The sequence below is a fragment of the Candidatus Arsenophonus triatominarum genome (genome assembly GCF_001640365.1).
In the GTDB taxonomy this organism is placed as follows: domain Bacteria; phylum Pseudomonadota; class Gammaproteobacteria; order Enterobacterales; family Enterobacteriaceae; genus Arsenophonus; species Arsenophonus triatominarum.
Genome location: NZ_LWMI01000010.1, coordinates 287,763 through 345,433 on the forward strand (window position 1 = coordinate 287,763; position 57,671 = coordinate 345,433).

At 37.7% G+C, this 57,671-nt stretch carries 54 protein-coding genes and 26 pseudogenes (2 of these 80 cut by a window edge); 34 read left to right on the forward strand and 46 right to left on the reverse strand.

What is annotated here, in order from left to right; translation table 11 throughout:
* A pseudogene (locus AYJ55_RS09820) lies at positions 1-262 on the forward strand (DDE-type integrase/transposase/recombinase) (its annotated part extends 407 nt beyond the left edge of the window); the annotation flags it as partial.
* A gap of 21 nt (positions 263-283) precedes the next feature.
* Here AYJ55_RS09820 and AYJ55_RS09825 read toward each other — a convergent pair.
* Entirely contained in the window at positions 284-817 is a 534-nt protein-coding gene (locus AYJ55_RS09825; RefSeq protein ID WP_162505291.1) for an IS630 family transposase, read from the reverse strand.
* Positions 741-1,106 carry an IS630 transposase-related protein gene (locus tag AYJ55_RS09830; protein ID WP_063653415.1) on the reverse strand — a complete coding sequence of 122 codons (366 nt, stop codon included), beginning with the start codon at positions 1,104-1,106 and terminating at the stop codon, positions 741-743. Before AYJ55_RS09830 ends, AYJ55_RS09825 begins: the two co-directional genes overlap by 77 nt.
* 36 nt (positions 1,107-1,142) lie before the next feature.
* Between AYJ55_RS09830 and AYJ55_RS09835 the strand changes: the two are divergent.
* Positions 1,143-1,331 (forward strand): annotated as a pseudogene (locus AYJ55_RS09835) (IS481 family transposase); the annotation flags it as partial.
* A gap of 235 nt (positions 1,332-1,566) precedes the next feature.
* Positions 1,567-1,950 (forward strand): hypothetical protein, encoded by a 384-nt coding sequence (locus AYJ55_RS09840; protein WP_162505443.1) that lies wholly within the window; start codon positions 1,567-1,569, stop codon positions 1,948-1,950.
* Between the two features lie 87 nt (positions 1,951-2,037).
* On the opposite strand, the gene fabI is transcribed toward AYJ55_RS09840, so the two are convergent.
* A complete protein-coding gene (gene fabI, locus AYJ55_RS09845) occupies positions 2,038-2,829 on the reverse strand; it encodes an enoyl-ACP reductase FabI (RefSeq protein ID WP_063655943.1) in 792 nt (263 codons plus the stop codon).
* 244 nt (positions 2,830-3,073) lie between these two features.
* Between fabI and AYJ55_RS09850 the strand changes: the two genes are divergently transcribed.
* Both AYJ55_RS09850 and AYJ55_RS09855 read left to right on the forward strand, forming a co-directional pair.
* On the forward strand, positions 3,074-3,439 hold the full coding sequence (locus AYJ55_RS09850) for an IS630 transposase-related protein (RefSeq protein WP_063653415.1): 366 nt from the start codon (positions 3,074-3,076) through the stop codon (positions 3,437-3,439).
* On the forward strand, positions 3,408-3,896 hold the full coding sequence (locus AYJ55_RS09855; protein ID WP_063653499.1) for an IS630 family transposase: 489 nt from the start codon (positions 3,408-3,410) through the stop codon (positions 3,894-3,896). The genes AYJ55_RS09850 and AYJ55_RS09855 overlap by 32 nt, the downstream gene beginning before the upstream one ends.
* Positions 3,897-3,915: 19 nt before the next feature.
* On the opposite strand, the pseudogene AYJ55_RS35845 reads toward AYJ55_RS09855, so the two are convergent.
* Positions 3,916-4,871 (reverse strand): annotated as a pseudogene (locus tag AYJ55_RS35845) (IS701 family transposase).
* Between the two features lie 28 nt (positions 4,872-4,899).
* On the opposite strand from AYJ55_RS35845, the gene AYJ55_RS09865 reads away from it, so the two are divergent.
* Together AYJ55_RS09865 and AYJ55_RS09870 are read left to right on the forward strand one after the other, a co-directional pair.
* On the forward strand, positions 4,900-5,292 hold the full coding sequence (locus AYJ55_RS09865; RefSeq protein WP_063655945.1) for an IS91 family transposase: 393 nt from the start codon (positions 4,900-4,902) through the stop codon (positions 5,290-5,292).
* Positions 5,293-5,906: 614 nt separating this feature from the next.
* Positions 5,907-6,827 (forward strand): TIGR01777 family oxidoreductase, encoded by a 921-nt coding sequence (locus AYJ55_RS09870; RefSeq protein ID WP_063655947.1) that lies wholly within the window; start codon positions 5,907-5,909, stop codon positions 6,825-6,827.
* Here the strand turns inward: AYJ55_RS09870 and AYJ55_RS09875 are convergent.
* From AYJ55_RS09875 to AYJ55_RS35850, 11 genes and pseudogenes are all read right to left on the reverse strand, one after another.
* Complete coding sequence (locus tag AYJ55_RS09875) at positions 6,820-7,392, reverse strand: UbiX family flavin prenyltransferase (protein WP_063655950.1); 573 nt, start codon at positions 7,390-7,392, stop codon at positions 6,820-6,822. The two genes, AYJ55_RS09870 and AYJ55_RS09875, sit on opposite strands and share 8 nt — an antisense overlap.
* 95 nt (positions 7,393-7,487) lie before the next feature.
* Entirely contained in the window at positions 7,488-8,999 is a 1,512-nt protein-coding gene (purF, locus tag AYJ55_RS09880; protein ID WP_063655951.1) for an amidophosphoribosyltransferase, read from the reverse strand.
* Positions 9,000-9,013: 14 nt separating this feature from the next.
* Positions 9,014-9,517, reverse strand: coding sequence for a colicin V production protein (gene cvpA, locus AYJ55_RS09885; RefSeq protein WP_063655953.1), 504 nt, complete (start codon positions 9,515-9,517; stop codon positions 9,014-9,016).
* 191 nt (positions 9,518-9,708) lie between these two features.
* Positions 9,709-10,326 (reverse strand): SPOR domain-containing protein, encoded by a 618-nt coding sequence (locus AYJ55_RS09890; RefSeq protein WP_063655955.1) that lies wholly within the window; start codon positions 10,324-10,326, stop codon positions 9,709-9,711.
* Complete coding sequence (gene folC, locus AYJ55_RS09895; RefSeq protein WP_063656289.1) at positions 10,316-11,617, reverse strand: bifunctional tetrahydrofolate synthase/dihydrofolate synthase; 1,302 nt, start codon at positions 11,615-11,617, stop codon at positions 10,316-10,318. Before folC ends, AYJ55_RS09890 begins: the two co-directional genes overlap by 11 nt.
* Before the next feature lie 4 nt (positions 11,618-11,621).
* Entirely contained in the window at positions 11,622-12,575 is a 954-nt protein-coding gene (gene accD / locus AYJ55_RS09900; protein WP_063655958.1) for an acetyl-CoA carboxylase, carboxyltransferase subunit beta, read from the reverse strand.
* Between the two features lie 152 nt (positions 12,576-12,727).
* Positions 12,728-13,366, reverse strand: coding sequence for a DedA family protein (locus tag AYJ55_RS09905; protein ID WP_063655960.1), 639 nt, complete (start codon positions 13,364-13,366; stop codon positions 12,728-12,730).
* Between the two features lie 58 nt (positions 13,367-13,424).
* Positions 13,425-14,239, reverse strand: a pseudogene (gene truA / locus AYJ55_RS09910) (tRNA pseudouridine(38-40) synthase TruA).
* Positions 14,239-15,249, reverse strand: coding sequence for an aspartate-semialdehyde dehydrogenase (locus AYJ55_RS09915; RefSeq protein ID WP_063656290.1), 1,011 nt, complete (start codon positions 15,247-15,249; stop codon positions 14,239-14,241). The pseudogene truA and the gene AYJ55_RS09915 overlap by 1 nt, the downstream one beginning before the upstream one ends.
* Before the next feature lie 33 nt (positions 15,250-15,282).
* Positions 15,283-16,413: a 4-phosphoerythronate dehydrogenase PdxB gene (gene pdxB, locus AYJ55_RS09920; RefSeq protein WP_063655964.1), complete on the reverse strand. Its 1,131-nt coding sequence runs from the start codon at positions 16,411-16,413 to the stop codon at positions 15,283-15,285.
* 111 nt (positions 16,414-16,524) lie between these two features.
* A pseudogene (locus AYJ55_RS35850) lies at positions 16,525-17,302 on the reverse strand (AraC family transcriptional regulator).
* Positions 17,303-17,415: 113 nt separating this feature from the next.
* On the opposite strand from AYJ55_RS35850, the pseudogene AYJ55_RS09930 reads away from it, so the two are divergent.
* Positions 17,416-18,225 (forward strand): annotated as a pseudogene (locus tag AYJ55_RS09930) (DMT family transporter).
* 19 nt (positions 18,226-18,244) lie between these two features.
* Here AYJ55_RS09930 and AYJ55_RS09935 read toward each other — a convergent pair.
* Both AYJ55_RS09935 and AYJ55_RS09940 read right to left on the reverse strand, forming a co-directional pair.
* Entirely contained in the window at positions 18,245-18,778 is a 534-nt protein-coding gene (locus AYJ55_RS09935; protein WP_162505291.1) for an IS630 family transposase, read from the reverse strand.
* Positions 18,702-19,067 (reverse strand): IS630 transposase-related protein, encoded by a 366-nt coding sequence (locus AYJ55_RS09940; protein WP_063653415.1) that lies wholly within the window; start codon positions 19,065-19,067, stop codon positions 18,702-18,704. Before AYJ55_RS09940 ends, AYJ55_RS09935 begins: the two co-directional genes overlap by 77 nt.
* A 31-nt stretch (positions 19,068-19,098) precedes the next feature.
* Between AYJ55_RS09940 and AYJ55_RS35855 the strand changes: the two are divergent.
* Positions 19,099-19,290, forward strand: a pseudogene (locus AYJ55_RS35855) (IS701 family transposase); the annotation flags it as partial.
* A gap of 102 nt (positions 19,291-19,392) precedes the next feature.
* Here the strand turns inward: AYJ55_RS35855 and fabB are convergent.
* On the reverse strand, positions 19,393-20,613 hold the full coding sequence (fabB, locus tag AYJ55_RS09945) for a beta-ketoacyl-ACP synthase I (protein WP_063655967.1): 1,221 nt from the start codon (positions 20,611-20,613) through the stop codon (positions 19,393-19,395).
* Positions 20,614-20,818: 205 nt separating this feature from the next.
* Between fabB and mnmC the strand changes: the two genes are divergently transcribed.
* Positions 20,819-22,438 carry a bifunctional tRNA (5-methylaminomethyl-2-thiouridine)(34)-methyltransferase MnmC2/FAD-dependent 5-carboxymethylaminomethyl-2-thiouridine(34) oxidoreductase MnmC1 gene (mnmC, locus tag AYJ55_RS09950; protein WP_063655969.1) on the forward strand — a complete coding sequence of 540 codons (1,620 nt, stop codon included), beginning with the start codon at positions 20,819-20,821 and terminating at the stop codon, positions 22,436-22,438.
* Here mnmC and AYJ55_RS25670 read toward each other — a convergent pair.
* Together AYJ55_RS25670 and AYJ55_RS09955 are read right to left on the reverse strand one after the other, a co-directional pair.
* Positions 22,369-22,902, reverse strand: coding sequence for an IS630 family transposase (locus tag AYJ55_RS25670; RefSeq protein WP_162505291.1), 534 nt, complete (start codon positions 22,900-22,902; stop codon positions 22,369-22,371). The genes mnmC and AYJ55_RS25670 overlap by 70 nt on opposite strands.
* On the reverse strand, positions 22,826-23,191 hold the full coding sequence (locus AYJ55_RS09955; RefSeq protein ID WP_063653415.1) for an IS630 transposase-related protein: 366 nt from the start codon (positions 23,189-23,191) through the stop codon (positions 22,826-22,828). Before AYJ55_RS09955 ends, AYJ55_RS25670 begins: the two co-directional genes overlap by 77 nt.
* 117 nt (positions 23,192-23,308) lie before the next feature.
* Between AYJ55_RS09955 and AYJ55_RS09960 the strand changes: the two genes are divergently transcribed.
* Positions 23,309-23,521, forward strand: coding sequence for a hypothetical protein (locus AYJ55_RS09960; protein ID WP_063655971.1), 213 nt, complete (start codon positions 23,309-23,311; stop codon positions 23,519-23,521).
* Positions 23,522-23,558: 37 nt separating this feature from the next.
* Here the strand turns inward: AYJ55_RS09960 and AYJ55_RS09965 are convergent, their stop codons facing one another.
* The 13 genes and pseudogenes from AYJ55_RS09965 to AYJ55_RS10030 form a co-directional block, all read right to left on the reverse strand.
* Positions 23,559-24,458, reverse strand: coding sequence for a transposase family protein (locus tag AYJ55_RS09965; RefSeq protein ID WP_063653812.1), 900 nt, complete (start codon positions 24,456-24,458; stop codon positions 23,559-23,561).
* Between the two features lie 189 nt (positions 24,459-24,647).
* Positions 24,648-25,181 (reverse strand): IS630 family transposase, encoded by a 534-nt coding sequence (locus AYJ55_RS09970; RefSeq protein ID WP_162505291.1) that lies wholly within the window; start codon positions 25,179-25,181, stop codon positions 24,648-24,650.
* Positions 25,105-25,470: an IS630 transposase-related protein gene (locus AYJ55_RS09975; RefSeq protein WP_063655972.1), complete on the reverse strand. Its 366-nt coding sequence runs from the start codon at positions 25,468-25,470 to the stop codon at positions 25,105-25,107. The genes AYJ55_RS09970 and AYJ55_RS09975 overlap by 77 nt, the downstream gene beginning before the upstream one ends.
* Positions 25,471-25,764: 294 nt before the next feature.
* Positions 25,765-26,551 (reverse strand): annotated as a pseudogene (locus tag AYJ55_RS09980) (IS701 family transposase); the annotation flags it as partial.
* A gap of 466 nt (positions 26,552-27,017) precedes the next feature.
* Positions 27,018-27,359, reverse strand: coding sequence for a GNAT family N-acetyltransferase (locus tag AYJ55_RS09990; protein WP_162505444.1), 342 nt, complete (start codon positions 27,357-27,359; stop codon positions 27,018-27,020).
* A 130-nt stretch (positions 27,360-27,489) separates the two neighbouring features.
* The gene (locus AYJ55_RS09995; protein WP_063655976.1) at positions 27,490-27,732 is read right to left on the reverse strand and encodes a YfcL family protein; all 243 of its coding nucleotides are present in this window, start codon (positions 27,730-27,732) and stop codon (positions 27,490-27,492) included.
* Positions 27,732-28,265 carry an IS630 family transposase gene (locus tag AYJ55_RS10000; protein ID WP_162505291.1) on the reverse strand — a complete coding sequence of 178 codons (534 nt, stop codon included), beginning with the start codon at positions 28,263-28,265 and terminating at the stop codon, positions 27,732-27,734. The genes AYJ55_RS09995 and AYJ55_RS10000 overlap by 1 nt, the downstream gene beginning before the upstream one ends.
* On the reverse strand, positions 28,189-28,554 hold the full coding sequence (locus AYJ55_RS10005) for an IS630 transposase-related protein (RefSeq protein ID WP_063653415.1): 366 nt from the start codon (positions 28,552-28,554) through the stop codon (positions 28,189-28,191). The genes AYJ55_RS10000 and AYJ55_RS10005 overlap by 77 nt, the downstream gene beginning before the upstream one ends.
* A 124-nt stretch (positions 28,555-28,678) precedes the next feature.
* The gene (locus tag AYJ55_RS10010; RefSeq protein WP_063655978.1) at positions 28,679-29,221 is read right to left on the reverse strand and encodes an elongation factor P hydroxylase; all 543 of its coding nucleotides are present in this window, start codon (positions 29,219-29,221) and stop codon (positions 28,679-28,681) included.
* Between the two features lie 6 nt (positions 29,222-29,227).
* On the reverse strand, positions 29,228-30,310 hold the full coding sequence (aroC, locus tag AYJ55_RS10015; RefSeq protein WP_063655980.1) for a chorismate synthase: 1,083 nt from the start codon (positions 30,308-30,310) through the stop codon (positions 29,228-29,230).
* A gap of 77 nt (positions 30,311-30,387) precedes the next feature.
* Positions 30,388-31,320 (reverse strand): 50S ribosomal protein L3 N(5)-glutamine methyltransferase, encoded by a 933-nt coding sequence (gene prmB, locus AYJ55_RS10020; protein ID WP_063655982.1) that lies wholly within the window; start codon positions 31,318-31,320, stop codon positions 30,388-30,390.
* A 137-nt stretch (positions 31,321-31,457) separates the two neighbouring features.
* Positions 31,458-31,996: pseudogene (locus tag AYJ55_RS10025) on the reverse strand (transposase); the annotation flags it as partial.
* Between the two features lie 200 nt (positions 31,997-32,196).
* A pseudogene (locus AYJ55_RS10030) lies at positions 32,197-32,446 on the reverse strand (IS701 family transposase); the annotation flags it as partial.
* Positions 32,447-32,532: 86 nt separating this feature from the next.
* On the opposite strand from AYJ55_RS10030, the gene AYJ55_RS10035 reads away from it, so the two are divergent.
* Positions 32,533-33,432, forward strand: a complete 900-nt coding sequence (locus AYJ55_RS10035) for a transposase family protein (protein ID WP_063653812.1) — start codon at positions 32,533-32,535, stop codon at positions 33,430-33,432.
* 51 nt (positions 33,433-33,483) lie between these two features.
* Here AYJ55_RS10035 and AYJ55_RS28620 read toward each other — a convergent pair.
* From AYJ55_RS28620 to AYJ55_RS10045, 3 genes and pseudogenes are all read right to left on the reverse strand, one after another.
* Positions 33,484-33,669, reverse strand: a pseudogene (locus tag AYJ55_RS28620) (IS701 family transposase); the annotation flags it as partial.
* Positions 33,670-33,729: 60 nt separating this feature from the next.
* Positions 33,730-34,263 carry an IS630 family transposase gene (locus AYJ55_RS25675; protein ID WP_342668157.1) on the reverse strand — a complete coding sequence of 178 codons (534 nt, stop codon included), beginning with the start codon at positions 34,261-34,263 and terminating at the stop codon, positions 33,730-33,732.
* A complete protein-coding gene (locus tag AYJ55_RS10045) occupies positions 34,187-34,552 on the reverse strand; it encodes an IS630 transposase-related protein (RefSeq protein ID WP_063653415.1) in 366 nt (121 codons plus the stop codon). Before AYJ55_RS10045 ends, AYJ55_RS25675 begins: the two co-directional genes overlap by 77 nt.
* A 315-nt stretch (positions 34,553-34,867) precedes the next feature.
* On the opposite strand from AYJ55_RS10045, the gene smrB reads away from it, so the two are divergent.
* Both smrB and AYJ55_RS30655 read left to right on the forward strand, forming a co-directional pair.
* Positions 34,868-35,416 (forward strand): endonuclease SmrB, encoded by a 549-nt coding sequence (gene smrB / locus AYJ55_RS10050; RefSeq protein WP_063655991.1) that lies wholly within the window; start codon positions 34,868-34,870, stop codon positions 35,414-35,416.
* Between the two features lie 1,415 nt (positions 35,417-36,831).
* Positions 36,832-36,972, forward strand: coding sequence for a hypothetical protein (locus AYJ55_RS30655; RefSeq protein WP_187153218.1), 141 nt, complete (start codon positions 36,832-36,834; stop codon positions 36,970-36,972).
* A gap of 44 nt (positions 36,973-37,016) precedes the next feature.
* Here AYJ55_RS30655 and AYJ55_RS10060 read toward each other — a convergent pair.
* A pseudogene (locus tag AYJ55_RS10060) lies at positions 37,017-37,436 on the reverse strand (transposase); the annotation flags it as partial.
* Entirely contained in the window at positions 37,360-37,725 is a 366-nt protein-coding gene (locus AYJ55_RS10065; protein WP_063653415.1) for an IS630 transposase-related protein, read from the reverse strand. The pseudogene AYJ55_RS10060 and the gene AYJ55_RS10065, both read right to left, overlap by 77 nt.
* On the opposite strand from AYJ55_RS10065, the pseudogene AYJ55_RS25680 reads away from it, so the two are divergent.
* From AYJ55_RS25680 to AYJ55_RS10090, 5 genes and pseudogenes are all read left to right on the forward strand, one after another.
* Positions 37,724-37,882, forward strand: a pseudogene (locus AYJ55_RS25680) (helix-turn-helix domain-containing protein); the annotation flags it as partial. The gene AYJ55_RS10065 and the pseudogene AYJ55_RS25680 sit on opposite strands and share 2 nt — an antisense overlap.
* A 112-nt stretch (positions 37,883-37,994) precedes the next feature.
* Positions 37,995-39,049, forward strand: a pseudogene (locus tag AYJ55_RS32990) (IS3 family transposase); the annotation flags it as partial.
* Positions 39,050-39,075: 26 nt separating this feature from the next.
* Positions 39,076-39,441, forward strand: coding sequence for an IS630 transposase-related protein (locus AYJ55_RS10080; RefSeq protein WP_063653415.1), 366 nt, complete (start codon positions 39,076-39,078; stop codon positions 39,439-39,441).
* Complete coding sequence (locus AYJ55_RS10085) at positions 39,410-39,898, forward strand: IS630 family transposase (protein WP_063653499.1); 489 nt, start codon at positions 39,410-39,412, stop codon at positions 39,896-39,898. The genes AYJ55_RS10080 and AYJ55_RS10085 overlap by 32 nt, the downstream gene beginning before the upstream one ends.
* A 154-nt stretch (positions 39,899-40,052) precedes the next feature.
* Positions 40,053-40,873: pseudogene (locus tag AYJ55_RS10090) on the forward strand (integrase core domain-containing protein); the annotation flags it as partial.
* 57 nt (positions 40,874-40,930) lie between these two features.
* On the opposite strand, the pseudogene AYJ55_RS34575 reads toward AYJ55_RS10090, so the two are convergent.
* From AYJ55_RS34575 to folE, 3 genes and pseudogenes are all read right to left on the reverse strand, one after another.
* A pseudogene (locus AYJ55_RS34575) lies at positions 40,931-41,038 on the reverse strand (IS982 family transposase); the annotation flags it as partial.
* Positions 41,039-41,465: 427 nt separating this feature from the next.
* Entirely contained in the window at positions 41,466-41,726 is a 261-nt protein-coding gene (locus tag AYJ55_RS10095; protein WP_063655999.1) for an acyltransferase family protein, read from the reverse strand.
* A 78-nt stretch (positions 41,727-41,804) separates the two neighbouring features.
* Complete coding sequence (gene folE, locus AYJ55_RS10100) at positions 41,805-42,470, reverse strand: GTP cyclohydrolase I FolE (protein ID WP_063656006.1); 666 nt, start codon at positions 42,468-42,470, stop codon at positions 41,805-41,807.
* 654 nt (positions 42,471-43,124) lie between these two features.
* Here folE and AYJ55_RS10105 point away from each other — a divergent pair.
* From AYJ55_RS10105 to moeB, 7 genes and pseudogenes are all read left to right on the forward strand, one after another.
* Positions 43,125-43,409, forward strand: a pseudogene (locus AYJ55_RS10105) (helix-turn-helix domain-containing protein); the annotation flags it as partial.
* Between the two features lie 61 nt (positions 43,410-43,470).
* Positions 43,471-43,697 (forward strand): annotated as a pseudogene (locus AYJ55_RS30660) (IS701 family transposase); the annotation flags it as partial.
* An 82-nt stretch (positions 43,698-43,779) separates the two neighbouring features.
* Positions 43,780-44,679: a transposase family protein gene (locus tag AYJ55_RS10110; protein WP_063656018.1), complete on the forward strand. Its 900-nt coding sequence runs from the start codon at positions 43,780-43,782 to the stop codon at positions 44,677-44,679.
* A 53-nt stretch (positions 44,680-44,732) separates the two neighbouring features.
* Positions 44,733-45,482, forward strand: a pseudogene (locus AYJ55_RS10115) (IS701 family transposase); the annotation flags it as partial.
* 19 nt (positions 45,483-45,501) lie between these two features.
* Positions 45,502-46,270: pseudogene (locus AYJ55_RS10120) on the forward strand (integrase core domain-containing protein); the annotation flags it as partial.
* Between the two features lie 475 nt (positions 46,271-46,745).
* Positions 46,746-47,990 carry a molybdopterin molybdotransferase MoeA gene (moeA, locus tag AYJ55_RS10125; protein ID WP_063656293.1) on the forward strand — a complete coding sequence of 415 codons (1,245 nt, stop codon included), beginning with the start codon at positions 46,746-46,748 and terminating at the stop codon, positions 47,988-47,990.
* Between the two features lie 2 nt (positions 47,991-47,992).
* Complete coding sequence (gene moeB, locus AYJ55_RS10130) at positions 47,993-48,754, forward strand: molybdopterin-synthase adenylyltransferase MoeB (protein ID WP_063656026.1); 762 nt, start codon at positions 47,993-47,995, stop codon at positions 48,752-48,754.
* Positions 48,755-48,842: 88 nt separating this feature from the next.
* On the opposite strand, the pseudogene AYJ55_RS10135 reads toward moeB, so the two are convergent.
* From AYJ55_RS10135 to AYJ55_RS10155, 4 genes and pseudogenes are all read right to left on the reverse strand, one after another.
* Positions 48,843-49,067, reverse strand: a pseudogene (locus AYJ55_RS10135) (LOG family protein); the annotation flags it as partial.
* 231 nt (positions 49,068-49,298) lie between these two features.
* Positions 49,299-50,171, reverse strand: a pseudogene (locus AYJ55_RS10140) (integrase core domain-containing protein); the annotation flags it as partial.
* Positions 50,172-50,179: 8 nt separating this feature from the next.
* A pseudogene (locus tag AYJ55_RS10145) lies at positions 50,180-51,345 on the reverse strand (IS3 family transposase).
* Between the two features lie 390 nt (positions 51,346-51,735).
* On the reverse strand, positions 51,736-51,936 hold the full coding sequence (locus AYJ55_RS10155; RefSeq protein ID WP_063656039.1) for an IS630 transposase-related protein: 201 nt from the start codon (positions 51,934-51,936) through the stop codon (positions 51,736-51,738).
* A 138-nt stretch (positions 51,937-52,074) separates the two neighbouring features.
* On the opposite strand from AYJ55_RS10155, the gene AYJ55_RS10160 reads away from it, so the two are divergent.
* From AYJ55_RS10160 to AYJ55_RS10190, 7 genes and pseudogenes are all read left to right on the forward strand, one after another.
* Positions 52,075-52,710 (forward strand): transposase family protein, encoded by a 636-nt coding sequence (locus AYJ55_RS10160; protein WP_063656046.1) that lies wholly within the window; start codon positions 52,075-52,077, stop codon positions 52,708-52,710.
* Between the two features lie 63 nt (positions 52,711-52,773).
* Complete coding sequence (locus AYJ55_RS10165; protein ID WP_063654070.1) at positions 52,774-53,814, forward strand: IS481 family transposase; 1,041 nt, start codon at positions 52,774-52,776, stop codon at positions 53,812-53,814.
* Positions 53,815-54,111: 297 nt separating this feature from the next.
* Positions 54,112-54,369: pseudogene (locus tag AYJ55_RS28635) on the forward strand (threonine/homoserine exporter RhtA); the annotation flags it as partial.
* Between the two features lie 195 nt (positions 54,370-54,564).
* Positions 54,565-55,178 (forward strand): annotated as a pseudogene (locus AYJ55_RS10175) (EamA family transporter); the annotation flags it as partial.
* Positions 55,179-55,414: 236 nt separating this feature from the next.
* Positions 55,415-55,939 (forward strand): DNA starvation/stationary phase protection protein Dps, encoded by a 525-nt coding sequence (gene dps, locus AYJ55_RS10180; protein WP_063656065.1) that lies wholly within the window; start codon positions 55,415-55,417, stop codon positions 55,937-55,939.
* 476 nt (positions 55,940-56,415) lie between these two features.
* A complete protein-coding gene (locus tag AYJ55_RS25690; protein ID WP_162505469.1) occupies positions 56,416-56,682 on the forward strand; it encodes a KilA-N domain-containing protein in 267 nt (88 codons plus the stop codon).
* Positions 56,675-56,860, forward strand: coding sequence for a hypothetical protein (locus tag AYJ55_RS10190; RefSeq protein WP_063656079.1), 186 nt, complete (start codon positions 56,675-56,677; stop codon positions 56,858-56,860). Before AYJ55_RS25690 ends, AYJ55_RS10190 begins: the two co-directional genes overlap by 8 nt.
* 85 nt (positions 56,861-56,945) lie before the next feature.
* Here the strand turns inward: AYJ55_RS10190 and AYJ55_RS10195 are convergent.
* Positions 56,946-57,312 (reverse strand): annotated as a pseudogene (locus AYJ55_RS10195) (integrase core domain-containing protein); the annotation flags it as partial.
* A 317-nt stretch (positions 57,313-57,629) separates the two neighbouring features.
* On the opposite strand from AYJ55_RS10195, the gene AYJ55_RS10200 reads away from it, so the two are divergent.
* On the forward strand, positions 57,630-57,671 hold the 5' end (the start) of the coding sequence (locus AYJ55_RS10200; RefSeq protein WP_063656139.1) for a transposase family protein. 858 nt of this gene lie beyond the right edge of the window; only the first 42 of its 900 coding nucleotides appear in the window; its start codon is at positions 57,630-57,632; the stop codon falls past the right edge of the window.

Consider the following 57,671-nt stretch of genomic DNA (forward strand, 5'->3'; position numbering starts at 1 on the left):
TAAGCTTTACACAACAAAAAGCGCGATAACGGCGGCAGATTTATTAAATGACAAGGTTCTCCCTTTTTATTCCCAGCATGGGTTACCGGTGTTACGTATACTGACGGACAGAGGCAGTGAGTATTGTGGTAAAGTTGAACATCACGATTATCAACTTTATCTCGCTATCAATGATATTGATCATACAAAAACTAAAGCTCGTTCACCTCAAACTAATGGGATTTGTGAACGCTTTCATAAAACTGTATTACAAGAGTTCTATAGCTAGGCGACTTAATTTTGATTACAGCATATGTATTAAAAACAGGTCATCGATAGTGCATCCTGTTTCCATCTTTTTACGTTTAGCTTGAGACCATTTATGTTCTATAGGATTTAAATCTGGTGAATACACAGGCAAATATTCTATCTGGTGTCCTGCGTTTATAATTGCCTGTTCAATATTCTTACCTTTGTGAAAGCTAGCGTTGTCCATAAAAATAACAGAATTTTCAGGAAGTTCTGGGAGCAATATTTTTGTGATCCAAACATAAAAAACATCACGGTTAATATTGCAATCAAATAATCCGATAGCAAAAAGGGTTGTTCCCAATAAAGCGCCAATAACATTTGTTCTTCCCTTAGCACCCCAGTTTTTCAGGCCAAAACAACGGTGACCTTTTGGGGAATAGCCGTGAGTTCGTGGAGTGTCATGTGAAAAACCACTTTCATCAATAAAAACAACAGATTTATCTTTTTTTTCATACTGTTGTCTTTTTTGCTGATGTGCCAGCCTGTCGCTTTCGTTGGTTTTTGGATGGAATAGAGTTTTTTTTATAGGTTAATCCCAGCTTTTTAAGGGATTGCCAAATAGTCTTTTTACAAACACCGAATCGCTCTGCCCGTTCCTTTTGGTAAGCATCTGGATACTGTTCCACATCTTTTGCTAAAGCATTTTTATCGAGCTTCCTCTTACGTGGCGTTGAATTTTTTGGCTCTGGTCGTTTAAGCCAACGTACTAAAGACGCTTTTCCAATACGGAATTGTTTCGCAGTTTCTCGAATTGTTAAACCTTCGGCTTTCCTTACAGATATTACTTTACGTCGAAAATCAATTGTATAACTCATAACACACCTTGTAATCAAAATTAAGTCGCCTAGCTATATCAGGTGGCTTTTCGTAAGAAAATCTATAGGGCTTTAAATGAATTACAAGCTGATTTAGATAAATGGTTAGCGGAATATAATAACCAACGCACTCATCAAGGAAAAATGTGTTGCGGTCGAACTCCTATGGCAACTTTACACGATGGAAAACAACTTTGGGGAGAGAAAGATTTAAATCAAATTTAACCTGACAGGTACTGTATAAATAACCGGTAACTGTCAGATTAAGTATGAGCTAATATAGCTAATGTCACAGGAATTTGCGACAAGTTAAATCAATTTATTATGGACAAAAACGTTGAGGGTATTTTTAGAAGAGAGGCGAATAAAGCAATATACAATAAGGATAATAATAGCAAATTGATTAAGGTATTTAGCAACGAAGCACTTCAATCTGAACCCATTTCTTTATCATGGATGGATGGTAAAAACCTTTTTAGGTGAATTTTTCCCCAAAGTCGACATGAATGAATTTGATAATATTTTGTCAATCGATAACAGTAGTTCAGAAGCATTGCAACAATCAGACAAGGTCCTTGCGCAAGAAGACTTTGATAATTTAATCAATGAAAAAATTAATGCTAGCGGCTCAGAACAAACACAAAATAATCTGAAATCTTGTTTTGGTTCAATGGCAGAGACGTTGCGTTTGGTTGAGCATGATCAGGGTATTCAAGGCTTAACAAAATCGAGTATTGTGACATCAATGTTACCTAGGATCATCGATATAACGCCTGAAAATTTTATCAGTTATAACGATCAAAAAGAGATGATCACCGATTTGATGGCAAATTATCTTATTTAAGTATCATTAATTTGTCTCGCTAATAACGCAGCCCGCCGTTAAATTGTATCGTTATCAATCAATAGATTTGGCGGGCTGATTATTGTACTATGCATTTAACTCTAGTTCGTTCATAGCAGCAATACTGAAGCCACCGTCAACGTGTAAAATTTCACCTGTCACACCCGCTGATAAATTAGAACAAAGGAAAGCAGCACAATTGCCAACATCTTCCGTTGTTACAGTACGGCGAATGGGGGTTACTGATTCACAATGTGATAGCATTTTACGAAAATCTTTTATGCCCGATGCTGCTAATGTGCGGATTGGACCGGCTGAAATGCCATTAACGCGAATAGCTTCAGGCCCCATTGCGTTAGCCATATAACGAACATTTGCTTCAAGGGAAGCTTTTGCTAATCCCATAATATTATAGTTAGGGATCGCACGCTCAGCGCCCAAATAACTTAGGGTAACCAGGGCAGAATGAGGATTTAACATACTTCGACAAGTTTTTGCCAACGCAACAAAGCTATAGGAACTAATATCGTGGGCAATCCGAAAGCCCTCGCGTGTCACTACATCGACATAATCACCATCAAGTTGATTGGCTGGTGCATAGGCAATTGAATGGACAAAACCATCAAATTTGGGCCATACTTTCGCCAGCTCGGCAAATAAGGTAGTGATACTTTCATCGGAAGCGACATCACATGGCAAAACAATACTAGAGCCAAAGCTGTTTGCCATCTCTTCTACGCGAGATTTCAGTTTATCACCTTGATAACTGAAGGCCAGTCCAGCCCCTTGTTGGTGCATTGCTTGTGCAATACCGTGAGCAATAGATAGTTTACTAGCTAAACCAGTGATCAGAATGCGCTTGCCGCTCATAAAGCCCATAAGCCGTATCCTTGTAAATTTTTAAATAATAACACTAATGTACACAGCATAAATTATCTATTGTAGATGGTATTTATGCATTATTTTTTTGATAAACGGCAGAGAGTTTATCATGACAGAAGAAAATATGTTGTATTATATCGCTGATCCGAGCAGTTTTTGCTGCCTTTATATTACACGAGTTTCGCACAAAACTAATTTGGGTATATAGCTAGGCGACTTAATTTTGATTACAAGGTGTGTTATGAGTTATACAATTGATTTTCGACGTAAAGTAATATCTGTAAGGAAAGCCGAAGGTTTAACAATTCGAGAAACTGCGAAACAATTCCGTATTGGAAAAGCGTCTTTAGTACGTTGGCTTAAACGACCAGAGCCAAAAAATTCAACGCCACGTAAGAGGAAGCTCGATAAAAATGCTTTAGCAAAAGATGTGGAACAGTATCCAGATGCTTACCAAAAGGAACGGGCAGAGCGATTCGGTGTTTGTAAAAAGACTATTTGGCAATCCCTTAAAAAGCTGGGATTAACCTATAAAAAAAACTCTATTCCATCCAAAAACCAACGAAAGCGACAGGCTGGCACATCAGCAAAAAAGACAACAGTATGAAAAAAAAGATAAATCTGTTGTTTTTATTGATGAAAGTGGTTTTTCACATGACACTCCACGAACTCACGGCTATTCCCCAAAAGGTCACCGTTGTTTTGGCCTGAAAAACTGGGGTGCTAAGGGAAGAACAAATGTTATTGGCGCTTTATTGGGAACAACCCTTTTTGCTATCGGATTATTTGATTGCAATATTAATCGTGATGTTTTTTATGTTTGGATCACAAAAATATTGCTCCCAGAACTTCCTGAAAATTCTGTTATTTTTATGGACAACGCTAGCTTTCACAAAGGTAAGAATATTGAACAGGCAATTATAAACGCAGGACACCAGATAGAATATTTGCCTGTGTATTCACCAGATTTAAATCCTATAGAACATAAATGGTCTCAAGCTAAACGTAAAAAGATGGAAACAGGATGCACTATCGATGACCTGTTTTTAATACATATGCTGTAATCAAAATTAAGTCGCCTAGCTATACTAATAAACCCCTGATCTGCTCAGTAATAGCATTTTTGATTACGTCCCAATTTTGTTGATAAAGGGTTATTTTTTCAGATATACGACGTTTATGTTGTTCAAACCACGCAGAAATAGCGAGAAAAATATGATTTCTTTGCGCTCGGCTCGTGCGAGCCTGACAGCGTTCAATACCACAATTTTGTTTAACTTCTCGATGATAAACGTCAACAGATCAACGGGCATCCATGATAGATTTGACGTATTGACGGGTGGGATTGTCTTTGTTTGTTACTCTGTAATCAATACGGCCGTTTTTGGCTGTAAATTTGAAAACTGTCACCCAACCGTAGCCTCGTAAGTGTATTGGTGTTCCTTCTTCTGAGATGTCTAACTTGTTCAGTTATTTGTTATGGTTGACAATCCTGTTTTTCCTCAGCGTGGTTACCCAGACCCAACCATGAGAGCGAATTGATTTCAGATTATCCAGGCTAGAATACCAGGCATCCATCGCTACCGCTTCTGGTATGATCCCTCTTTTTTTAGCAAGAGCGAGCATTTCGGAAAAGTGCGTGTTTTTTGTTTTTCCATCAGAATCTTTATCATAAATACGATGATCAATAGGAATTGATTCAACAGTTGTTAGATTATGCCAAAGTAAATTAACTAAACCTATGCCAGCATTCATTACCTGAATATTGATAATGGACCATCTCTATTTTTTTACTACATGTTTTGGCAATCAATGTATCATCGGCAATTAGTACGCAAGGGCTTTTTTTGTCTATAGAAGGTTGAACTAATCGCCATAGGTCTTTAGGTCGAAAACATCTACTTTTTAGCCATCGGCTAACAGTGTCATGAGATAAAGGCGATGGGCTTACTTCTGATAACGCCAAACCAGAGTATCTTAACACTGCTTACTTGTAAGAATGTTTTATAGATATTTTTAATGCATGGATAACCGGACAAAATATGAACACTCTAATTTTTTCTTGTTTTGAACTTTATACTTTTTTTTGGAGATTGCGAAACTCGTGGCCATTACAAAAATCTGGATTTATCGCAGAAAGAATTAATTTTACGGCTTATCAAACAGATCCCCGAGAAACATTTTCGGATGATCCGTTATTTTTGTTTTTTGGCAAATCGGGTGGTTGGAAAATTACTCGATATTGTTAGAAAAGCCGTCGGACAATCGGCATTCAAAAAAAAAGTGTCTGTTCCTTTTGCATTGCTAAGCCAGCGGTTTTTAGGTGTAGATCTGTTTAGTTGCATTCTTTGTGGTGGCAGGATGCGATTTTCTCGTTTTATCGAAGGATTGAGGTTAGCTCAATTTGTTGATCATGCTTTAGATATTGCCCGAATGCGGTATGTCCCCGTTTTGGGGTAAGGGGAGCTATATTTAAAATATGCTCAATTGCACAAAATCACCTCATATTGCTCATCAAAACATCATGTCACTCTGTTTACAAACAGCAATCACGCCTAAAAATGGAAAAATTATTTATTTTCACAGCGTTATTCTATTCAAAAATAAGTTAATTTTTTGTTAAAAATTTTTAAAATTCTTAGGCGTTAAAATATTGCTATTATCTTACCTTTAATGTTAATATATTAGCAATGTGTAAAATAACAACTTATTGTTAAAATTAATTTATTGATGAATATAAATCTCTTTTCATAAAAAATTAAAATAAATAAGCTTAGCTAATATGATTTTTAGAATTGATTTAATAGTCTTACAAGAAATATGAATACATGATTATTATGTAACCCACTATTTCATTTTTTTAGTTTTAATTAATCAATAAACTAACTAAAGAGTAACATTTAAAGTGCTAAATAATATCAATTAGCCAAATTTAATGAAATTTTTTAAACAACAAATCGGCGACAATTTTACTAGCCAGTTTATTGATTGTACTCACAGTCTAATGATCTGCTGTTTCTTTAAATATCAATGCTATAGTTACTTATATCGTTATTGAAAACCACGGAGTGAGAATGCGGATTTTTATTACTGGCAGTACCGGCTTAATTGGCTCAAGACTTGTTCAACAACTGGTTATACATTCCCACACTATCACCGTATTGAGTCGATCATGCCAAAAAGTTTACACCCTATTTGGTCGACATGTTGATTGTCTGACAAGCTTAAATGAGATTAATAATCTTGATGGTTTCGATGCCATTATCAATCTTGCCGGTGGACCTATTGCAAATAAACCATGGACTAAGGAACAAAAAATAATTCTGTGTGAAAGCCGCTGGAAAATGACAGAACGCTTAAGCCAACTGATCAAAGACAGTAAAAAACCACCAAAAACGTTTATTTCTGGTTCAGCGGTTGGCTATTATGGTGATCAGGGACAAAGCGTTGTCACTGAATCCGATATGCCACATGCCGAATTCACTCACCAGCTATGCCAAAAATGGGAATCATTGGCATTACAAGCAGAAAGTGATAAAACACGCGTTTGTTTGCTACGAACCGGAGTGGTACTGGCAAAAGAAGGCGGTGTACTGAAGAAATTGTTACCGATATTTAAAGCCGGATTAGGCGGACCAATCGGCAAAGGCAAACAATATATTCCCTGGATCCATATTGATGACGTCGTCAATGCGATTAATTACCTGCTTGAGTCACCTTCATTATCTGGTGCGTTTAATATTACTTCACCCTACCCCGTGCATAATAATCAGTTCAGTGCAATACTGGCCGAAGTACTTAATCGTCCGGCACTGATTAGAACGCCAGAATTTGTTATTAAATCGATTATGGGCGAATCTGCAGCATTAATGTTAGGTGGGCAACAAGCGATTCCAAAGCGTCTTGAAGAAGCTGGATTTAAATTTCACTATATTGAATTAAAAGAAGCACTCGAGTCATTACTGTTAACTACGTCGCAAGAGACCATTACTTAATACCTTTCCAACGAGTAAATAAGGTTTGTGGTAAGGTGATACCATATTGATCTAATATTCGATTGACAGTTTGATCGACAATATCCTGTACGGTTTCTGGCTGATGATAAAAGGCTGGCATCGGTGGAAAAATTATCGCTCCAATCTCTATGACATTCATCATTAATCTCAAATGACCTAGATGTAAAGGTGTTTCCCTAACACCCAAGATTAATTTACGCTTCTCTTTTAAAACCACATCAGCCGCCCGCGTAATTAATGTATCGTTATAACTATTGGCAATACCAGATAACGTTTTTATTGAACACGGAATAATAATCATACCGGAGGTAATAAATGAACCAGAAGAAATCGCCGCAGCAATGTCTCTATCTTCATAGACAACATCTGCCATTGCTTGAACATCGCGTAGGCGATAAGAGGTCTCCAGCGCTATAGTTTGCTTAGCTGCTGAACTGACAATTAAATGTGTTTCAACCTCAGCAACAGAACATAAAAACTCAAGTAAACGAATACCGTAAATTGCACCACTAGCGCCTGTCAATCCGATAATTATTCTTTGCATCATTTTTGCTCAATAATAACGATAAAATAGATTTCAGTATTGTCAGCTTAACTATATCCGTTAAAGTCTAACTTAATTCAAACGATAACAACAAGTTAGCCTTCGTTGTAAATTTCCAAATTTTCAATCTCATCATGTTCTTTTAACTGATCGTCCTTACGCAGATTTTCCAGATAATCCAGATAAGCTTGATCAATATCCTTGGTAACATAAACCCCATTAAAAACCGAACACTCGAAAGTGGTGATATCGGGATTTTCCTCCCTAACTGCGGCAATCAGATCAGTAAGATCCTGAAAAATTAAATCATCCGCACCAATAAGTTGACGAATTTCATCCACTTCACGCCCATGGGCAATCAATTCATTAGCGGACGGCATATCAATACCATAAACATTTGGAAAACGAACTTCTGGTGATGCCGAAGCAAAATAGACCTTTTTTGCCCCAGCTTCGCGTGCTAACTCAACAATTTGTTCAGAGGTTGTTCCGCGCACAATAGAGTCATCAACTAATAAAACATTTTTACCACGGAATTCGGCTCGATTGACATTTAGTTTACGACGTACCGACTGGCGTCTCGCCTGCTGCCCCGGCATGATAAAAGTGCGACCCACATAACGATTTTTAACAAAACCTTGACGATAGGGTTTACCCAAAATATAAGCTATTTCCAGTGCGCTATCACAAGATGTTTCAGGGATCGGAATCACAACATCAATATCTAAATCCTGCCATTGACGGGCAATTTTTGCGCCCAATTTTTGCCCCATCCGCAAACGAGCTTTATTAACCGATATCTTATCGATAAAAGAATCTGGTCTGGCTAAATAGACGAACTCAAACAAACAAGGGGTTAATTGTGGATTTTCTGCACATTGCCGGCTGTAAAGTTCTCCCTGTTCAGTAATATAAATCGCTTCACCGGGCGCGACATCACGCAAGAACTCAAAACCAAGGGTATCTAAAGCGACACTTTCCGAAGCAACCATGTACTCATTTTGACCGTCTTCCAATGTGCGCTTACCAAGCACCAGAGGGCGGATGCCAAATGGGTCACGAAACGCCACTAAACCATGGCCAATAATCATTGCAACACAAGCATAAGCGCCACGAACTTTGTTATGCATCGCAGCTATAGCGGTAAAAATATCTTCTGCAGTCAGCGGAAAATGATCAAATTGATCCAATTCATGGGCAAGGACATTGAGCAAGATTTCTGAATCTGAAGAAGTATTTACATGACGACGGGCCGTTTCAAATAACGTTTTTCTTAATTCATGTGCATTTGTCAAATTACCATTATGGGTCAATGTAATGCCAAAAGGAGAATTAACATAAAAAGGTTGCGCTTCGGAAACGCTGGAGCTACCCGCGGTTGGGTAACGCACATGGCCAATTCCCATTTTACCCCGCAAACGCAGCATATGGCGGGCAGCAAATACATCTTTTACTAAGCCATTTGATTTACGTAGGCGAAATTGTTTATTTTCATCAATTGTTGCAATACCTGCAGCATCTTGCCCACGATGTTGAAGCACTGTTAGCGCATCATAAATTGATTGGTTAACTGGTGTAAAACCAGCAATACCGACAATACCGCACATCTACTTTTTCCTCATCAACCAAACGGAGTGATATTTTCAGGTAAAAAACTTGACGCATTTTTTAAATAATCAAAAAACCATCTAATAATATGACTAAATTGGGGTATCAATTCAGAACGTTGCCAATCTTCACTTTTTGGCAAGGGTGTAAAAGTATCCAAGAAAAACAGGATTGCCGACACAATTAATATACCGCGTAATACACCAAAACAGACGCCTAACACGCGATCAGTACCTGATAATCCTGTTCGCTCAACTAACGAGCTAATCACATAATTGACTACCGCACCCACAATTAAAGTGGCGATAAATAAAATTGCAATTGCAATACCATTTCTAATCAGCGCGTCATCTAAGCGGGTGAGATAAGTCGCCAGATAAGGATAAAATTGGCTGGCAACAAAAAAAGCACAACCCCAAGTAATAAGTGACAAAGCTTCTCGTACAAAACCACGAATTAAACTAACCAAGGCCGAAAAGCCAATAATGGCAATAATAGCGTAATCAATCCAAACCATAATTTTAATCCAAAAAATTAAACATTCAGCATGGTCGAACGCATTCTAGCAGAAAACGAAAACGTTTGAGTTAGATATTTTGCTGAAAAGTAGCAATAAATTGCGGCGAAAAGACAAATAATGATCGCCGCAGAAATAATTAATATAACTGTTTAGTATCAATATGTTTTATCTATTAGTACATACCCATTTTACGGTTTATAACCGCGTATTTGCCCCTGTAAGCCGGTTAAATCTTTCAATTCCGACAAACTGGATCGCAATTTATCTCTCGAAGCATTTGGGCCAACAAAAATTCGAGTCAATTGACCATTAATTGGTAATGATGGCTCGGTGTAAACCTGGTAGCCAGATAAACGTAATTTGGCAATAATCTCTTCCACTTTTGCTGCATTTTTCAGCACCGCCAACTGAATAACATAAGCCCGCGCCTGCGGTGCTTGAGTTTTCTCATTTGACTTAGTGATATGTTCTGGCACTAGCGTGGGTTTTTCAACTTTGACAGCTGGTTTAGACTTTGCTTGTTGTTGAGCAGACAGACTATCTGCTGATTTGGCCTTCGAATCAGAAATGACCTCAGAAATCATGGCTTCTGCAGCGCTCTCTGAAGATGTCGCTAGTGGCTTCGGATTAATCGGCGCAATAGGTTCAATTTCATATTCATCGCTGGCTTTAGGCACCAAAGGGATCGCTGCAAATTCAGTCTCATTATATTTCTTATTACCATCCAATAATATGGGTAATACAATAACACCAACTGCAACAATAACAATCGTTCCCACCAAACGGTTTTGAAACTTACTGGCCACTTAAACTTTCCTCTTTTGTCTGCAGTTCCATAACCTCTGCAACAGTATGAAATGAGCCACAAACCAACACAATGTCCTGTTTGTCAGCCTCGGCCATAGCCTGCAACCAGGCATCTTTAACCGTCACAAATTGGTATGGCGATTCAACATACTGCGCTAATTGGGCTGCATCGGCACCGCGTATCCCACTTAATGAAGCGAGATACCATTTATCAACCTGCGCAGCCAAATAAGATAAAGTACTTTTTATATCTTTATCGGCTAACATCGCTACAACGGCATGAACTTTAGTATTTTTCTGCCTGGGTAAGCGAGCCAGTCTATCGGCTAAATAAGCTGCCGCATGGGGATTGTGCGCAACATCTAAAATTACACAAGGTTGCTCGCAGATAATTTGAAAACGTCCTGGTAATTTCGCCTTAATCAATCCCTGCTGAATAGCTGGCAATGATATCGCCTGACCAATGGCATCATCCTGTTTGATTAAACAATCAATAATTGCCAATGCCGTTGCAGCATTGGCCAGTGGGACATTTGGCATAGGTAACTGTTTAAAATCGTGATCATGGGATCGCCAATGCCAATGATCATTTTGTAGCTCAAATTGCCAATCTACCCCGCAACGAAATAACTTTGCCCCTAAGGTTTGAGCCACTTCATTAATCGACTGCGGCATATCCGGTTCACCCACAACCGCATAACGTCCTGAGCGAAAAATACCGGCTTTTTCGTAGCCAATCTGCTCACGATCACCACCAAGCCAGCCAATGTGATCCAATGCAATGCTAGTGATAGCAGCAATATCCGCATCAATGATATTGGTTGCATCTAACCGTCCACCCAAACCGACTTCTAAAATAACCACATCAAGTTTAGCTTGTTTAAATAACTGTAAAGCAGCTAAGGTGCCATATTCAAAATAGGTCAGCGCTGTTGTGCCGCGTTTCGATTCAATATCGGCAAAAACCCGACAAAATTCAGCTTCAGGTAACATCTTACCCTGGATCCTAACGCGCTCAGTATAATCCAACAAGTGAGGAGAACTATAAACTCCGACTTTTAATCCTGCTTCGATTAAAAAAGATTCCAATGTATGGCAAGTCGTTCCTTTACCATTAGTGCCAGCAACAGTAACGACTTTCGAGGCGGGATATAAAAGATCCAGTTGTCGAGCAACGACACCAACCCGCTCAAGCCCCATATCGATAATTTTGCTATGCTGATGGGTTAAATAAGTTAACCAGGTAGCTAAAGAAGAGGTCACCCCTGGTATCATCAAGGATTCAGATATCTTTTCATTTTTGATCTGATTTGTTGTCAATTTCGGGTTTCTCACGATAGGGTGGCTCCAGATCATCGTCAACTAAGGTAATAACATCAATTTGACTTGCATCTTGAACGGTTTGATGAGTGAGCATAGCCAGTATTTCGGCTAATTTGTCCCTCATTTCAGGCCTCCTGACAATCATATCAATCGCACCTTTTTCAATCAGAAATTCACTGCGCTGAAAACCTGGTGGTAATTTTTCATGTACCGTTTGCTCAATAACCCGAGGACCAGCAAAGCCGATTAACGCTTTAGGTTCGGCAACATTAATATCGCCTAACATGCCTAAACTTGCTGATACACCGCCCATAGTTGGATCGGTAAGTACTGAGATATAGGGAAGCCCTCGTTCCTGCATCTTCGCCAGTGCCGCATTGGTCTTTGCCATTTGCATCAAGGACATTAATGCTTCTTGCATGCGAGCACCGCCACTGGCAGAAAAACAAACTAACGGACAATTATCTTCCAGTGCTTGCTCTACCGCACGCACAAAACGTGCACCAACAACTGAAGCCATTGAGCCGCCCATAAAAGCAAATTCAAAAGCGGCTACAATGACCGGCATACCTTTAAGCGTGCCTTTCATCACGATTAAAGCATCTTTTTCATGTGTCGCTTTTTGTGCTGCTGATATGCGATCTTTGTATTTCTTTGAATCACGAAATTTTAAAATATCTTTCGGCTCTAATTCACTACCTAATTCAGCCGTGGTTCCTTCATCAAGAAAAGAGGCCAGACGTTGACGGGCCGAAATACGCATATGATGATCACATTTTGGACATACGGCTAAATTACTTTCTAATTCAGCGCGATAGAGTACTTGTCCGCAGCTATCACATTTTGTCCAAACCCCTTCAGGGATATTCGCTTTACGGGTCTGGCTAATATTGCTTTTATTAAGAATCTTTTCAATCCAACTCATTAATAGACCTTTCTGTCTGAAATTACATTATCAGTCTCATTATTATGTTAATCATTAAACCACAATGACAAAGCATAGTGGATAAAAAAACTGATCAAACCTGCTAATGACTATCTATTTTTTTGTTTAACAACCTATTTTTCTTTTATTGATTATCGACGATGGCGCCAAATCTCAATAATACCCGGCAGAATAGAAATTAAAATAATTGCCACAATTAATAATTTTAAATTCTGCTGAACAATTGGCAAATCACCAAAAAAGTAACCCGCATAAGTAAATAATAGAACCCATATTAAAGCCCCTGCCACATTATAAAAAGCAAAATGCCGATATGACATTTTTCCCATCCCTGCTACAAATGGAGCAAACGTTCTAATGATAGGTATAAATCTAGCTAAAATAATCGCTTTACCACCATGTTTTTCATAAAATTGGTGTGTTTTTTCCAAATAAACCCGTCGAAAAATTTTTGAATTAGGATCGCTAAATAGGCGTTCGCCGAATAAACGACCAATAGTATAATTAACCGCATCACCAATAATTGCGGCAATAATTATTAATACTACCATTAAATGAACATTAAGATCATTGCTCTCCAGTGCCGTTAATGCCCCAGCAACAAATAATAGGGAGTCACCCGGTAAAAAAGGCGTAACAATTAATCCAGTTTCACAAAATACTATCAAAAATAGAATGGCATATAGCCAAATGCCATATTCAGCAACCAGCTCAGCTAAATGAAGATCGATGTGTATAATAAAATCAATAATAAAAGTAATAAATTCCATAAAAAATCCAACAGTTGACAGCTTCAGCGCTGTGTAATTAAACTCAAAATTAAATTCATTATTCTGGTAAAAAAAGCGGTCCTACGATCGTTGAGGTAAATTATATTTTGCCGGATAATCGACAGCAACTAAATAGAGCCCCTCTGCTTTTGCAGTCGCCGCCGCTTTTGTTCTATCTTTCAATGCTAAAAGCTCTGCTATCCAACTAATATCCTGATCACCGCACCCTACTGCAAGCAAACTACCAACAATATTGCGTACCATATGATGAACAAAGGCATTAGCTTTAATATCAACCACAATATAGTCACCATAACGGTTGACATGAACATGCTTTATATTACGCCAAGGTGATTTAGATTGGCACTGAATAGCCCTAAATGTAGAAAAATCCCGCTCTCCAACCAATGCCTGAGCGGCAAGATGCATTTTTTCCGCATCTAAGGGGGCATGGTAATGCGTTACGCCTGCGGCTAATATCGCAGGTCGAAGTCGATGATTGAAAATAATATAGCGATATCGACGCGCGGTGGCAGAAAAACGAGCATGAAAATCTGGCTCAACAATTTTGCACCACTGTACTGCAATGTCGGATGGTAAGTAACTATTAACCCCCATCGTCCAGGCAGAATCTTTACGTATGACAGATGTTTCAAAATGGATAACCTGACCAGTAGCATGTACACCTGCATCAGTGCGTCCGGCGCAATAAACGTGGATAAATTCATTTGCAACTTTTGTTAGCGCGAACTCCAAACAAGCTTGAATACTTTTTACCTGTCGTTGACGCTGCCAGCCATAATAATGGCTACCATCATACTCAATGCCTAACGCAATTTTAGACATCGACAAAGGGGGTTGCTTCTCCAACATTAATAATATTGCTCCTGCACTAATCGCTCCGCAGTTTCTATTAACATTCGAGCACCACCAAATCGGGTATTATCGGCAACCGACCAAAACTGTAATATCTCAGGTGCACCATAATCATTACGCATACAACCAATACTTAATCGATCACTACCTGAAGCATCTGTTACTTGAGTTGGAAAATCATCTTCACAAACTAGCTCAATATCATCAAATTGAGCAATTTCTTGCCAGGCTTCTTGTACGGTCATTGGACGTAATGTTTCCACATGAACCACTTGAGCATTGCCATAAAAAACCGGTGCTTGTAAGCAACTGACAATAATGGATAACCCATCGTTTTGTAAAATTTTACGCACTTGATCAACTAAACTGCGCTCTTGTGGTGCAGAGCCTTCATCATCACTTGATAATGGTAATAGATTAAATGCTAGCTGCTTAATAAAACGTTCATTATCAACGGGTAAACCGTTTAATAATCGGGCACTTTGACCTGCCAATTCATCCACTGCACTTTTGCCATGCACCGAAACTGAAAACAAATTGGTTAAAATTAAACGATGAATGCCGGCAACATTAATTAGCGGTTTAACGGCGACCAACAATTGACTGACATAACTATCAGCGATGGCAATAATATTACGGTTACGATAATTAGCCAATAGATGAGGATTAACGCTCCGCACGACTAATGGAATATCTGGCTCCAGCGCAAATAAACCACTACTATCAATGACAATACAACCGTCTTGTGCTGCTTGCTCTGCATAACGAGCAGACACTTCTTTACCAGCAACAAAAAAAGCTAATTGCGCCTGTGTCCAGTCAAATAATTGAGCATCAATAACCGTATATTGCTTGCCATTAAAACGAATGCTTTCTCCCGCACTATTTTCACTGGCTAATAGAAATAACTCACCAATAGGAAACTGACGTTCTTGTAATAAACTCAATGCGGCCTCTCCGACCGCACCGGTAGCACCTAATAGTGCAATATTCCAACCTTCTGTCATGTTGGTTTTATCCAATTTCATTAGCATGTTTAATCAAATTAATTTGGTATTGAAGCCTAGCATTTTTAGTGCATTCGCGGCATCGACATCATTACAACTCACCTTAAGAGATGACCATTCACGCCGTTCTGGATAATATTTACGCAGATGATCAAATTGGCCAGCAAGATGGGCAATTTTTCTTAATGGCGCATCATCACGACGGACATCATAAGCTAAATGCACTAAACGTTTTAAACTTGCCTGCGTTAATTCACCGCTAAAAGTAATTTCATTAAACTCTGCACTAGGTAATAAATCAGCGATTTTAATTTGCTGTTCTTGGCCTAAAAACTGGCTAAATGCGGCAAAAATCTGGCTGGTACCGCGTGCTTTACCTTCCAGAGAATAGCCAGCAATATGTGGCGTGCCAATTCTAGCTTTAACTAACAAAGGTAGGGAAATAGCGGGTTCATGTTGCCAAACATCTAATATAACGTCGATTTTCTTACCATTTTCTAAGGCTGTTAACAATGCCTGATTATCAACAACTGATCCGCGGCTAGTATTTAGTAAAATACGTCCTGCAGGCATAGCTGCAAGCAACTCTTCATTTAATAAATGATAAGATGAATAACGGCCAGATTTATTTAGCGGGGTATGAAAAGTTAAAATATCCGCCTGACTAACTAATTTTTCCAGTGGCCAAAATTGCTCACTATTATCGGCAGCGTCTGCACGAGGTGGATCACAAAGTAACGTATTCACACCCCAAGCCTTTAAACGCGCATTAAGACGATTGCCAACATTACCAACCCCAACAATACCGACTGTTTTTTCTCGCAAATCAAAGCAATCACGTTCAGCCAGTACCAATAAAGCGGAAAAAACATACTCTACCACAGCTGTCGCATTACAACCCGGTGCGGCAGAAAAAGCGATGCCCGCTTGCGCTAACCATTGCCTATCAACATGATCAAATCCGGCCGTTGCAGTACCAACAAATTTTACCTTACTCTCTTTAAGTAATGCTTCGTTGACTTGAGTAACAGAACGCACCATTAAAGCATCCGTTGTTGCTAGCTCTGACGATGAGATTGAACGCCCAGAAACTGCCTTGACTTCACCCATTGTTTGAAACAATTGTGTTGCGTAAGGCATATTTTCATCAACCAATATTTTCACTTATTTAATGCCCAGTTATATTTATCAAAATTAACCCATCATTTTTTACTATTCGATAAGGTAACAAGTTGCTATTTTGCCATGTTAATGAAATAAATCCTAACAACCGGTTTAATCACCGTCACTTTTTTGTCGAAAACGTTCTGGTGTTGTGCCTGAAATCTGCTGAAACATGGTAATAAAAGCCGATGAGGAACTATAGCCGACATCAAAAGCCAACTGATGGACACTATTACCTTGTTCTAATTTCATTATGGCATGTAAAAAACGTAATCGCTGGCGCCATTCACTAAATGGCATCCCCAGTTCCTGCTGACAACGGTGTGACAAGGTTGAGGTATATACCCGCTTGGCCCATATAGCTAAAGCGGTATTATCGGCTGGATTTTGCTGTAATTGCGCTAAAATAGGCGCTAAAAATTTATCCTTACTGGCAGGTAAATAGGTTTTTTGAATAGGTGAACGTTTTAATTGATCAATCAAAACATTGGCTAAGCGCATATCTTCTACGGTCTTTGGTTGGCTTATCTGACGTGCATAAAAATCTAATAATATGGTATGAAAATAGCTGTTTGACGAATAATACACGGTTTTTTACACAGAACATGACTGAGTGTCGAGAATTATCTAATATATTAAACTTAACACTTTTTTTGTTGTAAGTGGCATGTTCAACACCGCTTGGGATCCAGATACAAAATTCCGGCGGAGCAATATAATGCTGAGCAGCAACTTGCATCTCTATAATACCTTTAACCACATAAATTAATTGGCCAAAGTTATGGCGATGTAATTTACACTCAGTATCACCTAACAATTCATTATTACGAAAAACTATGGATTCTGGCTCAATAATATTTGGTTCAAGTATATATTTGATTTTTTCCATCACAGTAATATTGGCAGAAAGAACGGATCGTTTGCCTTATTATAAATATATATAATAAATCAGACAATGCTAAAATAACAAAATTATTACCAAATGATAGATATGACTAAATAATGAAAAATTTTCTTTTTCCCCTTTTTGCAGTTTTATTATGGTCAATTAATGCAGTCGTAAGTAAAGCAGCTGCAAATGTTATTGACCCTGCGGCTATTTCCTTTTATCGCTGGTTATTGGCGTTTTTATTACTTACCCCTTTTATGATCAAAGGGATAGTTAAAAATCGCGCAGTAGTGATGCAATATGGCTGGAAACTTTTTATTTTAGGGGCCCTTGGCATGGTGCTTTACCAAAGTTTGGCTTATTATGCTGCACACACGGTTAACGCAACCTTTATGGGAGTATTAAATTCGGTTATTCCTTTGTTAACGGTGATACTCAGCATTTTTGTGCTACGCACTATTCCTACCATTGGTATTGTAATTGGTCCCCTCTTATCCTTAATTGGGCTTATCTGGCTTATCAGTCAAGGTAATCCAATGATATTTTTTATGCAGGGAATGAAGAGCGGGCAATTACTCATGTTTATCGCTGCTCTCTCTTATTCTCTATATGGTGTATTAACCAAGCACTGGGCAATCCCATTACCCAATTGGCAATCACTTTATATCCAAATTTAGCTTTGCTGTGATCCTACTATTGCCTAATTTTTTACTGGCTAAAACAGTAGAAATTACCGCGGCAAATATTAATTTGATCTTGTTTGCCGGCATTGTCGCCTCGCTAATTGCACCCTACTCATGATCCAGGGTGTATTTCGATTTGGCGCTAATACAGCTTCAACATTTATGAATCTGGCACCGATATTTACTGCCATTATCGCTGTCCTATTTTTAAATGAAAAAATGCACAGCTACCATTTATAGCTAGGCGACTTAATTTTGATTACAGCATATGTATTAAAAACAGGTCATCGATAGTGCATCCTGTTTCCATCTTTTTACGTTTAGCTTGAGACCATTTATGTTCTATAGGATTTAAATCTGGTGAATACACAGGCAAATATTCTATCTGGTGTCCTGCGTTTATAATTGCCTGTTCAATATTCTTACCTTTGTGAAAGCTAGCGTTGTCCATAAAAATAACAGAATTTTCAGGAAGTTCTGGGAGCAATATTTTTGTGATCCAAACATAAAAAACATCACGGTTAATATTGCAATCAAATAATCCGATAGCAAAAAGGGTTGTTCCCAATAAAGCGCCAATAACATTTGTTCTTCCCTTAGCACCCCAGTTTTTCAGGCCAAAACAACGGTGACCTTTTGGGGAATAGCCGTGAGTTCGTGGAGTGTCATGTGAAAAACCACTTTCATCAATAAAAACAACAGATTTATCTTTTTTTTCATACTGTTGTCTTTTTTGCTGATGTGCCAGCCTGTCGCTTTCGTTGGTTTTTGGATGGAATAGAGTTTTTTTTATAGGTTAATCCCAGCTTTTTAAGGGATTGCCAAATAGTCTTTTTACAAACACCGAATCGCTCTGCCCGTTCCTTTTGGTAAGCATCTGGATACTGTTCCACATCTTTTGCTAAAGCATTTTTATCGAGCTTCCTCTTACGTGGCGTTGAATTTTTTGGCTCTGGTCGTTTAAGCCAACGTACTAAAGACGCTTTTCCAATACGGAATTGTTTCGCAGTTTCTCGAATTGTTAAACCTTCGGCTTTCCTTACAGATATTACTTTACGTCGAAAATCAATTGTATAACTCATAACACACCTTGTAATCAAAATTAAGTCGCCTAGCTATATTGAACGCTGTCAGGCTCGCACGAGCCGAGCGCAAAGAAATCATATTTTTCTCGCAATTTCTGCGTGGTTTGAACAACATAAACGCCGTATATCTGAAAAAATAACCCTTTATCAACAAAATTGGGACGTAATCAAAAATGCTATTACTGAGCACATCCGTGTTTTATTAGCGTACCCAAATTAGTTTTGTGCGAAACTCGTGATTAAATCAATTAATTATATCGAAAACAATAAAAAAACCTACTGATAGATTATCAGTAGGTGGTTATTTTTTTTGGTAAAATAATTATGAATGGTATTTACTCATTACCAACGACGCATTAGTTCCACCAAAACCAAAACTATTTGACATTACAGTATTTAATTTCTTATCAGTGGGTTGCGTAATAATATTCATTGCTTGCGCTTTTTCATCCAAATTATCAATATTGATGCTTGGAGCAATAAATCCATGCTCTAACATTAACAAACTATAAATAGCTTCATGTACCCCAGCCGCGCCCAGAGAATGGCCAGTCATTGCTTTAGTCGCTGAAATCGCTGGCGTATTAGTACCAAACACTTCAGTAATTGCTTCTAGCTCTTTTGTATCGCCAACTGGCGTTGAAGTGCCATGAGTATTGATATAATCAACCTGTTTGACATCTGCCAATGCCATTTTCATACACCGTACCGCACCCTCACCTGACGGAGCAACCATATCATAACCGTCTGAAGTCGCTCCATAACCAACAATTTCAGCGCAAATATGTGCTCCACGTGCCAAAGCATGCTCTAACTCTTCTACCACAACGATACCACCGCCACCAGCGATCACAAAACCATCCCGATCCTGATCATAGGTACGTGAAGCTTTTTCTGGGGTTGCATTATATTTGGTAGATAATGCTCCCATTGCATCAAATTCACAGGTCAATTCCCAGCTTAGTTCTTCACCTCCACCAGCAAAAACAACATCCTGTTTACCTAATTGGATCAATTCAACCGCATGGCCAATACAGTGGGCTGAAGTTGAGCAAGCAGAGCTAATAGAATAATTAACGCCCTTAATTTTAAACGGTGTGGCTAAACAAGCTGAGACACCAGAAGCCATTGCTTTGGTCACCATATAAGGACCAACACCACGTAATCCTTTGGCACGCATACCATCAGAGCCAGCCACTTGATTACGGGGCGAACCGCCACCAGAACCAGCAACTAAACCGGTACGAATATTTGAGATCTGCTCTTCTGTCAGTTTAGCGTCCTGAATTGCCTCTTCCATCGCCAAGTAGGCATAAATAGAGCAATCACTCATAAAACGAAGAATTTTGCGGTCAATCTTTTGTTTAATATCATCTTCCGTCAGCTGAATATTACCCCAGACATGGCTGCGTAAACCAATTTCTTTAAATTCTTTTGAAAACCTGATGCCAGAACGACCCGCTTTCAGGGAAGCCAGTACCTCTTGCTGGTTGTTACCTATGCTGGAGACAATGCCCAGACCAGTGATGACTGCACACTTCATTGATTATATTACCTCATAGTCGAAATTCATTTACTGGGAGCTTAGCCTGTTACTTTAGCTTACACTTGTAAGCTGAACAAGTCCGATCAGGTAAAAATTTGTAGAAAATATTATCTTGGCTAACTTTTATATTTTGCGATAGCTAGCGCACTCAGGTTAAATTCGTTAAAATTGGCTGATTATTTAAAATATTGTAGATAATTTTGTGAATACAAATGAGATAAGCCAAGCTAAATTAAGCTGGAACGAGCAAGATATCCCTATCTCTGAACACTTTGGTGATGTCTATTATTCTAATCAAAATGGTTTAGAAGAATCGCGTTATGTGTTCTTAGCCGGTAATCAGTTACCAAATCGCTTTTTCTCTCACTCAGCAAAACAATATGTTATTGCAGAGACTGGTTTTGGTACTGGGCTAAACTTTATGGCAGTCTATCAGTTATTTATTCAGTTTCGCCAACAAGCGCCTAACAACCAGTTACAACTTTTACACTATATCAGTTTTGAAAAATATCCTTTGTCCATTACTGATTTGCTAAGAGTTCATCAATGTTGGCCTGAACTCGCCACTTTTTCTAAACAAATTTGTCAACAATGGCCTCAGTCGTTACCAGGTTGTCATAGAATAGTTATGGAAAATGGGGCAATCATTCTCGATCTCTGGTTTGGCGATATAAATATACAATTATCTCAATTAAAATCTAATTTTTTCAATAAAATAGATAGTTGGTTTTTAGACGGTTTTGCTCCAGCTAAAAACCCTCAAATGTGGAGTGAACAACTGTTCACTACAATGGCAAATTGGGGACGTGATGGTTGTACTTTTGCTACCTTTACTTCTGCCGGTATAGTTCGCCGTGGATTAGAAAAAGCCGGTTTTCAAATAAAAAAAATCAAAGGTTTTGGCCGTAAACGTGAAATGCTAACCGGTCAATTACTAGCAAATCAGCAATCTGATCCACAACCCTGGTTCGCTCGACAAGCCGCATCAACAACCGAGGATATTGCCATTATTGGCGGTGGTATTGCCAGTATGATGACTGCTCTTGCTTTATTACGTAGAGGAAGTCAGGTAACTTTATATTGCCAAGATCCCAGTGTGGCACAAAATGCTTCCGGCAATCGTCAAGGCGCACTTTATCCATTATTAACTGGTCACCACGATGGTTTAGAACGCTTTTTTATTACCGCTTTTACTTTTGCAAAACGCTATTACACCCAACTTCAACAGTTAGGCATTGCATTTGCTCACGATTGGAACGGTTTAGTGCTGTTAGCTTATGACTTAAAAAGCCGACAAAAAATCGATCAAATATTAACAAAAAATTGGCCAGCTGATTTTGCACACTATGAAACTCGACAAACATTACAAACCATTTGTGGTGTTGATGTTAACCATGATGGCATCTACTATCCAGCTGCTGGTTGGTTATGTCCAGCTGAGCTGACATCCAATAGTTGGCAATATGCGCAACAACAAGGTTTAATAAGTCATTTTAATCATCGTCTTATTCAGCTTGAAAATACTGCCGCTGGCTGGAAGTTGCTATTTAAACAAGGAGATATGCAACAACAAATAACCCATAAAACCGTCATTATCGCTAATGGTTATCAACTGCCTTTATTTTCTCAAACGGAAAAATTGCCCGTTAGTGCTGTTCGCGGACAAGTAAGCCATATTCCGACGACACCGATACTCAATCAACTGCAAACAACACTCTGTTATCCGGATATAGCTAGGCGACTTAATTTTGATTACAGCATATGTATTAAAAACAGGTCATCGATAGTGCATCCTGTTTCCATCTTTTTACGTTTAGCTTGAGACCATTTATGTTCTATAGGATTTAAATCTGGTGAATACACAGGCAAATATTCTATCTGGTGTCCTGCGTTTATAATTGCCTGTTCAATATTCTTACCTTTGTGAAAGCTAGCGTTGTCCATAAAAATAACAGAATTTTCAGGAAGTTCTGGGAGCAATATTTTTGTGATCCAAACATAAAAAACATCACGATTAATATTGCAATCAAATAATCCGATAGCAAAAAGGGTTGTTCCCAATAAAGCGCCAATAACATTTGTTCTTCCCTTAGCACCCCAGTTTTTCAGGCCAAAACAACGGTGACCTTTTGGGGAATAGCCGTGAGTTCGTGGAGTGTCATGTGAAAAACCACTTTCATCAATAAAAACAACAGATTTATCTTTTTTTTCATACTGTTGTCTTTTTTGCTGATGTGCCAGCCTGTCGCTTTCGTTGGTTTTTGGATGGAATAGAGTTTTTTTTATAGGTTAATCCCAGCTTTTTAAGGGATTGCCAAATAGTCTTTTTACAAACACCGAATCGCTCTGCCCGTTCCTTTTGGTAAGCATCTGGATACTGTTCCACATCTTTTGCTAAAGCATTTTTATCGAGCTTCCTCTTACGTGGCGTTGAATTTTTTGGCTCTGGTCGTTTAAGCCAACGTACTAAAGACGCTTTTCCAATACGGAATTGTTTCGCAGTTTCTCGAATTGTTAAACCTTCGGCTTTCCTTACAGATATTACTTTACGTCGAAAATCAATTGTATAACTCATAACACACCTTGTAATCAAAATTAAGTCGCCTAGCTATATATAACACCCACTCATCATCAATATCATTGCTTAGGTGCTAGCTATAAACGTCATCAACTCAGGCTAAAATATTCCAAATTGGAGCAACAAGAAAACCACGCTCGCTTATTAACCTGTTTGCCAGATGTTGGTTGGACAAAAGAAATTGATATCAACCAAAATACATCACGCCAAAGCATCCGCTGTGTTACACGTGATCATCTACCGATGGTCGGTAATGTACCGGATGTTAATCAACTTATCCTTCAATATGCACAGCTAGATAAACAGCTCAATAAGCGTGTTGCTTAATAGTGAAATAAGGGTATTTCGGTGATTGAAGTAAATTTTAGGCTGTTCTGAGATGGAAATTCCAAAGACCGGCACTAAGGAGTAAAAAGGTATCATCAATAAAGGGTCTACGATTCCGTAAAATTTGGGTCATACAACCGAGGCGCTTGATACCCGCGATGGCGTGTTCAACCGTAATACGGATGCCCGAGATTATTTTATTTTCTTGTTTTTGTTCAGGCGATAAAGGTCTTTTTCGAGTTCCTTTTTTTGGGATTTGTGTATTAGGATGCTGTTTATCTATACCTTGAAAACCGGTATCGGCCCAGATGGTTACCTCAGGGGGAATATGGCGAATTATATCGACTTTATCGAGTAAGCGTTTATCGTGACGGCGCCCATTTTTGATCATGGGGATAAATCCAATTTTCCTCGTTTCGTCAGTCATAATAAGCCCTTTTCGAGTGGTCTGTCTTTTCTTTCCCGAATACATTTTTTTTCGCCGACGCAGATTCTTAGGCTTTTGGACAGGTCGCTCTGTCCCATCAATAAAGACGTCTTTAACTCCAGGAAAGGCGCGAAAAAATTCCTCAGCAGAGCGAATTTGACGAGCGGGCAAAACACATTCTCGCCCCAAGGTCATCTCTAAAACCGGCAATAATATTTTTACCCAGCGACATACCCGTGTTCTATCTAAACCAAAAAGAAGTCCTTGCAAATCATAGGTCGGATAACATTTTAAATACAATAAAATAAAAAGCAGTTTATCTAATGGGGTTGGGATAAATCCTTTCTGCCCTGCACCCATCTGCCGCTCGTGATCTTTTCGATTCTTTTTCCGATAAATCAAATAACAAGCTGAAAATTCAGCGGCTAAATTTTTCAATTCTTCGACTGATAATCCAATGATTGCTTTACATAAACGATTATCTCGTAACAACCGCTCTTTGTTGATCATTTCAAACCGTTATTTTCTAAGTTAAACCTCTTTTTATTGTCTATAGCGTGACAAAAAATGCAAGTCTCTATTCAGCAACTATTTTAATGAGCAACAGCATATTTTGCAAGCCCCAATTCATGACAATCTATTTGTTATTGGTGCATTAGGCGCAAGAGGATTATGTATAGCTAGGCGACTTAATTTTGATTACAGCATATGTATTAAAAACAGGTCATCGATAGTGCATCCTGTTTCCATCTTTTTACGTTTAGCTTGAGACCATTTATGTTCTATAGGATTTAAATCTGGTGAATACACAGGCAAATATTCTATCTGGTGTCCTGCGTTTATAATTGCCTGTTCAATATTCTTACCTTTGTGAAAGCTAGCGTTGTCCATAAAAATAACAGAATTTTCAGGAAGTTCTGGGAGCAATATTTTTGTGATCCAAACATAAAAAACATCACGATTAATATTGCAATCAAATAATCCGATAGCAAAAAGGGTTGTTCCCAATAAAGCGCCAATAACATTTGTTCTTCCCTTAGCACCCCAGTTTTTCAGGCCAAAACAACGGTGACCTTTTGGGGAATAGCCGTGAGTTCGTGGAGTGTCATGTGAAAAACCACTTTCATCAATAAAAACAACAGATTTATCTTTTTTTTCATACTGTTGTCTTTTTTGCTGATGTGCCAGCCTGTCGCTTTCGTTGGTTTTTGGATGGAATAGAGTTTTTTTTATAGGTTAATCCCAGCTTTTTAAGGGATTGCCAAATAGTCTTTTTACAAACACCGAATCGCTCTGCCCGTTCCTTTTGGTAAGCATCTGGATACTGTTCCACATCTTTTGCTAAAGCATTTTTATCGAGCTTCCTCTTACGTGGCGTTGAATTTTTTGGCTCTGGTCGTTTAAGCCAACATACTAAAGACGCTTTTCCAATACGGAATTGTTTCGCAGTTTCTCGAATTGTTAAACCTTCGGCTTTCCTTACAGATATTACTTTACGTCGAAAATCAATTGTATAACTCATAACACACCTTGTAATCAAAATTAAGTCGCCTAGCTATAGTGCGCCAATTTGCGCAGAGCTACTTTGCAGTCAAATTTTTGCTGAACCATTGCCTTTTGACGATGATATATTGGCAAATCTCAATCCTAACCGTTTTTGGATCAGAAAATTATTACAAGGCAGGGCGGTTAAACTGGACAATTAGCTTTCTAGCAAAAAATTTAATCACCATTAAAGGATGTACTGCATTATACAACGTGAGGATGCAGTAAATCCATAAGCCACTTCTCTTTTTAACACGAGTTTCGCACAAAACTAATTTGGGTACGCTAATAAAACACGGATGTGCTCAGTAATAGCATTTTTGATTACGTCCCAATTTTGTTGATAAAGGGTTATTTTTTCAGATATACGACGTTTATGTTGTTCAAACCAAGCAGAAATAGCGAGAAAAATATGATTTCTTTGCGCTCGGCTCGTGCGAGCCTGACAGCGTTCAATACCACAATTTTGTTTAACTTCTCGATGATAAACTTCAACAGACCAACGGGCATCCATGATAGATTTGACGTATTCACGGGTGGGATTGTCTTTGTTTGTTACTCTGTAATCAATACGGCCGTTTTTGGCTGAAAATTTGAAAACAGTCACCCAACCGTAGCCTCGTAAGTGTATTGGAGTTCCTTCTTCTGAGATGTCTAACTTGTTCAGTTGTTTGTTATGGTTAACAATCCTGTTTTTCCTCAGCGTGGTTACCCAGACCCAACCATGAGAGCGAATTGATTTCAGATTATCCAGGCTAGAATACCAGGCATCCATCACTACCGCTTCTGGTATGATCCCTCTTTTTTTTAGCAAGAGCGAGCATTTCGGAAAAGTGCGTGTTTTTTGTTTTTCCATCAGAATCTTTATCATAAATACGATAATCAATAGGAATTGAGTCAACAGTTGTTAGATTATGCCAACGTAAATTAACTAAACCTATGCCAGCAATAACATCATGTTCATTACCTGAATATTGATAATGGACCATCTCTATTTTTTTACTACGTGTTTTGGCAATCAATGTATCATCGGCAATTAGTACCCAAGGGCTTTTTTTTCTATACACGAGTTTCGTACAGGCATATAAAATTCCAGAAATGGCTTAAAAGCAATGGTTAATTTGCAAGTTACTAAAACGTATAAATTTGTTTAAATTACAATAAGTTGCTTTTAATTTATAAGATTTTGTCTATTTATATATTATGCTGAATTAAACTTAAAAATAGAGCGTTTTTTTATTGGTGCGAAACTCGTGTATAGAAGGTTGAACTAATCGCCATAGGTCTTTAGGTCGAAAACATCTACTTTTAGCCATCGACTAATAGTGTCATGAGATAAAGGCTATGGGCTTACTTCTGATAACGCCAAACCAGAGTATCTTACATTGCTTAATTGTAAGAATATTTTATAGATATCTTTAATGCATGGATAAACTGACAAAATATAAACACCCTAATTTTTTCTTGTTTTGAACTTTATACTTCTTTTTTGGAGATTGCGAAACTCGTGTTGTAGTGACACAGTTAACTTTTCGGCCGGAATAATTGTGAAGCACAATTTTTGATAATAAACGCGCCATTCCAAGCAACATCACGAAAAGTGGTTAAAGTAACATGATCACAGTTTAGCTGTTTTGCTTGCATAATGACTTTTTGCAGTAAAGCCTTACCAATTCCTCTTCTCTGCCATCGGCTATCAACAGATAATTCCCAAATACGCAAAGCTTGATCCATTACTTCAACCTCAATGAAACCAACAAGCTGTTGCTGTTCAACCGCCACCCAACAATCGCCATCAACAATAAATTCTAAATGTTGGTTAACGGATTTGCCTTGTGCATCAGCAGCCCAAGCAAGCGCTGGAATTTGACTGCTGCTGAACGTTCAATATTGACTAACTTTTCTGCTTCATCGGGTACTGCCAATCTTACCAACATCGTTACCCCATTTTAAAAAAGTGCAACAATACGTTGTTTAAATTTACTTGCTTTTTTGCTTATCGAGCGGCATTTTCTAACAACTTCCGCCAAGTATTTAATATCAATCGCTGATCAGGGGGATTTAATTCACCCGCCTTAATTGCTTTGTCAATACTCGCTTCGACACGCTCAGAAAGCGCTTCAATATTATTTTTATTTTCAGTTTCTAATTCAGCAATGGCTAATGTCAAATGTCCACGTAAATAACCGCCAGCAAAAAGTTCATCTTGACTAGTATAGCTAGGCGACTTAATTTTGATTACAGCATATGTATTAAAAACAGGTCATCGATAGTGCATCCTGTTTCCATCTTTTTACGTTTAGCTTGAGACCATTTATGTTCTATAGGATTTAAATCTGGTGAATACACAGGCAAATATTCTATCTGGTGTCCTGCGTTTATAATTGCCTGTTCAATATTCTTACCTTTGTGAAAGCTAGCGTTGTCCATAAAAATAACAGAATTTTCAGGAAGTTCTGGGAGCAATATTTTTGTGATCCAAACATAAAAAACATCACGATTAATATTGCAATCAAATAATCCGATAGCAAAAAGGGTTGTTCCCAATAAAGCGCCAATAACATTTGTTCTTCCCTTAGCACCCCAGTTTTTCAGGCCAAAACAACGGTGACCTTTTGGGGAATAGCCGTGAGTTCGTGGAGTGTCATGTGAAAAACCACTTTCATCAATAAAAACAACAGATTTATCTTTTTTTTCATACTGTTGTCTTTTTTGCTGATGTGCCAGCCTGTCGCTTTCGTTGGTTTTTGGATGGAATAGAGTTTTTTTTATAGGTTAATCCCAGCTTTTTAAGGGATTGCCAAATAGTCTTTTTACAAACACCGAATCGCTCTGCCCGTTCCTTTTGGTAAGCATCTGGATACTGTTCCACATCTTTTGCTAAAGCATTTTTATCGAGCTTCCTCTTACGTGGCGTTGAATTTTTTGGCTCTGGTCGTTTAAGCCAACGTACTAAAGACGCTTTTCCAATACGGAATTGTTTCGCAGTTTCTCGAATTGTTAAACCTTCGGCTTTCCTTACAGATATTACTTTACGTCGAAAATCAATTGTATAACTCATAACACACCTTGTAATCAAAATTAAGTCGCCTAGCTATATCATCAACATTATTATCAATTTGCGTTAAAATACGTGTTTCCAATTCCGCAAGCATGGTTTTGTTCCTTTATACTAACTAAATTTTTTACAACTTTTCGAGGCAAATGAAATTTTGCTTCACCAAGGGAGGCGTATTATAAAACAACTGTAGAGCTTGAATAAATCTCTCAGCTCTGGCTGGAATGCCATTTGTAAAGTAGTTCAGCACCTGCCGATAGACTTTGCGCTGAAAAACATGCCGGTCTGGCTCAAAATTAGCGGCCAAATTATCGCAACTAACATTAAAGGGAAAGTCTGACGCCACACAAAACATCCATTCAAGTGCTTGCGGTTTGACTTCAATATTCTCAAAAGTGCTCTGTGTTTGCTCATTTCGCCCATCTGGATAATACCAATAACCAAAATCTATTTGTTGACGTCTAGTTTCTCCGGCAATACACCAGAGGGAAATTTCGTGTAAAGCACTAGCATAAAAGCCGCGAGCAAAAATAATTCGATGATACGGTATCTTATCATCTGCAGGCAGATAGATAGGTTCATCATCTCCTTTAATTAAACGTATGCGATACTCTTTCTCAAAACAAATACTAAAAATGTTAATTAGATGATTATAATTATGTTCTTTCATTAATATTTATATCATACGATTAAAAGCTAATTTACCACATTGAGCCTGATGACGTAAAAAATGATCGATAAGCACGATTGCCATCATCGCTTCTGCTATCGGTACCGCTCGGATACCAACACAGGGATCATGACGTCCTTTTGTAACCACTTCGACCTCATCACCTTGCCGATTAATCGTTCTACCCGGTATACTAATACTCGAAGTTGGCTTTAAGGCTAAATGGGCAATAATCGGTTGACTACTACTTATGCCACCTAATATGCCACCGGCATGATTACTGACAAATCCATCACGGGTTATTTCATCCCGATTTTCACTCCCTTTTAATGTGACCACATTAAAACCACCACCAATTTCAACCCCTTTAACTGCATTAATACTCATCATTGCATGGGCAATACCCGCATCTAATCGATCAAAAACAGGTTCACCTAATCCAGCCGGAACATGTTCAGCAATGACGGTTACTTTAGCACCAATAGAATTACCTTCTTTTTTCAATGAACGTAATAAGGTGTCCATTGCCTCCAATTTTGTTGCATCAGGACAAAAGAAAGGATTCTGTTCAACCAAATCCCAATCCTTTAGTTCACAAGAAATATCTCCCATTTGACTTAAATAAGCCCGAACGGTTATACCTAGTTTTTGTTGCAAATATTTTTTTGCGATCGCACCCGCAGCAACACGCATCACCGTTTCACGTGCTGAAGATCGCCCACCACCACGATAGTCACGTAAACCATATTTTTGTTGGTAGGTATAATCTGCATGCCCAGGACGAAAAATATCTTTGATCTCACTATAATCCTGCGACCGTTGATCCTGATTTTTAATCAACAAACCAATGGGTGTTCCTGTCGTTATGCCATTAAAAACGCCGGATAAAATTTTAACCTGATCAAGTTCACGCCGTTGAGTTGTATAACGAGAAGTGCCAGGCCGACGACGATCTAAGTCGGTTTGCAGATCTTTTTCTGATAATGCCATACCAGGCGGAACGCCATCCACAATGCAGCCTAACGCTAAACCATGCGATTCACCAAATGTGGTAACACGAAAAAGCTGTCCAATCGAATTTCCTGCCATCCCCTTTGTTTCCTATTTTTCTCACTCATTACAATAATTAATAAATTATTTTATTGTATGAAAAATGTAATTACCCGTTAATCGATAAATAATTTAAATTTCTCTTGATGCTCAATAAGTTGTTTCTGAGTTAGCATAAACACACCATCGCCCCCCTGTTCGAACTTCAACCAAGTAAAAGGAATATCCGGATATTGCTCAATAAGGTGTAACATACTATTACCAACTTCACAAATAAGCACCCCATTGTCCGTTAGGAAACGGGAAGCATTAGCTAGAATTCTTCTGACAAGTTTTAAACCATCAGAACCCGCTGCAAGCGCTAATTTAGGCTCTACCAGATATTCAGCTGGTAAATCAGACATATCTTCAGTATCCACATAAGGTGGATTAGTGACGATTAAATCATATTTAATCATAGGCATATTCAAAAATAAGTCTGAACGAATAGGTACTATCCGTTCAGAGAACCCATGAGCAGTAATATTTTGTTCAGCTACCGCCAATGCATCAGCAGAAATATCAACCGCATCAATTTGCGCTTGCGGAAATTGATAGGCACAGGCAATAGCAATACATCCACTACCCGTACACATATCTAAAATAGTTACAGGTTCATAATCAATGATAACGGCAAAATGCTTATTAATCAGTTCTCCTATAGGAGAACGTGGGATCAAAACTCGTTCATCAACATAAAACTCATGTCCACAAAACCAGGCTTTATTGGTTAAATAGGCAGCAGGAATATGTTCATTAATACGGCGTAACACCCGTTCAACGATACGATGACGTTCACTTAAAGTCAGACGAGAAACCCATAATTGTTGAGGGATATCTAAGGGCAAAAAAAGTGATGGCAAAACAAGTTGTAAAGCTTCATCCCAACAATTATCTGTTCCATGACCGTAATAAATATTTGCTGCATTAAACCGACTAATTACCCAACGCAACATATCTTGGATGGTATGTAGTTCCGCAACCGCTTCATCAACAAAAATCTTGTCCAAAACGCCTCCTAGCCAATACAAAGTTCATATATTTAATACAGATAGTCTGCCACGAACTACCCAACAAATCAGCTTATTGTTAAGGAATTTTATAGCAATCTCATTAATTGACATTAGAACACAAATTTCGCACAAAACTAATTTGGGTTCGCTAATAAAACACGGATGTGCTCAGTAATAGCATTTTTGATTACGTCCCAATTTGTTGATAAAGGGTTATTTTTTCAGATATACGACGTTTATGTTGTTCAAACCACGCAGAAATAGCGAGAAAAATATGATTTCTTTGCGCTCTGTTCGTGCTAGCCTGACAGCGTTCAATACCACAATTTTGTTTAACTTCTCGATGATAAACTTCAACAGACCAACGAGCATCCATGATAGATTTGACATATTGACGGGTGGGATTGTCTTTGTTTGTTACTCTGTAATCAATACGGCCGTTTTTGGCTGTAAATTTGAAAATTGTCACCCAACCATAACCTCGTAAGTGTATTAAGGTTCCTTCTTCTAAGATGTCTAACTTGTTCAATTGTTTGTTATGGTTAACAATCCTGTTTTTCCTCAGCGTGGTTACCCAGACCCAACCATGATAGCGAATTGATTTCAGATTATCCAGGCTAGAATACCAAGCATCCATCACTACCGCTTCAGGCTTGATCCCTCTTTTTTTAGCCACGCGTTTCGCACCAATAAAAAAACGCTCTATTTTTAAGTTTAATTCAGCATAATATATAAATAGACAAAATCTTATAAATTAAAAGCAACTTATTGTAATTTAAACAAATTTATACGTTTTAGTAACTTGCAAATTAACCATTGCTTTTAAGCCATTTCTGGAATTTTATATGCCTGTGCGAAACTCGTGTTAGCAAGAGCGAGCATTTCGGAAAAGTGCGTGTTTTTTGTTTTTCCATCAGAATCTTTATCATAAATACGATAATCAATAGGAATTGATTCAACAGTTGTTAGATTATGCCAAAGTAAATTAACTAAACCTATGCCAGCAATAACATCATGTTCATTACCTGAATATTGATAATGGACCATCTCTATTTTTTTACTACGTGTTTTGGCAATTTAGTGTATCGTCAGCTATTAGTACCCAAGGGCTTTTTTTGTCTATAAAAATAGTTGCTGAATAGAGACTTGCATTTTTTGTCACGCTATAGACAATAAAAAGAGGTTTAACTTAGAAAATAACGGTTTGAAATGATCAACAAAGAGCGGTTGTTACGAGATAATCGTTTATGTAAAGCAATCATTGGATTATCAGTCGAAGAATTGAAAAATTTAGCCGCTGAATTTTCAGCTTGTTATTTGATTTATCGGAAAAAGAATCGAAAAGATCACGAGCGGCAGATGGGTGCAGGGCAGAAAGGATTTATCCCAACCCCATTAGATAAACTGCTTTTTATTTTATTGTATTTAAAATGTTATCCGACCTATGATTTGCAAGGACTTCTTTTTGGTTTAGATAGAACACGGGTATGTCGCTGGGTAAAAATATTATTGCCGGTTTTAGAGATGACCTTGGGGCGAGAATGTGTTTTGCCCGCTCGTCAAATTCGCTCTGCTGAGGAATTTTTTCGCGCCTTTCCTGGAGTTAAAGACGTCTTTATTGATGGGACAGAGCGACCTGTCCAAAAGCCTAAGAATCTGCGTCGGCGAAAAAAAATGTATTCGGGAAAGAAAAGACAGACCACTCGAAAAGGGCTTATTATGACTGACGAAACGAGGAAAATTGGATTTATCCCCATGATCAAAAATGGGCGCCGTCACGATAAACGCTTACTCGATAAAGTCGATATAATTCGCCATATTCCCCCTGAGGTAACCATCTGGGCCGATACCGGTTTTCAAGGTATAGATAAACAGCATCCTAATACACAAATCCCAAAAAAAGGAACTCGAAAAAGACCTTTATCGCCTGAACAAAAACAAGAAAATAAAATAATCTCGGGCATCCGTATTACGGTTGAACACGCCATCGCGGGTATCAAGCGCCTCGGTTGTATGACCCAAATTTTACGGAATCGTAGACCCTTTATTGATGATACCTTTTTACTCCTTAGTGCCGGTCTTTGGAATTTCCATCTCAGAACAGCCTAAAATTTACTTCAATCACCGAAATACCCTTATTTCACTATTAAGCAACACGCTTATAGAAGGTTGAACTAATCGCCATAGGTCTTTAGGTCGAAAACACCTGCTTTTTAGCCATCGACTAATAGTGTCATGAGACAAAGGTGATGGGCTTACTTCTGATAACGCCAAACCAGAGTATCTCACACTGCTTACTTGTAAGAATGTTTTATAGATATCTTTAATGCATGGATAAACTGACAAAATATAAACATCCTAATTTTTTCTTGTTTTGAACTTTATAGCTAGGCGACTTAATTTTGATTACAGCATATGTATTAAAAACAGGTCATCGATAGTGCATCCTGTTTCCATCTTTTTACGTTTAGCTTGAGACCATTTATGTTCTATAGGATTTAAATCTGGTGAATACACAGGCAAATATTCTATCTGGTGTCCTGCGTTTATAATTGCCTGTTCAATATTCTTACCTTTGTGAAAGCTAGCGTTGTCCATAAAAATAACAGAATTTTCAGGAAGTTCTGGGAGCAATATTTTTGTGATCCAAACATAAAAAACATCACGATTAATATTGCAATCAAATAATCCGATAGCAAAAAGGGTTGTTCCCAATAAAGCGCCAATAACATTTGTTCTTCCCTTAGCACCCCAGTTTTTCAGGCCAAAACAACGGTGACCTTTTGGGGAATAGCCGTGAGTTCGTGGAGTGTCATGTGAAAAACCACTTTCATCAACAAAAACAACAGATTTATCTTTTTTTTCATACTGTTGTCTTTTTTGCTGATGTGCCAGCCTGTCGCTTTCGTTGGTTTTTGGATGGAATAGAGTTTTTTTTATAGGTTAATCCCAGCTTTTTAAGGGATTGCCAAATAGTCTTTTTACAAACACCGAATCGCTCTGCCCGTTCCTTTTGGTAAGCATCTGGATACTGTTCCACATCTTTTGCTAAAGCATTTTTATCGAGCTTCCTCTTACGTGGCGTTGAATTTTTTGGCTCTGGTCGTTTAAGCCAACGTACTAAAGACGCTTTTCCAATACGGAATTGTTTCGCAGTTTCTCGAATTGTTAAACCTTCGGCTTTCCTTACAGATATTACTTTACGTCGAAAATCAATTGTATAACTCATAACACACCTTGTAATCAAAATTAAGTCGCCTAGCTATATCACGAGTTTCGCACAGGCATATAAAATTCCAGAAATGGCTTAAAAGCAATGGTTAATTTGCAAGTTACTAAAACGTATAAATTTATTTAAATTACAATAAGTTGCTTTTAATTTATAAGGTTTTTTCTATTTATATATTATGCTGAATTAAACTTAAAAATAGAGCGTTTTTTTATTGGTGCGAAACGCGTGTTTATACTTCTTTTTCGGAGCTTGCGAAACTCGTGTTAAGATAAACTTAACAGAATAATTGACTAACTGATTGATAGAATCGCAATGAAAAATAAGTTCAAATTGAGTGCTGAGGAAATTAAACTATTTAAAGAGGCGACTGCAGGGACCAAACCTTTATTACATGACATTGTTAGTCATCCACCACTACGACATCATCGAATAAAATCACAACTTGTGACAAAACGTTTGCTCCAAGAACAACTCGATGCTAGTTATTACTTTTCAGATGTGTATCAACCGGTGCTAGAAGCAGATGGACCGATTCGATATTTACGACCCGATATTAATCCTTATGAATTAAAAAAGTTACGTCGGAATGATTATATTCCCGAACTATTTCTCGATTTACATGGCTTATCCCAACGACAAGCTAAACAAGAAATTGGAGCTCTAATCGCTGCTTGCTACAGAGATAATATCCATTGTGCCTGTATTATGCATGGCCACGGAAAACACATTTTAAAACAGCAGATTCCCCTTTGGCTTGCTCAACACCCTAATATCACTGCTTTTCATCAAGCCCCCAAAGCTTGGGGTGGTAGCGCCTCGTTGCTTATCTTGATCGAAACTGATGAAACTCAGCGCAGATAACACGTAAAACAAAACTAGAAATGTGCCGCTAGTTTATTAACATTATGCAATATTTGAGAAGGTCCCCGTAGCCATCTATATTCAGCGCGCCGCATTTCCGTATTTATCTCTACATAAAAGTTGCAAATATAGGAGGGATTTCTTGTGGGCATAAGGCTGATACCAAATAACCGACTAATGGCAAATGAGAAATAATCAATGCTGTTCTTACACCTCCTTCAGCAAGTAATCGCAAATAATTAGCAATAGATTGCGGATCACCATCAGGATAAGTTCTGATAATACTTCTTGTCCGCCTGAATAGGGCAATAATGGCTGCATTGCCTGATAAGTTTGTACTGCTCTTACATATGGACTGGTAAACACTCGTTCGAACACTGGATTCTGTTGTGCTAGCCAATTGGCCATTAATTTAGATTCTTCAATTCCTTTAAGAGTAAGTTCTCTTGCTTCATCATTTACGCGCGTTTCGCACAGACATATAAAATTCCAGAAATGGCTTAAAAGCAATGGTTAATTTGCAAGTTACTAAAACGTATAAATTTGTTTAAATTACAATAAGTTGCTATTAATTTATAAGATTTTGTTTATTTATATATTATGGTGAATTAAACTTAAAAATAGAGCGTTTTTTTATTGGTGCGAAACTCGTGATTTATTGTATTCATCGTTGCGTCACCATTACGCATAATAAAAACTTGCATAATTCACCATTTAACCCCCAACATAGGAGCCCTCTCATTACTCGCTAATGTTATTGTCGGAAAATATCCAGGGCAAGGCAACCCGAGATTCTGCACTAAAATCACAAAAAAGGAACCGCTTTATTTTCATAAAAAACGAAAAAAAAGTTTATTTTATATCAAGTTAAATAGAAATTACGCCTAAGACCATGATATTAATAAGGTTTAAGATACTACTAATAATAATCAACTAAGGAACAAAATTGTTACCATATTTCTGTGCTAGTCGATGCATTATGTCAACAATATTTGATATACCTTGTTGATCCATATATCTAAATGGTCCACCAGTAAAAGGAGGAAAACCAATTCCAAACACTGCACCAATCTCACCATCACACGAGTTTCGCACAGGCATATAAAATTCCAGAAATGGCTTAAAAGCAATAGTTTATTTGCAAGTTACTAAAACGTATAAATTTGTTTAAATTACAATAAGTTGCTATTAATTTATAAGATTTTGTCTATTTATATATTATGGTGAATTAAACTTAAAAATAGAGCGTTTTTTTATTGGTGCGAAACTCGTGCATCATTTATATGCCGAATAACACCTTCGTCAAGACAACGAGTAGCTGTATTAGTCTTAACTTAATCTTACAGTTCTGATTTAAAAAAGAGCGTTACCGGTTTTAATTAACATCATTAGATAATTAAATAAAAGGTAATTCTATGTATCAAACAAATAATCCTATCATCAAACATAAAGTCGAGTTACTTATAGCTAGGCGACTTAATTTTGATTACAGCATATGTATTAAAAACAGGTCATCGATAGTGCATCCTGTTTCCATCTTTTTACGTTTAGCTTGAGACCATTTATGTTCTATAGGATTTAAATCTGGTGAATACACAGGCAAATATTCTATCTGGTGTCCTGCGTTTATAATTGCCTGTTCAATATTCTTACCTTTGTGAAAGCTAGCGTTGTCCATAAAAATAACAGAATTTTCAGGAAGTTCTGGGAGCAATATTTTTGTGATCCAAACATAAAAAACATCACGATTAATATTGCAATCAAATAATCCGATAGCAAAAAGGGTTGTTCCCAATAAAGCGCCAATAACATTTGTTCTTCCCTTAGCACCCCAGTTTTTCAGGCCAAAACAACGGTGACCTTTTGGGGAATAGCCGTGAGTTCGTGGAGTGTCATGTGAAAAACCACTTTCATCAATAAAAACAACAGATTTATCTTTTTTTTCATACTGTTGTCTTTTTTGCTGATGTGCCAGCCTGTCGCTTTCGTTGGTTTTTGGATGGAATAGAGTTTTTTTTATAGGTTAATCCCAGCTTTTTAAGGGATTGCCAAATAGTCTTTTTACAAACACCGAATCGCTCTGCCCGTTCCTTTTGGTAAGCATCTGGATACTGTTCCACATCTTTTGCTAAAGCATTTTTATCGAGCTTCCTCTTACGTGGCGTTGAATTTTTTGGCTCTGGTCGTTTAAGCCAACGTACTAAAGACGCTTTTCCAATACGGAATTGTTTCGCAGTTTCTCGAATTGTTAAACCTTCGGCTTTCCTTACAGATATTACTTTACGTCGAAAATCAATTGTATAACTCATAACACACCTTGTAATCAAAATTAAGTCGCCTAGCTATAACCTCGCTGAACAGCTTAATAACGTCTCAAAAGCCTGTAAGATTATGGGGGTATCCCGAGATACGTTTTATCGCTACCAGGAACTTGTTAACGATGGTGGGATAGACGCTTTAATTAATTAAAATCGACGGGTGCCTAACGTAAAAAATAGAGTAATGTGTAGTGGCATACTAAATTTGGCCACCTAAGTTGAGGTGATATGCTTACCTCATAATTTTTATAGGTGCCGAAATGAGTAAAATAATTACTGCTGAATTTAAATGTGAAACCGCCAAATTAGTCCTTGACCAAAATTACACCTACCAGGAAGCCGCGAAAGGCATGAAGGTCAGTCTTTCAGCGATTAGCCGGTGGGTAAGAGCCCTTCGTTTAGAACGTCAAGGGAAAACATCGCCTGGTCTGCCATTAACACCTGAACAAATTGAGTTCAGAGAAATGAAGAAAAAAATCCACCGGCTGGAAATGGAGAATGACATCTTAAAAAAGGCTACTGCGCTCTTAATGTCCGACTCACTGAAAAATTTTCGGTAGTTGAAAAGCTAAGAGTGCTTTATCCGGTGAAAACTTTGTGTCGTATTTTTAATGTTCACCGAAGCAGTTATCGCTATTGGTGTCGGCCTAAGGAGCCAGATATTGAGCGGACGATAAAACGTAGCCTAGTCAGCGAAGCGTGGAACGTTAGTGGCGGCTCTGCTGGCGCAAGGACTATCGCCACGATGGTTACCAATACACACAACGTGAAACTTGGGCGGTGGTTAGCGGGTAAGTTGATGAAAGAATTAATCATCGTCAGTTGCCAAGAGCGAAAACATAAATACAACCGCGGTGGAAATGAACGTATTGATATTCCAAATCTGCTCAATAGGCAGTTCGCTGTTACAAAGCCTGACCAGGTTTGGTGCGGCGATGTAACCTATATTTGGACAGGCTCACGATGGGCCTATCTGGCTGTGGTATTGGATTTGTTTGCCCGAAAACCGGTGGGCTGGGCAATGTCATTTGCACCAGACTCAGAATTAACCGCCAAAGCACTACAAATGGCTTGGGAACTACGTGGGCATCCCAAACAGGTGATGTTCCATAGTGATCAGGGAAGTCATTATACCAGTCGTCAGTATAGGCAGGCATTGTGGCGTTATCAGATGACCCAAAGTATCAGTCGCAGAGGGAATTGTTGGGATAATAGTCCGATGGAACGATTCTTCCGTAGTCTGAAGACCGAATGGGTGCCAACGACTGGCTACCAAAGCTTTAGTACTGCTCAGTCAGCCATTATTCGCTACATATAGCTAGGCGACTTAATTTGTGTGTTATGAGTTATACAATTGATTTTCGACGTAAAGTAATATCTGTAAGGAAAGCCGAAGGTTTAACAATTCGAGAAACTGCGAAACAATTCCGTATTGGAAAAGCGTCTTTAGTACGTTGGCTTAAACGACCAGAGCCAAAAAATTCAACGCCACGTAAGAGGAAGCTCGATAAAAATGCTTTAGCAAAAGATGTGGAACAGTATCCAGATGCTTACCAAAAGGAACGGGCAGAGCGATTCGGTGTTTGTAAAAAGACTATTTGGCAATCCCTTAAAAAGCTGGGATTAACCTATAAAAAAAACTCTATTCCATCCAAAAACCAACGAAAGCGACAGGCTGGCACATCAGCAAAAAAGACAACAGTATGAAAAAAAAGATAAATCTGTTGTTTTTATTGATGAAAGTGGTTTTTCACATGACACTCCACGAACTCACGGCTATTCCCCAAAAGGTCACCGTTGTTTTGGCCTGAAAAACTGGGGTGCTAAGGGAAGAACAAATGTTATTGGCGCTTTATTGGGAACAACCCTTTTTGCTATCGGATTATTTGATTGCAATATTAATCGTGATGTTTTTTATGTTTGGATCACAAAAATATTGCTCCCAGAACTTCCTGAAAATTCTGTTATTTTTATGGACAACGCTAGCTTTCACAAAGGTAAGAATATTGAACAGGCAATTATAAACGCAGGACACCAGATAGAATATTTGCCTGTGTATTCACCAGATTTAAATCCTATAGAACATAAATGGTCTCAAGCTAAACGTAAAAAGATGGAAACAGGATGCACTATCGATGACCTGTTTTTAATACATATGCTGTAATCAAAATTAAGTCGCCTAGCTATAACCCACTACTATAGCGATATAAGACCTCACTGGTATAACGGTGGATTAACGCCAAACGAATCAGAGCGACTGTTCCGTGAACAGTCAGGTAGGGTGGCCAATTTTAGTTGACCACTACAATGAACAGATTGAAAGCGCTGTAGTTGAGTATGCCATTGAATACCCTGCACACGGTCAACACCGCAGTAGTAATGAACTAAGAAAAAAAGGCATTTTTGTTTCGGGGAGTGGCGTTCGCTCTATTTGGCTGCACCATAATCTCGAAAATTTTACAAAACGCCTAAAAGCGCTTGAAGATAAAATCGCAACAGAAGGAATTATCCTGTCAGAATCACAAATCAGTGCTCTAGAAAAGAAAGCGCAAGATGATGAAGCCTGTGGTGAGATTGAAACAGCGCATCCAGGTTATCCGTGTTCACAAGATACTTTTTATGTCGGTCATTTAAAAGGCGTTGGTCGTGTTTATTAACAAACTTACATTGATACTTACAGTAAAGTCGTTCATTGTAAGCTTTACACAACAAAAAGCGCGATAACGGCGGCAGATTTATTAAATGACAAGGTTCTCCCTTTTTATTCCCAGCATGGGTTACCGGTGTTACGTATACTGACGGACAGAGGCAGTGAGTATTGTGGTAAAGTTGAACATCACGATTATCAACTTTATCTCGCTATCAAATTGATCATACAAAAACTAAAGCTCGTTCACCTCAAACTAATGGGATTTGTGAACGCTTTCATAAAACTGTATTACAAGAGTTCTATCAGGTGGCTTTTCGTAAGAAAATCTATAGGGCTTTAGATGAATTACAAGCTGATTTAGATAAATGGTTAGCGGAATATAATAACCAACGCACTCATCAAGGAAAAATGTGTTGCGATCGAACTCCTATGGCAACTTTACACGATGGAAAACAACTTTGGAGAGAGAAAGATTTAAATCAAATTTAACCTGACAGGTACTGTATAAATAACCGGTAACTGTCAGATCAAGTCTGAGCTACCACACATCATTTCAGCCAATGAAAGCTGAGTAGACCGTCTACGACGCTTACTACCGTTATTCAGCAAAATTTCATGCATTTTTGGCTCGAAGTCTTTACAAAAATCATCCATCAGGCAATAAGCCTGTTGCTCAATAGCAAAATTAATTATGACTTACAAAAAAACCAGCCTCTGATGATAAAATAATCAATTTTTGCATTAAAAACAACCTATGTAAGATTAAAAAATAAACTATTTTTGTATTTTTTAGATGTATCTAACTTGTTTTTATTTTAAGCAACTTTATTTCACTATTGAGCAACATGCTTAATAAAGTTCAATAAGATTTTCCATCATTGTTTAACAATGCTCTACGCTTTAACCAGATTGTTAGAGTATTTTAACGATATATGCGCATTCAACTATTTGAATAGCAAGACTTTCATTTTATTTCTTATCCCGAACTCAGGTTATAATATAGCTGCCTAGTGTTATTAAAATGAATAAATTTTATTGCCAATAGCCCCGTCAAAGCATAAGGCAATAGAATATCCCCATTTTATAACCCAATGCCATGCAGCAGACCAATAGTAGCCAACGCAAACAGACGAATTTGATTCCAATATAAACCCTGCTTAGACAAAAATTCAAAGCTTGAGCTTGCACCAAATAACAAACTAAAAATTGCCAGAAATTTTCCCTGCACAAAGATATTCAAAAATACCAAGCACCAAATATCCCCGGCTGTTGTGCTAGCAATATAAACTGGATTTACATAAGCTAATTCAGGTAGCGCAAAAGCAAAAATATTAACCAGCAAAATAGCTAAAATAGCGCTTGCGCGCAGCAGATCAATTTGTTCAATCCGCTACCGCCTGGCTTTAATAACAAACATTAATTAGCGGTAACGCAGGCGAGAAATATTGCGTAAAAACTCCTGACGGGTATTTTGACTAGATTTAAATAAACCACCTAGCGAGGTTGTCATGCTGCTGCTTACATCACGAACGCCTCTGGCTTTCACACAATAATGAACAGCATCAATTGAAACCGCGACATTACTTGTACCTAATAAAGTTTGTAGCGCAATTAAAATCTGCTGGGTCAAACGCTCCTGAACTTGTGGCCGTTGAGAAAAAAATTGAACAATACGATTAATTTTAGATAAACCAATCACTTTATCCTTTGGAATATAGGCCACAGTCGCCTTACCATCGATAGTGACAAAATGATGCTCACAGACACTAGTTAACGTAATATCGCGAACCGTTACCATTTCGTCGAAATCCATTTTATTTTCGATCAAAGTAATTTTAGGAAAGTTATTATAATCGAGCCCTGAGAAAATTTCGTCAACATACATTTTAGCAACGCGCTTAGGTGTTTCCACTAAGCTATCATCTTTAAGATCGAGATTAAGTAAACGCATAATTTCACTAATGTGCCCTTCAATCTGTTGTTTACGCTCATTTGAGGAAAGAGATTGACCGCAAAGAGGGGTTTCAAGACCACGAGCTTCTAGTGCTTCACGAACAAGATGCGCTTCTTGACTGAGCGATGACATGCATTTCTCCAACAATAAAATTCAACATTAATCCAACTACATATTCAATAAATGGATACCATTATCCCATTACAATAGTCTATCCTAGCAAAATATTTTTTATATCGCGCTAATTTTCATATCAGAGTCACTATTTATTCTTTGTTTTTTCTGTTCATTTATATAAAAACATCAATTTATATTACTATAAATAATCGATTTACTGACTATACCCTCATTTTAAACCCATCGAGTTGCGACTAAATATTTTATCAAAAAAAAATGAGCGTGTTAGCTAGCAAAATTGATTGCTTTAATATCACAACAAAATAAATAGTTGCCGTCGTTTTTGTATACTTATATTGTTATTCATTGTGAGTGACAGCAAAGAAATTATTTTAACCATAACGTTCAGATTTTTAATAGCCTATTGTTTTCAGCACATAAAGGTTAAAAAATGTTCGATGAAGATTTTCATGTTATGAAGGACAGGCTGATCGATTATTAAGAGCGCAAAATCGATAAGAACGCAAAGAATAGTCGAAATTGAATAATTATTTAAAAAAGATCGGCATTATTTGCATTAGTCTTAACTTAATCTGACAATTCTGATTTAAAAAAGAGCGTTACCGGTTTTAATTAAAATCATTAGATAATAAAATAAAAGGTAATTCTATGTATCAAACAAATAATCCTATCATCAAACATAAAGTCGGGTTACTTAACTTTGCTGAAGAGCTTCATAACGTATCAAAAGCCTGTAAGATTATGGGTGTATCCCGAGATACTTTCTATCGCTATCAAGAACTTGTTAACGATGGTGGGATCGATGCCTTAATTAATCAAAATCGACGGGTACCTAACGTAAAAAATAGAGTAGATGAACAGATTGAAAGCGCTGTAGTTGAGTATGCGATTGAATACTCTGCACACGGACAACACCGCAGTAGTACACGAGTTTCGCAATCTCCAAAAAAGAAGTATAAATTTAAAAACAAGAAAAAATTAGGGTGTTCATATTTTGTCCGGTTATCCATGCATTAAAAATATCTACAAAACATTCTTACAAGTAAGCAGTGTAAGATACTCTGGTTTGGCGTTATCAGAAGTAAGCCCATCACCTTTGTCTCATGACACTATTAGTCGATGGCTAAAAGTAGATGTTTTCGACCTAAAGACCTATGGCGATTAGTTCAACCTTCTATAGACAAAAAAAGCCCTTGCGTACTAATTGCCGATGATACATTAAAATAGTTGCTGAAGAGACTTGCATTTTTTGTCACGCTATAGACAATAAAAAGAGATTTAACTTAGAAAATAACGGTTTGAAATGATCAACAAAGAGCGGTTGTTACGAGATAATCGTTTATGTAAAGCAATCATTGGATTATCAGTCGAAGAATTGAAAAATTTAGCCGCTAAATTTTCAGCTTGTTATTTGATTTATCGGAAAAAGAATCGAAAAGATCACGAGCGGCAGATGGGTGCAGGGCAGAAAGGATTTATCCCAACCCCATTAGATAAACTGCTTTTTATTTTATTGTATTTAAAATGTTATCCGACCTATGATTTGCAAGGACTTCTTTTTGGTTTAGATAGAACACGGGTATGTCGCTGGGTAAAAATATTATTGCCGGTTTTAGAGATGACCTTGGGGCGAGAATGTGTTTTGCACGCTCGTCAAATTCGCTCTGCTGAGGAATTTTTTCGCGCCTTTCCTGGAGTTAAAGGCGTCTTTATTGATGGGACAGAGCGACCTGTCCAAAAGCCTAAGAATCTGCGTCGGCGAAAAAAAATGTATTCGGGAAAGAAAAGACAGACCACTCGAAAAGGGCTTATTATGACTGACGAAACGAGGAAAATTGGATTTATCCCCATGATCAAAAATGGGCGTCGTCACGATAAACGCTCACTCGATAAAGTCGATATAATTCGCCATATTCCCCCTGAGGTAACCATCTGGGCCGATACCGGTTTTCAAGGTATAGATAAACAGCATCCTAATACACAAATCCCAAAAAAAGGAACTCGAGAAAGACCTTTATCGCCTGAACAAAAACAAGAAAATAAAATAATCTCGGGCATCCGTATTACGGTTGAACACGCCATCGCGGGTATCAAGCGCCTCGGTTGTATGACCCAAATTTTACGGAATCGTAGACCCTTTATTGATGATACCTTTTTACTCCTTAGTGCCGGTCTTTGGAATTTCCATCTCAGAACAGCCTAAAATTTACTTCAATCACCGAAATACCCTTATTTCACTATTAAGCAACACGCTTATTGATTGCCAAAACACGTAGTAAAAAAATAGAGATGGTCCATTATCAATATTCAGGTAATGAACATGATGTTATTGCTGGCATAGGTTTAGTTAATTTACTTTGGCATAATCTAACAACTGTTGAATCAATTCCTATTGATTATCGTATTTATGATAAAGATTCTGATGGAAAAACAAAAAACACGCACTTTTCCGAAATACTCGCTCTTGCTAAAAAAAGAGGGATCATACCAGAAGCGGTAGTGATGGATGCCTGGTATTCTAGCCTGGATAATCTGAAATCAATTCGCTCTCATGGTTGGGTCTGGGTAACCACGCTGAGGAAAAACAGGATTGTTAACCATAACAAACAACTGAACAAGTTAGACATCTCAGAAGAAGGAACTTCAATACACTTACGAGGCTACGGTTGGGTGACTGTTTTCAAATTTACAGCCAAAAACGGCCGTATTGATTACTTAGTAAAAAACAAAGACAATCCCACCCGTCAATACGTCAAATCTATCATGGATGCCCGTTGGTCTGTTGAAGTTTATCATCGAGAAGTTAAACAAAATTGTAGTATTGAACGCTGTCAGGCTCGCACGAGCCGAGCGCGAAGAAATCATATTTTTCTCGCTATTTCTGCGTGGTTTGAACAACATAAACGTCGTATATCTGAAAAAATAACCCTTTATCAACAAAATTGGGACGTAATCAAAAATGCTATTACTGAGCACATCCGTGTTTTATTAGCGTACCCAAATTAGTTTTGTGAGAAACTCGTGTAGTAATGAACTAAGAAAAAAAGGAATTTTTGTTTCGGGAAGTGGTGTTCGTTCTATTTGGCTACGTCATCATCTTGAAAATTTTAAAAAACGTCTAAAGGCGTTAGAAGATAAAATAGCGACAGAAGGGATTATCCTGTCAGAATCACAAATCAGTGCACTCGAAAAAAAAGCACAGGATGATGAGGCCAATGGTGAGATTGAAACAGCACATCAGGGTTATTTGGGGTCACAGGACACTTTATTATGTCGGTCATTTAAAAGGCGTTGGTCGTGTTTATCAACAGACTTACATTGACACTTACAGTAAAGTCGTTCATTGTAAGCTTTACACAACGAAAAGCGGGATAACGGCGGTAGATTTATTAAATGACAAGGTTCTGCCTTTTTACACCCAGCATGGATTACCTATTTTACGTATACTGACGGACAGAGGCAGTGAGTATTGTGGTAAAGTTGAACATCACGATTATCAACTTTATCTATCTATCAACGATATTGATCATACAAAAACTAAAGCTCGTTCACCTCAAACCAATGGGATTTGTGAACGCTTTCATAAAACTGTATTACAAGAGTTCTATCAGGTGGCTTTTTGTAAGAAAATCTATAGAGCTTTAGATGAATTACAAGCTGATTTAGATAAATGGTTAGCGGAATATAATAACCAACGCACTCATCAAGGAAAAATGTGTTGCGGTCGAACGCCTATGGCAACTTTATACGAGGGAAAACAACTTTGGAGAGAAAAAGATTTAAATCAAATTTAACCTGACAGATACTGTATAAATAACCGGTAACTGTCAGATCAAGTCTGAGCTACTACATGTTTGATTGATTCCATCCTCTTCCGATAAATATTTCATAATTAATAACTGTTCTGGTGATAAATTAAACGGACTCAGTATCTCTTTTATTATCTTACATGTTTGTAACAGATCGGTTTGATGAATAAATTTATAAAAAACATTTCGCTTGATGCACCCTTAATATACAAATAATTTGCTGCAGCAAAATTTCTGTGTAATCAGTTTAATAAAATCCAGATTTAAAAAGAAGTCAGCGGCAAATTTTAATATTAAGCGTGCAATTTCAGTCAGCTCTATTTTTTATCTAATATTTTATTATTTCTTATAGTAGATAACTTCTTTGTTAATAAGTGAGATTGTTGTCATAATACACTGAAAATATTTGGCAAAATTATGCCAATATCAGTCAAAACGGTAGTATTATTTGGAGCCAAATATGGAGCATTATCATACCGACCAATTATTATCGCTGAAGGAAGCATTAAATAATATATTTACCCTAATCACCCCAATTGTAGAAAAAGAAATTATCCCACTAACAGAATCAATTAATCGCATTACTGCCAGAGAAATTATATCGCCAATTAATGTCCCTCCATTCGATAATTCAGCCATGGATGGTTATGCAATACGCTTTAATGATTGGCATGACGCCGCCCCATTGATTGTTGCGGGTAAAGCTCTAGCTGGTTCTCCTTTTCGTGATCCGCTGCCAGCCAAGTCTTGTATTCGCATTATGACAGGAGCGCCGATCCCCTCTGGCGTTGATACGGTCATCATGCAAGAAAACACCCGGTTAGTTGAAAATACCATTAGTTTCACTCAGCCAATAAAACCAGGTAGTAATATTCGTTTTGCCGGCGAAGATATTCGACAAGGTGATACGGTATTGACAATAGGCAGCAAACTTTCTGCCACTCAGATATCCCTTATTGCATCATTGGGAGTAAGTGAGATTGAAGTTTTTCGCCAGTTGAAAGTGGCTATTTTCTCTACTGGCGATGAACTACAAACTATTGGCCAGCCACTGGCTGCCGGTCAAATCTATGATACCAATCGGCTGGCAATACGCTTGATGTTAGAAAAAATGAACTGCCAAGTGATTGATTTAGGAATTATTGCCGATGAGCCTGGCAAACTCTATCAAGCGTTTAAACAAGCGGATCAACAAGCCGATCTGGTTATTAGCAGCGGTGGTGTGTCGGTGGGGAAAGCTGATTATACCAAGCAGATCCTTAATGAAATAGGCAGCATCAATTTTTGGCAACTGGCAATCAAACCAGGTAAACCATTTGCCTTTGGTAAACTAAAATCTGCTTGGTTTTGTGGTTTACCCGGTAATGCTGTATCCGCTATAGTCACCTTTTATCAACTGGTACAACCCATTATCAATCACCTTTCCGCTTTTAGCCAATGGCAAAGTACACCCTATTTAAAAGCGCGCACCACCAGCCTGATAAAAACATCACCAGGACGCCGCCTTGAGTTCCAACGAGGGGTTGCCAGGGTAAATTCTCAAGCCGATTTAGAGGTAACCCCCATGCCACAACAAGGTTCACACATTTTGAGTTCCTTTAACCAAAGTAACTGTTTTATCGTTTTAGAGCAAAATCGTGGCGCGGTTGACGCAGGTGAATTAGTTGACATTGAGTATTTTAATCATTTATTAATAAGTGAATAAGTATGGCTATTGAATTATCTGATCAAGAGTTACTCCGTTATAATCGCCAAATTATTTTACAAAACTTCGATTTTGACGGACAAGAAAAACTAAAAGCAGCAAAAGTGTTGATTGTCGGAATGGGTGGTTTAGGTTGTGCCGCCGCTCAATATTTAGCCGCAGCAGGCATCGGGCAGCTGACATTATTGGATTTTGATACCGTTTCTCTACCAAATTTGCAACGGCAAATCCTATATAACGTCCAATCTATCGGTAGCGCAAAAGTTGACTCGGCCAAAACCACATTACATAAAATAAATCCGTACATAGAAATTTCTACGGTTAATAGAAAACTGGCAGAATATGAACTGAATACTTTAATCAAACAACAAGATGTAATTGTTGATTGTACCGATAATGTGACTATTCGCGAACAGCTTAATCACCTATGTTTAACGCTAAAGCGCCCATTAATATCAGGTGCAGCTATTCGCATGGAAGGACAACTGGTGGTATTAACTTATCAAGATAATACCCCCTGCTATCACTGTTTAAGTCGTTTATTTGGTGAAAATAATCTCTCTTGCATCGAAACCGGCGTTATGTCTCCACTGGTTGGTATTATTGGTAGCTTGCAAGCGATGGAAACACTAAAATTACTCACTAACTATGGTAAAATTATCAGCGGAAAAGTGCTATTTTATGATGCTATGTCAACAGAATTTCGAACGATTAATTTAATGCCTGATCCTAATTGTGAAATCTGTCAGGCAACCACCATATAGAGCTAACTTTTATAGCTGTGAGACCAATATATCACTTTTTAATTATTTGTTTTGTTAGTACTAACCAAGTGATGAAAAATTAACACAGCTATAAATCATCATAAATTTTTACTGAAGGTCCCGTGTAGTGTAAAAAACGATCAAGTAAATTGGCCGCCTTATCTTCAACAATCGCCATATGTCGATATTTTTCTTGTAAAAACTTTTCATCAACCATTTTTTCTATCATAGCAACTAACGGTGCCCAATAATTATTAACATTTAATAAGCCGCATGGTTTTGTATGTAAGCCAATTTGACCCCAAGTAAAAACTTCACGAGTTTCGCACCAATAAAAAACGCTCTATTTTTAAGTTTAATTCAGCATAATATATAAATAGACAAAATCTTATAAATTAAAAGCAACTTATTGTAATTTAAACAAATTTATACGTTTTAGTAACTTGCAAATTAACCATTGCTTTTAAGCCATTTCTGGAATTTTATATGTGGTAGCTCAGACTTTATCTGACAGATGCTGGTTATTTATACAGTACCTGTCAGGTTAAATTTGATTTAAATCTTTTTCTCTCCAAAGTTGTTTTCCATCGCGTAAAGTTGCCATAGGCGTTCGACCGCACACATTTTTCCTTGATGAGTGCGTTGGTTATTATATTCCGCTAACCATTTATCTAAATCAGCTTGTAATTCATCTAAAGCCCTATAGATTTTCTTACGAAAAGCCACCTGATAGAACTCTTGTAATACAGTTTTATGAAAGCGTTCACAAATCCCATTAGTTTGAGGTGAACGAACTTTGGTTTTTGTATGATCAATATCATTGATAGCGAGATAAAGTTGATAATCGTGATGTTCAACTTTACCACAATACTCACAGCCTCTGTCCGTCAGTATACGTAACACCGGTAACCCATGCTGGGAATAAAAAGGGAGAACCTTGTCATTTAATAAATCTGCCGCCGTTATCGCGCTTTTTGTTGTGTAAAGCTTACAATGAACGACTTTACTGTAAGTATCAATGTAAGTTTGTTGATAAACACGACCAACATAAAAAGTATCTTGTGAACCCAGATAACCTGGATGCGCTGTTTCAATCTCACCACAGGCTTCATCATCTTGCGCTTTCTTTTCTAGAGCACTGATTTGTGATTCTGACAGGATAATTCCTTCTGTTGCGATTTTATCTTCAAGCGCTTTTAGGCGTTTTGTAAAATTTTCGAGATTATGGCGCAGCCAAATAGAGCGAACGCCACTCCCCGAAACAAAAATGCCTTTTTTTCTTAGTTCATTACTACTGCGGTGTTGACCGTGTGCAGGGTATTCAATCGCATACTCAACTACAGCGCTTTCAATCTGTTCATCTACTCTATATTTTTACGTTAGGCACCCGTCGATTTTGATTAATTAAAGCGTCTATTGTAGTGGTCAACTAAAATTGGCCACCCTACCTGACTGTTCACGGAACAGTCGCTCTGATTCGTTTGGCGTTAATCCACCGTTATACCAGTGAGGTCTTATATCGCTATAGTAGTGGGTTATGTAGCGAATAATGGCTTACTGAGCAGTACTAAAGCTTTGGTAGCCAGTCGTTGGCACCCATTCGGTCTTCAGACTACGGAAGAATCGTTCCATCGGACTATTATCCCAACAATTCCCTCTGCGACTGATACTTTGGGTCATCTGATAACGCCACAATGCCTGCCTATACTGACGACTGGTATAATGACTTCCCTGATCACTATGGAACATCACCTGTTTGGGATGCCCACGTAGTTCCCAAGCCATTTGTAGTGCTTTGGCGGTTAATTCTGAGTCTGGTGCAAATGACATTGCCCAGCCCACCGGTTTTCGGGCAAACAAATCCAATACCACAGCCAGATAGGCCCATCGTGAGCCTGTCCAAATGTAGGTTACATCGCCGCACCAAACCTGGTCAGGCTTTGTAACAGCGAACTGCCTATTGAGCAGATTTGGAATATCAATACGTTCATTTCCACCGCGGTTGTATTTATGTTTTCGCTCTTGGCAACTGACGATGATTAATTCTTTCATCAACTTACCCGCTAACCACCGCCCAAGTTTCACGTTGTGTGTATTGGTAACCATCGTGGCGATAGTCCTTGCGCCAGCAGAGCCGCCACTAACGTTCCACGCTTCGCTGACTAGGCTACGTTTTATCGTCCACTCAATATCTGGCTCCTTAGGCCGACACCAATAGCGATAACTGCTTCGGTGAACATTAAAAATACGACACAAAGTTTTCACCGGATAAAGCACTCTTAGCTTTTCAACTACCGAAAATTTTTCAGTGAGTCGGACATTAAGAGCGCAGTAGCCTTTTTTAAGATGTCATTCTCCATTTCCAGCCGGTGGATTTTTTTCTTCATTTCTCTGAACTCAATTTGTTCAGGTGTTAATGGCAGACCAGGCGATGTTTTCCCTTGACGTTCTAAACGAAGGGCTCTTACCCACCGGCTAATCGCTGAAAGACTGACGTTCATGCCTTTCGCGGCTTCCTGGTAGGTGTAATTTTGGTCAAGGACTAATTTGGCGGTTTCACATTTAAATTCAGCAGTAATTATTTTACTCATTTCGGCACCTATAAAAATTATGAGGTAAGCATATCACCTCAACTTAGGTGGCCAAATTTAGTATGCCACTACACTTTCGTTGGTTTTTGGATGGAATAGAGTTTTTTTTATAGGTTAATCCCAGCTTTTTAAGGGATTGCCAAATAGTCTTTTACAAACACCGAATCGCTCTGCCCGTTCCTTTTGGTAAGCATCTGGATACTAAGCATGTTGCTCAATAGTGAAATAAAGTTGCTTAAAATAAAAACAAGTTAGATACATCTAAAAAATACAAAAATAGTTTATTTTTTAATCTTACATAGGTTATTTTTATTGCAAAAATTGATGATTTTATCATCATCGGCTGGTTTTTTTGTAAGTCATAATTAATTTTGCTATTGAGCAACAGGCTTACTGTTCCACATCTTTTGCTAAAGCATTTTTATCGAGCTTCCTCTTACGTGGCGTTGAATTTTTTGGCTCTGGTCGTTTAAGCCAACGTACTAAAGACGCTTTTCCAATACGGAATTGTTTCGCAGTTTCTCGAATTGTTAAACCTTCGGCTTTCCTTACAGATATTACTTTACGTCGAAAATCAATTGTATAACTCATAACACACCTTGTAATCAAAATTAAGTCGCCTAGCTATATTTGTTTGATACATAAAAATAGTTGCTGAATAGAGACTTGCATTTTTTGTCACGCTATAGACAATAAAAAGAGGTTTAACTTAGAAAATAACGGTTTGAAATGATCAACAAAGAGCGGTTGTTACGAGATAATCGTTTATGTAAAGCAATCATTGGATTATCAGTCGAAGAATTGAAAAATTTAGCCGCTGAATTTTCAGCTTGTTATTTGATTTATCGGAAAAAGAATCGAAAAGATCACGAGCGGCAGATGGGTGCAGGGCAGAAAGGATTTATCCCAACCCCATTAGATAAACTGCTTTTTATTTTATTGTATTTAAAATGTTATCCGACCTATGATTTGCAAGGACTTCTTTTTGGTTTAGATAGAACACGGGTATGTCGCTGGGTAAAAATATTATTGCCGGTTTTAGAGATGACCTTGGGGCGCGAATGTGTTTTGCCCGCTCGTCAAATTCGCTCTGCTGAGGAATTTTTTCGCGCCTTTCCTGGAGTTAAAGACGTCTTTATTGATGGGACAGAGCGACCTGTCCAAAAGCCTAAGAATCTGCGTCGGCGAAAAAAAATGTATTCGGGAAAGAAAAGACAGACCACTCGAAAAGGGCTTATTATGACTGACGAAACGAGGAAAATTGGATTTATCCCCATGATCAAAAATGGGCGCCGTCACGATAAACGCTTACTCGATAAAGTCGATATAATTTGTATTAGTCTTAACTTAATCCGACAATTCTGATTTAAAAAAGAGCGTTACCGGTTTTAATTAACATCATTAGATAATTAAATAAAAGGTAATTCTATGTATCAAACAAATAATCCTATCATCAAACATAAAGTCGGGTTACTTAACCTCGCTGAAGAGCTTAATAACGTCTCAAAAGCCTGTAAGATTATGGGGGTATCCCGAGATACGTTTTATCGCTACCAGGAACTTGTTAACGATGGTGGGATAGACGCTTTAATTAATCAAAATCGACGGGTGCCTAACGTAAAAAATAGAGTAGATGAACAGATTGAAAGCGCTGTAGTCGAGTATGCGATTGAATACCCTGCACACGGTCAACACCGTAGTAGTAATGAACTAAGAAAAAAAGGCATTTTTGTTTCGGGGAGTGGCGTTCGCTCTATTTGGCTGCGCCATAATCTCGAAAATTTTACAAAACGCCTAAAAGCGCTTGAAGATAAAATCGCAACAGAAGGAATTATCCTGTCAGAATCACAAATCAGTGCTCTAGAAAAGAAAGCGCAAGATGATGAAGCCTGTGGTGAGATTGAAACAGCGCATCCAGGTTATCTGGGTTCACAAGATACTTTTTATGTCGGTCATTTAAAAGGCGTTGGTCGTGTTTATCAACAAACTTACATTGATACTTACAGTAAAGTCGTTCATTGTAAGCTTTACACAACAAAAAGCGCGATAACGGCGGCAGATTTATTAAATGACAAGGTTCTCCCTTTTTATTCCCAGCATGGGTTACCGGTGTTACGTATACTGACGGACAGAGGCAGTGAGTATTGTGGTAAAGTTGAACATCACGATTATCAACTTTATCTCGCTATCAATGATATTGATCATACAAAAACTAAAGCTCGTTCACCTCAAACTAATGGGATTTGTGAACGCTTTCATAAAACTGTATTACAAGAGTTCTATCAGGTGGCTTTTCGTAAGAAAATCTATAGGGCTTTAAATGAATTACAAGCTGATTTAGATAAATGGTTAGCGGAATATAATAACCAACGCACTCATCAAGGAAAAATGTGTTGCGGTCGAACGCCTATGGCAACTTTACACGATGGAAAACAACTTTGGAGAGAGAAAGATTTAAATCAAATTTAACCTGACAGGTACTGTATAAATAACCGGTAACTGTCAGATTAAGTCTGAGCTACTACAGCCTTAGCAGACATTAATCAAATCTAACAAACGCATAAATATTTTTCATGTCATTTCTTTTTTAAAATTAACAATTATTATAGTGAATATCCTATTTACAATCGGCATTGAAAAGAATATTTGTTTAATTATCTTTTATGTAATAATTACACAATATAATTAAGCAAATCTTGCTATTACTGAGTTATTATTTAGTTTCCTAACATTTATTTTGTTCTCTGTTTTTGAGGTTACCTCCAGATGTCATTTGTCTTAAATCAAAAGCGTAAAACGCTGTTGCCCGTATTGTTGTTGCTATGTGCAATGATATCAATACAAAGTGGAGCTTCATTAGTAAAAAGTCTATTTCCAACTATCGGTGCACTTGGCGTAACAGCTTTAAGACTATTTTTGGCAACGATTATTCTTTTTATAATTTTTAAGCTTTGGCAAAAAAAGTTACGCGGCCATTCATTAAAACATTTACTTATTTATGGTATATCCTTAGACTCAATGAATTCGCTAAGCCTGTTGCTCAATAGCAAAATTAATTATGACTTACAAAAAAACCAGCCGATGATGATAAAATCATCAATTTTTGCATTAAAAATAACCTATGTAAGATTAAAAAATAAACTATTTTTGCATTTTTTAGATGTATCTAACTTGTTTTTATTTTAAGCAACTTTATTTCACTATTGAGCAACATGCTTGCTGTTTTATCTATCGCTAGAAAGGATCCCATGGCATTAGAGTTCACCGGCCCTTTAGCCGTAGCAATGTTCTTATCTCGCCGCGCGATTGACTTTGTTTGGATATTAATGGTTATTGTTGGATTAGCCTTTCTACTACCTTTTGGAAATAATATTAATAGTTTAGATCCGGTTGGTATTATTTATGCCTTAGCTGCCGGTATTTGCTGGGGAATGTATATCATCTTTGGTCAGCGGGCTGGGGCGGGTTATGGTACAGCAACAGTGGCTTTAGGTTCGTTTATCTCGACATTGATTTTTTTCCGGTCAGTCTTCTTACCGTTGGCATTGAACCGCTATTTGATCTGTCAATTCTACCAATTGCACTTGCGGTGGCTATTTTGTCAACTGCCTTCCCTTACACGCTTGAAATGTTTGCCCTAACATGTATGCCGGCGAAAAAATTTGGTACCTTACATGAGTTTGGAACCGGCAATGGGGGCCTTTATGGGCATGATATTTCTTAATGAACACTTAACATTAACCCAGTGGTTCGCTCTATTTTGTATCATTGGCGCATCAATTGGTTCAACATCTACCATGAAAACAAAAAACGAAATTGTCGAAATCAATTAAGTCGTTTTTCACGCCCAAACAGTGTGAATTCAAGCCTAAATTGACACTGTAACTTGTTGCTAATTTCCCTTGCATTACTATTTTTTATCACCATATTTATAATTGTAAGTTATAAAATAACGCTTAATCAATATTACCTATCAATTTTAGGATCAAATGATAAGACTATTGATTAATAATAAGTTATTGTTTAGATAAAGTATTAATACATTATTTGATATAACGGGAGCGTAATAATGAGCACAGCTAAATTAGTTAAAGTACCGAAAATTAATTTACTTTATACCCGTAATGATATTAGTGATAGTACTAAAAAACACGCTATTTCTGTTTTAAACCCGCTAGTTGCACAACTTATTAATCTGTCATTGATGACAAAACAAGCACATTGGAATCTGCGCGGTAGGAACTTTATTGCTGTTCATGAATTATTAGATGAATTTAATTCCTCTATTTTAGAACATCAAGATGAATTAGCGGAACGCGTGGTACAAATGGGTGGTACAGCTATGGGCACAATAGAGAGTGTTTATGGCCATACACCATTAAAAGCATACCCAACCAATATTCACGATGTACAAGATCATTTGAAAGCCTTGGCCGATCGTGCTGCGGTGGTTGCCAATAATGTTCGTAAAGCAATTGATGAAGTTGGTGAAGTGGATGCTGAAGATATTCTCACTGGTGCTTCTCGTGATCTGGATAAATATCTCTGGTTTATCGAAGCCAATATTGAAAATAACCGTTGTATCTCTCGATAACTATATAAAAACAAAATGTCGTCATTTAGCCACACTCCTGTGTGGCTTTTTTATGTTTATTTATCCACTTAATATCAATCAATTTTTTTACTATAATTCACGAATTTCGCACAGGCATATAAAATTCCAGAAATGGCTTAAAAGCAATGGTTAATTTGCAAGTTACTAAAACGTATAAATTTGTTTAAATTACAATAAGTTGCTTTTAATTTATAAGATTTTGTCTATTTATATATTATGCTGAATTAAACTTAAAAATAGAGCGTTTTTTATTGGTGCGAAACTCATGTTTAGTAGAGAAAAATAGCTTCTTTTTTAACCTGCTATCACTAAGAATTTTCATGCTTTTTTATCTTATTGATTTTAAAATATTTTTTTGATAAATCGGCTATTTTTATTTTCTCGCAACTATCGCTTATCCCGAACTCAGGTTGGAATTAGAGGCTAACTTATTGAAAAATAACCACACTGCAAATATGCAGCCTGCTCATAAAGTAGTCAATATTGTTAATGGTGGCTCATCACCAGGCACGTTTGCTCATGAGCTTTTAGCCATTGAGTATGCAGGATGGATTGCTCCAAAGTTCAGATTGATGGTTAACCAAACCTTCCTTGATTACAAAACAGGAAGATTAGCTCCTATCATCCCAATAACAGACTGGTTAGATAATCCCGCACAATTACGAAAAATGCTGATTAGCTATACCGAGCAAGTAGAAAAAATAAGTAGTGAGCGTGAATGAAGCAATTAGGACAAAATCACAAATCAGTCGCACTCGTGAAGCTTCTGCAATGGGTAAACTCAGTGTTGCTACACGTAAAAATAGGGAACTCACGGAACGATTAGGAGAAAGTGTTAAACATGCCACCATCACAGCAGTAAAGAATGCTACAGGGAAAGAATACAAATTTAATTTGTAGTAGCTGAGACTTGATCTGACAATTACCGGTTATTTATACAGTACCTGTCAGGTTAAATTTGATTTAAATCTTTCTCTCTCCAAAGTTATTTTCCATCGTGTAAAGTTGCCATAGGCGTTCGACCGCAACACATTTTTCCTTGATGAGTGCGTTGGTTATTATATTCCGCTAACCATTTATCTAAATCAGCTTGTAATTCATCTAAAGCCCTATAGATTTTCTTACGAAAAGCCACCTGATAGAACTCTTGTAATACAGTTTTATGAAAGCGTTCACAAATCCCATTAATTTGAGGTGAACGAGCTTTAGTTTTTGTATGATCAATATCATTGATAGCGAGATAAAGTTGATAATCGTGATGTTCAACTTTACCACAATACTCACTGCCTCTGTCCGTCAGTATATATACGTAACACCGGTAACCCATGCTGGGAATAAAAAGGGAGAACCTTAAGCCTGTTGCTCAATAGCAAAATTAATTATGACTTACAAAAAAACCAGCCGATGATGATAAAATCATCAATTTTTGCATTAAAAATAACCTATGCAAGATTAAAAAATAAACTATTTTTGTATTTTTTAGATGTATCTAACTTGTTTTTATTTTAAGCAACTTTATTTCACTATTGAGCAACATGCTTCTTGTCATTTAATAAATCTGCCGCCGTTATCGCGCTTTTTATTAAAATAGTTGCTGAATAGAGACTTGCATTTTTTGTCACGCTATAGACAATAAAAAGAGGTTTAACTTAGAAAATAACGGTTTGAAATGATCAACAAAGAGCGGTTGTTACGAGATAATCGTTTATGT

Coding starts and splice junctions, on each gene's coding strand:
- AYJ55_RS09830 (WP_063653415.1), bottom strand. CDS start 1,106: ATGAGTTATACAATTGATTTTCGACGTAAAGTAATATCTGTAAGGAAA.
- AYJ55_RS09840 (WP_162505443.1), top strand. CDS start 1,567: ATGGTAAAAACCTTTTTAGGTGAATTTTTCCCCAAAGTCGACATGAAT.
- fabI (WP_063655943.1), bottom strand. CDS start 2,829: ATGGGCTTTATGAGCGGCAAGCGCATTCTGATCACTGGTTTAGCTAGT.
- AYJ55_RS09850 (WP_063653415.1), top strand. CDS start 3,074: ATGAGTTATACAATTGATTTTCGACGTAAAGTAATATCTGTAAGGAAA.
- AYJ55_RS09870 (WP_063655947.1), top strand. CDS start 5,907: ATGCGGATTTTTATTACTGGCAGTACCGGCTTAATTGGCTCAAGACTT.
- AYJ55_RS09875 (WP_063655950.1), bottom strand. CDS start 7,392: ATGCAAAGAATAATTATCGGATTGACAGGCGCTAGTGGTGCAATTTAC.
- purF (WP_063655951.1), bottom strand. CDS start 8,999: ATGTGCGGTATTGTCGGTATTGCTGGTTTTACACCAGTTAACCAATCA.
- cvpA (WP_063655953.1), bottom strand. CDS start 9,517: ATGGTTTGGATTGATTACGCTATTATTGCCATTATTGGCTTTTCGGCC.
- accD (WP_063655958.1), bottom strand. CDS start 12,575: ATGAGTTGGATTGAAAAGATTCTTAATAAAAGCAATATTAGCCAGACC.
- AYJ55_RS09905 (WP_063655960.1), bottom strand. CDS start 13,366: ATGGAATTTATTACTTTTATTATTGATTTTATTATACACATCGATCTT.
- AYJ55_RS09915 (WP_063656290.1), bottom strand. CDS start 15,249: ATGACAGAAGGTTGGAATATTGCACTATTAGGTGCTACCGGTGCGGTC.
- AYJ55_RS09940 (WP_063653415.1), bottom strand. CDS start 19,067: ATGAGTTATACAATTGATTTTCGACGTAAAGTAATATCTGTAAGGAAA.
- fabB (WP_063655967.1), bottom strand. CDS start 20,613: ATGAAGTGTGCAGTCATCACTGGTCTGGGCATTGTCTCCAGCATAGGT.
- AYJ55_RS09955 (WP_063653415.1), bottom strand. CDS start 23,191: ATGAGTTATACAATTGATTTTCGACGTAAAGTAATATCTGTAAGGAAA.
- AYJ55_RS09965 (WP_063653812.1), bottom strand. CDS start 24,458: ATGATCAACAAAGAGCGGTTGTTACGAGATAATCGTTTATGTAAAGCA.
- AYJ55_RS09975 (WP_063655972.1), bottom strand. CDS start 25,470: ATGAGTTATACAATTGATTTTCGACGTAAAGTAATATCTGTAAGGAAA.
- AYJ55_RS10005 (WP_063653415.1), bottom strand. CDS start 28,554: ATGAGTTATACAATTGATTTTCGACGTAAAGTAATATCTGTAAGGAAA.
- AYJ55_RS10010 (WP_063655978.1), bottom strand. CDS start 29,221: ATGAAAGAACATAATTATAATCATCTAATTAACATTTTTAGTATTTGT.
- aroC (WP_063655980.1), bottom strand. CDS start 30,310: ATGGCAGGAAATTCGATTGGACAGCTTTTTCGTGTTACCACATTTGGT.
- AYJ55_RS10035 (WP_063653812.1), top strand. CDS start 32,533: ATGATCAACAAAGAGCGGTTGTTACGAGATAATCGTTTATGTAAAGCA.
- AYJ55_RS10045 (WP_063653415.1), bottom strand. CDS start 34,552: ATGAGTTATACAATTGATTTTCGACGTAAAGTAATATCTGTAAGGAAA.
- smrB (WP_063655991.1), top strand. CDS start 34,868: ATGAAAAATAAGTTCAAATTGAGTGCTGAGGAAATTAAACTATTTAAA.
- AYJ55_RS30655 (WP_187153218.1), top strand. CDS start 36,832: ATGTATCAAACAAATAATCCTATCATCAAACATAAAGTCGAGTTACTT.
- AYJ55_RS10065 (WP_063653415.1), bottom strand. CDS start 37,725: ATGAGTTATACAATTGATTTTCGACGTAAAGTAATATCTGTAAGGAAA.
- AYJ55_RS10080 (WP_063653415.1), top strand. CDS start 39,076: ATGAGTTATACAATTGATTTTCGACGTAAAGTAATATCTGTAAGGAAA.
- folE (WP_063656006.1), bottom strand. CDS start 42,470: ATGTCATCGCTCAGTCAAGAAGCGCATCTTGTTCGTGAAGCACTAGAA.
- AYJ55_RS10110 (WP_063656018.1), top strand. CDS start 43,780: ATGATCAACAAAGAGCGGTTGTTACGAGATAATCGTTTATGTAAAGCA.
- moeA (WP_063656293.1), top strand. CDS start 46,746: ATGGAGCATTATCATACCGACCAATTATTATCGCTGAAGGAAGCATTA.
- moeB (WP_063656026.1), top strand. CDS start 47,993: ATGGCTATTGAATTATCTGATCAAGAGTTACTCCGTTATAATCGCCAA.
- AYJ55_RS10155 (WP_063656039.1), bottom strand. CDS start 51,936: ATGAGTTATACAATTGATTTTCGACGTAAAGTAATATCTGTAAGGAAA.
- AYJ55_RS10160 (WP_063656046.1), top strand. CDS start 52,075: ATGATCAACAAAGAGCGGTTGTTACGAGATAATCGTTTATGTAAAGCA.
- AYJ55_RS10165 (WP_063654070.1), top strand. CDS start 52,774: ATGTATCAAACAAATAATCCTATCATCAAACATAAAGTCGGGTTACTT.
- dps (WP_063656065.1), top strand. CDS start 55,415: ATGAGCACAGCTAAATTAGTTAAAGTACCGAAAATTAATTTACTTTAT.
- AYJ55_RS25690 (WP_162505469.1), top strand. CDS start 56,416: ATGCAGCCTGCTCATAAAGTAGTCAATATTGTTAATGGTGGCTCATCA.